Origin of the sequence: Methylobacterium symbioticum (assembly GCF_902141845.1) — a bacterium.
GTDB classification, from domain to species: Bacteria; Pseudomonadota; Alphaproteobacteria; order Rhizobiales; family Beijerinckiaceae; genus Methylobacterium; species Methylobacterium symbioticum.
The window spans coordinates 1-49287 of record NZ_CABFPH010000039.1 but is presented as its reverse complement, the minus strand read 5'-3'; the positions used below and the strand labels follow the sequence as shown (position 1 = coordinate 49287).

Genomic DNA, 49287 nt, shown 5'->3' with positions numbered 1-49287 from the left:
CACCTACCAGGACCACGACACGCCGGAGCGGATGTATGCCGAGGCCGGCCTCGACGCCGCCGCCATCGTCGCAAAGGTCAAAGACATCCTGCCGGAGCGGAAGGCCCAGGCCTCCAACATCGTGAGCGTGAAGAGCCGCCAGCGCTGAGGGGTACCGACCCCCCTCTCGCCGCTTGCGGGGAGAGGCCTGCCTGCACCCGGGCGTGCAGGCAGGAAGCGGAGGCGTGAGCCGGAGCGGTGGTGAGGGGGCGGCTCCGGAAAAGCCTCTACTCGAAACCGCCCCTCACCCTCGGCTGCCGCGTCGTCGCGCCGACGACGAGGTCGTCGCGACCCTCTCCCCCGCAAGCGGGGAGAGGGGATGGCCGTGTCAGCCCGCCAGACGCGCCTCGCAGGCGGCGAGCAGCGTGCAGAGCGCCACCGCCTCGGCGGCCTTGCGCACCTCGGCGAGGCTCGGGAAGGTCGGCGCGATGCGCAGCGTCCGGTCGTGCGGGTCCTTGCCGTAGGGATGGGTGGCGCCGGCCGGGGTCAGCGCGATGCCGGCCTCCTTGGCGAGCGCCACGACCTTGCTCGCCGTCCCGTCCTGCACGTCGAGCGTGATGAAGTAGCCGCCCTTCGGCGCGCTCCAGCGGGCGACGCCCTGCCCGTTCAGGCGGGCGGCGAAGGCCTCATCGACGGCCGCGAATTTCGGGCCGATCAGCGCGCGGTGCTTCTCCATATGGGCGGCGATGCCGGCATCGTCGCGCAGGAAGCGAACGTGGCGGAGCTGGTTGAGCTTGTCCGGCCCGATCGAGCGGCGGCCGGCCTGGGCGAGATACCAGCGCACGTTCTCCGGCGAGGAGGCCCAGAGCGCGAGGCCGGCACCGGCGAGCGTCACCTTCGAGGTCGAGGCGAAGACCACGGCGCGGTTCGGGTTGCCGGCCTCGGCGCAGGCCTCGAGGATGTTGGCAAGCGCCGGCCGCTCGGTGGTCAGGTGATGCACCGCGTAGGCATTGTCCCAGAAGATGCGGAAATCCGGCGCGCCGGTCTTCATCGCCGCGAGCCGCCGGGTGGTCGCCTCGCTATAGGTCTCGCCGCTCGGGTTCGAGTATTTCGGCACGCACCAGATGCCCTTCACGGACGGGTCGGCGGCCGCCTTCTCGACGGCGTCCATGTCCGGGCCCTCACCCGTCATCTCCACCGGGATCATGCGGATGCCGTAGCCCTCGCACAGGGCGAAGTGGCGGTCGTAGCCCGGCACCGGGCAGAGGAAGCTGATCGGCTCCTCCTTGGACCAGGGACCCTTGCCCCCCGGCACGCCCTTGAGCAGCGCGTAGACGATGGTGTCGTGCATGAGCGCGAGGCTCGAATTGTTGGCGACCACGATCTGATCGGCCGGGGCGCCCATCAGGGTCGCGAACAGGGCGCGGGTCTCGGCCAAACCCTGCAGGTTGCCGTAGTTGCGCGCGTCCGTGCCGTCCTCGGCGGTGGTATCGCGGTTGCCCGGGAGCGCCAGCATCTCGGCCGAGAGGTCGAGCTGGGCAGAGGCCGGCTTGCCGCGGGTCATGTCGAGCTTGAGGCCCTGGCCCTTCAGCGCCTCGAATTCCTGGCGGAGACCGGCGCGCAGGTCGGCGAGCGCCTCGTTGGACAGTTCGGACAGCGGCGGCATGGCGCCTCTCCTTGGCGTTTCCCGATCGGGTCGGTTGGGTTTGCGGGTCCTGAGCACGCAATTTCGGCGCGAGGTCAAGCACCCCGTTGGCATTCGGGCCGGTCAGCGCTTACCTGCGGCGCAACGATCATCACCTGACGACGCCACCGGAGACAGCCTTGGCCGAGCACGACGCCCTCCCGCGCATGCATGCGACGACGATTCTGATGGTGCGCAAGGGCGGCCGCGTCGTCATCGGCGGCGACGGGCAGGTCAGCCTCGGCCAGACTATCGTGAAGGGCAATGCCCGCAAGGTGAGGCGTCTGGCCAAGGGCGCGGTGATCGGCGGCTTCGCGGGCGCGACGGCGGATGCCTTCACGCTGTTCGAGCGTCTCGAGGCCAAGCTCGAGCAGTATCCCGGCCAGCTCACCCGCGCCTGCGTCGAGCTGACCAAGGACTGGCGCACCGACCGCTACCTGCGCCGCCTGGAGGCGATGATGCTGGTCGCCGACAAGGAGGTCAGCCTGCTCCTGTCCGGGGCCGGCGACGTGCTGGAACCGGAGACGGGCGTGATGGCGATCGGCTCGGGAGGCAATTACGCGCTCGCCGCCGCCCGCGCCCTCGAGGACGGCGAGCACGACGCCGAGACCATCGTCCGTCGTGCGATGAAGATCGCCGCAGATATCTGCGTGTATACGAACGGGAGCCTCGTGATCGAGAGCCTGGACGAGGTGAGTGAACGATAAGTCCAGCCATTAAGGATGGTTTGAGATATTGTGCGCAATGTGCCCCCAGGGGAGTGGGGCGCTCTGCACATGAAGATCGGTACGAAACTGCTCGCGCTGGTGGCGGGCTGCAGCACGGTGACCCTGGCGGTGGCAGGCGTCAGTATCGGCTCGCTCGTCAGCTTCAGCGGCGCCATCGACGATACCAAGCTCGCCGCGACGCGCGCCCTCAACGGGGCGAACCTGAACCGCCTCGCCTCCGAGGTGACGATGGATTCGCGTGGCGTGTACGCCTCCGCCGATCGCGCCGAGGCCCGCAAATACGCCGACGGGATCGCGAAGGGCCTCGCCGCGATGGATGCCCTCCTGAAGGCTTGGGAGCCGATCGTCGGGCCCGCCGACCGGCCGCTCTTCGAGGCGCTGAAGACGGACGCCGCGGCCTTCGCCGCGATGCGCACCGAGATCGCCCGGGCCGGCACCGAGATCTCGCCGAAGGCTGCCGCCGATCTCGGCTTCAACGACGCCAACCAGAACAACCGCCGCGCCTTCCAGGCGGGCATCGCGGAGCTTGTGAAGCGCGGCCGCGCCGAGGTCGAGGCGATCGACGCGGCGACCGAGACGCTGGTGAACCAGCGCATGATCCTGCTCCTCGTGCTCGCCCTCGGCGGCACGCTCGCGAGCGCCGTGCTCTGCGGCCTGATCGCCCAGCGCCAAATTGCCCGTCCGCTTGCCGCGGTCTCCGATGCGATCCGCCGCCTCGCCGGTGGCCAGCACGACCTGCCCGCCGTGAAGCCGACCCGCGACGAGATCGGCGCGATCTGGGCGAGCATGCAGGTCTTCGCCGAGGCCATGCGGACGGCCGAGGACCTGCGCGCCGAGCAGGAGCGCGCCGGAGCGGCCGCGCGCGCGGCGCGGCGCGGCGAGATGAACGCGCTCGCCCAGAACTTCGAGGGCAGCGTCGGCGAGCTCGTCCAGCACCTTGCCGCCGCGGCCGCCGAGATGGAGGCCACGGCCCGGACGCTTGCCGGCAATGCCGAGGCGACGAGCGGGCGCGCCGCAGCCGGGGCGATCCGCGCGCGTGAGACGGCAACGAGCGTCCAGTCGGTCGCGGCCGCCGCCCAGCAACTCGCCGAGAGCGCCCGCGAGATCGGCGAGCAGGTGGGGCGCACGGCCGATGCCGCAGCGGGCGCCGTCGAGGGCACCCGCCGCGGCCAGGAGCAGGTCGAGATCCTGGAGCGCAGCGCCGCCGGCATCGGCGAGGTGGTGAGCCTGATCGCGAGCATCGCCGGTCAGACCAACCTGCTGGCGCTCAATGCCACGATCGAGGCGGCCCGCGCCGGCGAGGCGGGCCGCGGCTTCGCGGTGGTCGCCGCCGAGGTCAAGGAGCTGGCCGGTCAGACCGCCCGGGCCACCGATCAGATCACCGCGCAGATCGCCACGATCCAGAAGGCCACCCGCGAGACGGTTTCCGCGATCGGCGCCGTCGACAGCACCATCGGCAGCGTGCACGAGATCGCGCTCGGCGTCGCCGCCGCGGTGGAGGAGCAGCAGGTCGCCACCAGCGAGATCGCCCGCAGCGTCGCCGAGGCGGCCGAGGGCACGGAGGCGGTGACGGTGCTGCTCTCCGAGGTCCGGCACGCGGCGAGCGAGGCCGGTGCCGGCTCCGAGCAGGTGCTGGCTGCGGCCGGCGAACTCGCCCAGCGCGCCGGCAGCCTCAGCCAGGAGGTCGACAGTTTCGTCGGCGGAGTGCGCGCGGCCTGAGATCGTCCCCGGGCGCAGCCACCTCCCTCCTGCGAACCCCTTGCGCGGCGAGCCCCGGGACCCCATTCCGGGGCTTGTCCTTTTGCCGATGCGCGCTCGAGGCTGGCCCCAAGCGATGACCACGTTTTCCCCTCGCGAGATCGTTTCCGAACTGGACCGCTTCATTGTGGGGCAGCACGACGCGAAGCGGGCGGTGGCGATCGCGCTGCGCAACCGCTGGCGGCGCCAGCAGCTCAGCGGTCCGCTCCGCGAAGAGGTCGCCCCCAAGAACATCCTGATGATCGGGCCGACCGGTTGCGGCAAGACCGAGATCGCCCGCCGCCTCGCCCGCCTCGCCGGAGCGCCCTTCCTGAAGGTCGAGGCCACCAAGTTCACGGAAGTGGGCTATGTCGGCCGCGACGTGGAGCAGATCGTGCGCGACCTCGTGGAGGTGGGCATCGGCCTGACCCGCGAGGAGAAGCGCAAGGCGGTGCAGGCCAAGGCCGAGGCCGCGGCCGAGGCGCGGATCCTCGACGCCCTGGTCGGCGCCACCGCGAGCGCGGCCACCCGCGACAGCTTCCGCAAGAAGCTGCGCAACGGCGAGCTCGACGACAAGGAGGTCGAGCTCGAACTCGCGAGCAGCGGCCCGACCGGCCTGCCGATGTTCGAGATCCCCGGCATGCCGGGGGCCTCGATGGGCGCGATCAATATCGGCGACGTGCTGGGCAAGGCGCTGGGCGGCGCGCGGGCCAAGCCCCGCCGCATCAGCGTGCGCGACGCCCATGCCCCGCTGCTCGCGGAGGAGAGTGACAAGCTCGTGGACGACGACGCGCTCACCCGCGAGGCGATCCGCGAGGTCGAGGACAACGGCATCGTCTTCCTCGACGAGATCGACAAGATCTGCGCCCGGGAGGGGCGCTCTTCGGCCGACGTCTCGCGCGAGGGCGTGCAGCGCGACCTGCTGCCGCTGATCGAGGGCACCACGGTCGCGACCAAGCACGGGCCGGTGAAGACCGACCACATCCTGTTCATCGCGAGCGGGGCCTTCCACGTCTCGAAGCCCTCCGACCTCCTGCCGGAACTCCAGGGCCGCCTGCCGATCCGCGTGGAGCTGCAGCCGCTCAACGTCGAGGATTTCAAGCAGATCCTCACCGCCACCGAGGCGAGCCTGATCAAGCAGACGGTGGCGCTGATGGAGACCGAGGGCGTCACCCTCGCCTTCTCCGAGGACGCGATCGACGCCCTCGCCCGCGTCGCCGTGGAGGTGAACGGCTCGGTGGAGAATATCGGGGCCCGGCGCCTGCAGACGGTGCTCGAACGGGTGATCGACGAGATCTCGTTCACCGCGACCGACCGCGGCGGCGAGACCGTGGCGATCGACGCGGCCTATGCCCGCGCCCGGGTGGAGAGCCTCGCCGCGAACGCGGATCTGAGCCGGTTCATCCTGTAGCACCGCGCGCGGCAGCGGCCGAGCCGTGACCGAGTCCCGCCCCGCCGCCCTGCTCCTGCCCGTCGCAGCCCTCGTCACCGGCATGGTCTCGCTCCAGACCGGGGCGGCCTTCGCCAAGAGCCTGTTCCCTCTGGTCGGGGCCGCGGGCGTCTCGGCCCTGCGCGTCGGGTTCTCGGCGCTGATCCTGCTCGCCGTGTGGCGGCCCTGGCGGCGCAGCCTCCATGCGGGCGAGGCCGGCTGGATCCTGCTCTACGGGGCGGCCCTCGGCCTGATGAATCTGCTATTCTACATGGCGCTGCGCACTATCCCGCTCGGGCCGGCGGTGGCGATCGAGTTCGCGGGGCCGCTCGCTGTCGCGCTCGCGGCCTCGCGGCGGCCGATGGATTTTCTCTGGATCGGGCTCGCCGTGCTGGGGCTGTGGCTGCTCCTGCCGCTTGGCAGCGCGTCGGGCGGGCTGGGTGCTCTCGATCCGGTCGGTGTCGCCTACGTCCTCGGGGCGGCTCTGGCCTGGGCGCTCTACATCCTGTTCGGCCAGCGCGCTGGCCGGGCGCATGGGGGGCAGGCCGTCTCGCTGGGGATGGCGACGGCGGCCTTGGTCGTCGCGCCCTTCGGCCTCGCCGAGGCCGGGACGGGCCTGTTCGCGCCGGCCGTGCTGGCGAGCGGGCTCGCCGTGGCGGTCGCCTCCAGCGCCCTGCCCTACTCCCTGGAGATGTTTGCCCTGCGCCGCCTCGACCGGCAGAGCTTCGGCGTGCTGATGAGTCTGGAGCCGGCGATCGCCTCCTTCGCGGCGCTCATCGTCCTCGGCGAGCATCTGACCGCCGTGCAGGAGCTCGCCATCGCCTGCATCATTGTGGCCTCGGCCGGGATCACTGTGGGAAGCCGCCGCCGTGCCCGCGTCGGGCCGGGCACGGCAGCGCCCTGATCAGCCCTCGGCCGACCAGACCTGCCCGGGACGCAGCGCCAGGAAGCGGTCCCGCGTCAGGCCGGCCGCGTCGAGAGCCATCTCAAGGGCCTGGGCCGGCCGTTCGACGCCCTCGTCGGTAAGGCGGAAGGTGCCCCAGTGGTGGCCGAGCGCCTGGCCCGGCCCGAGGAGCTTGAACGCCTCCACCGCGTCCTCCGGGTTCATGTGCTGTGGCTTCATGAACCAGCGCGGCTCGTAGGCGCCGATCGGCAGCGTCGCGAGGCGCGGTGCGCCGAAGCGGGCGCGAATCTCGCGGAAGATCGCGCCGTCGCCGAGGCCGGTATCGCCGACATGGTAGTGCACGCCCGTGGGCGAGGTCAGAACGAAGGCGCACCACAGGGCCATGCGGCGGTCGTTCAGTCCCCGCGCCGACCAGTGGTTGGCCGGCGTCAGGTGCACGGCGAGCCCCTGACCCAGATCGATGCTCTCGCCCCAGTCGCGGGGCTCGACGGGCATGCCGTCGTCGTAGCTCTTGAGGATCGCGTCGTTGCCGAGCGGCGCGATGATCGCGGGCTGGTGGTCCTGCCAGAGGCGGGCGACCGTGGGCCCCTCCAGATGGTCATAGTGGTTGTGGGTGATCAACACCGCGTCGATCGGCGGCAGGTCGGCATAGGCGATGCCGGGCGGGTTGACCCGCTTGGGCCCGGCGAAGCGGGTCGGGCTCGCGCGCTTGGCGAAGACCGGGTCGATCAGGATGTTGCGGCCCGCCACCTGCACGAGATAGCTCGCATGGCCGATCAGCACGACGCGCAGGCCCGAGACGCGCTCCGGCGGCTTGTCTGGCTGGAAAGGGCTCGGGAACTGCGCCGGCCAAGCCTCGCCCTTGCGCGAGAGCTGCCAGCGGATCACGTCGGCGAGGTCCTTGTCGGCGGCCTGGTCCGGGCTGTGAAAGCGCAGGCCGTCGAAATGGTCGCTCTTCGGGCCCTGGTAATAGGGGTTGCGGGAACGCCGGTGCGCGGCGTAGCCGACGCCGCCGAGCGTCATCACCGTGGCCGCGCTCGCGACCGTGAGCAGGCTTCGCCGTTTCATGGCCTGGGACATGGCGAGCCGCGCGCCACCGTCAAGCGTGGGGCGCGGCCGCGCCGCAGGGGCCCCTACTCCACGGCCTCCGCCACCAGCGACATCCGTGCCCGATAGACCACCCGGCCGCCATCGTCGCGCACGCAGGCGACGTAGTCCTGACGCTCCAGATCCGGCTGAAGGTCCTGCGCGATCACGCCCATGATGCGGGTCACCTTGCCGCGCGCGGCGGCGAGATCCGGCAACTCGAAGCCCACATCGTCGTGCACCGGCTGGGACCCGTCGTGCAGGTCGATGAAGAAGCGGGGCATCGGAGGATCGCTGCGCAGGAGGTCGATCCGGCAACCGCTAGGCTTTTAGGGTTAACGAAGTCTTTACGTCGCGGTCCCGAGCGGGTCCTGCGGAAGTCCAGATCAGTCTCACGCAGGTCCGGCGTGGTGGAATAAAGACCTAGCGCCTCGGCGCGACCGTTCGGGACTGGCGCGCGTCTATGAGCGCCAGCGCAGCTCCCGCCGCTCCAAGGGGTTGGCGAAGGGGCGGCCGGCGCGGGCCGATTCCAGTGCCTCGCGCTTCAGGCGGAAATACCATTGCGAGGGCAGATCGCCATCGCCGAGGAGCACCATGGTGGGCTTGCGATCGAGCCCGGCCTGGGCGTGCTGCAGCACCTGCTGGTCCTGGGTCAGGAACTGGCGCATCAGCGGTCGCGCCACCGGCTTGAGCAGGTTGAGGGCGGGCATGCTCCAGTAGAGGGCGTTGGTGAGCAGCGTCCGGTTCGCCGTCAGCGGCGTGGCGAAGGTGTAGTTGGCCACCCGCTTCGCCCCGGCGACGATCCGCTCCAAGCGTACGCCGGGCAGCCGGAACTCGATCTCGACCTCGGGCACTCCGCCGAGCAGCCGGTAGACCGGCGAGCTCTTGGTGGTCGCGTGGCTCGTCATGACGAAGCCGTGCTCCACCGGCTGGAAGGTCTTCACCTTCTCGCGCAGCTCCTTCGAGGGCCGGAACCACCAGGAATCGTGCACGAACGCGACATGGCCGGGATCCACGAGGCTGAGCGTGGTCAGGTCGAAGGAGGCCTCGACCTCCAGCGCCACCACGAGGGAGCCCGCCGGCTCGAAATCGAGGGCGGGGATCGCCGGAACGGGCCCGCCCTCCTGCAGGCTCGGATTCACCCAGACGAACCCGGCGCTCTCCCGCACGGGGAAGCGCTGGACCGCGATGCGCGAGAAGTCGGCGGCATCGTGCGTCGAGAGAGTCGGCACCGCGCGGCAGCGCCCGTCCGTGCCGAAGCGCCAGCCATGGAACGGGCACATCAGGGTGTCGCCGTCGAAGGGACCTTTGGAGAGGGCCATGCCCCGGTGCGGGCAGCGGTCACGCAGCGCGAAGGGCGCCCCGTCCGCGCCGCGCCCGAGCACAAGCTGCTCGCCGTTGAGGGCGACCGCGGTGAGGCCGTTCCTCTTGAGCGCCCGCGACTCGGCCACGCAGTACCACGCATCCGGCAGGGGCTGGCGCATCGCCGTTGGGTCGAGGGCGTCGTCGGAGCGTTGGCTGGGCAGCGGGGAGACGGACACGGGGCGGCGGGCTGCCTTGGGCTTCGGATCAGGCTGCCCTCTTACGCCCCCGCGCCGGCTCGCGGAAGCCTGCGGGCCGGCGCGGGGGCCCCTTCGCTGCATTGCGGCGAGAGGGCGCAGCCCATGCCCTTCACAAGCGCTCCTGCGCCGCCTACCTTCGTGTCTCCCGCAACGAACGAAAGGAGGTGATCCAGTGTCTCATTGTCATCAGCCGCAGTCTTCGGCTTTCCGGACCTGGACCGTCGCCTCCGGCGCCTGCCTCTAAGGGCGTCTGAGACCCGATCTCGGGACAGTTTCGGCCGAACCTGCGGTTCGGCAATGGAAGGGCCGCCCTCTCGGGCGGCCCTTCGGCGTTTCTGGGGCTTCTTTGCTCGACGTCGGATCCGTTCCGGCTCAGCGCAGTCGGGTGCAAGGGTGCGCCGACGCGCTTGCACCCTGAAGACGGCTGACCGTCTTCAGGGCGAGGATTCGGAAATGTCCAACCTGCGGATGGCTCAGCGCCGGGCCTGGAACAGCGGCTGGGCAAGGGCCTCGGCGCGGGCTCGCCAGAGATCGCTGTCCTCGCGCAGGCGGTCACGGTCCAGGCGCAAGCCCTCGCGCTCGGCTTCTGCCTTCTCGCGCTCGGCCCGCATCGCATCCCGCTCGGCGGTCAGCCGGGCGCATTCGGCCCGCAGCGCGTCGCGCTCGGTCAGGATCTGCTCGCGCTCGACGCGGAAGGCCTGGAGCGCGTCCATCTCCTGCTGCACGTGGCCGCGCAGGCTGCGGATCTCCTGGGCGAGGAGTTCCTGCAGGGCCTCCTGCCGCTCACCCTCGACCTTGAGCTTGGCCTGCAGCATCAGGTTCTCGGCCATCAGGTCCGAGAGGTCCGTATCCTCGGGGGCCGGCGGAGGGGCGGGCTCGACGAGGCGCGGGCTCCAGCTCGGCTCGGGCCGCACCGGTCGTGGCTCGGGCTGGGCCTCGAGGTTGGGGGCCGCCCCTTGCATCTGCGTCTGCGTCCGCATCGCGGCGAGCCAGTCGCGCAGGGAGCCCGAGGCGGAGCGGTGCCCGCTCTCGCTCGGCGGGACGTGGCGGGCGGGGTCCGACATCGGCGTTCAGTCCTTGCGGGTCCTGACCATCCGTGAAGGAACATGTTTAACGATCCGTAAAATTCCCGCTCGTCCGGCCAAACTGAAGCCTCTGGTTGTAGATCTCGACCTTGACTTCCCGCCCACCCGCAGCTACGGCCCCAGCTCCCCGACCGACGCTCGTCGTCGATTCCGAGAGGCCGACCGGTCCATGAGGCTGGAGGTCAACGCCCGACAGCGCGTCTGCGCCCTCGGGCGCCATCGGCGTTGGCGATCGGCTTCAGGAATCGAGCCATGCCGTCTGAGAGCCTCAACATCGCGGATGCGATCAACGAGACCTGCCCCTGGTCGGGCAAGCCGATCTCGGCCGATGCCCTGACGCTCTATAACGGCGCCGTGGTCGGCTTCTGCAACACCGAGTGCCGGGACAAGTTCGCCCGCGCGATCCAGGCCTTCGAGGCCGACCTCCAGGCCCGCCGCGTCGAGCGGGCCGGGCTGCACCAGTAAGCGGGACGGACCCCAGCCGCATGTTCGAAGGTCTCTCCGACCGCCTCTCCGGCATCCTCTCCGGGCTCACCCGCCGCGGTGCGCTCACCGAGGCCGACGTGACCGCCGCCATGCGCGAGGTGCGCCGCGCCCTGCTCGAGGCGGACGTGGCGCTCGAGGTGGTGCGCGGCTTCACGGACCGTGTCCGCGAGAAGGCGGTCGGCGCCGTCGTGCTCAAGTCGGTGACGCCCGGCCAGATGGTCGTGAAGATCGTCAACGACGAATTGGTGGCGATGCTCGGCACCGAGGCCGAGACGGTCGACCTCAACGCCCCCGCCCCCGTGCCGATCCTGATGGTCGGCCTGCAGGGCTCGGGCAAGACCACCACCACCGCCAAGATCGCCCGGCGCCTGACCGAGCGCGAGAAGCGGAAGGTTCTGCTCGCTTCCCTCGATACCCGGCGTCCGGCCGCGATGGAGCAGCTCGCCGTGCTCGCCAAGCAGGTGGGCGTCGAGGCGCTGCCGATCGTCGCCGGCCAGTCGGCGGTGCAGATCGCCAAGCGCGCCATGGACGCCGCCCGCTTCGGCGGCTTCGACGTGGTGATGCTCGACACCGCCGGCCGCACCACGGTGGACGAGGCCCTGATGGCCGAGGCCGCGGAGGTGAAGGCGGCCACCAACCCGCACGAGGTGCTGCTCGTCGCCGACGCGCTGACCGGCCAGGACGCGGTGAACACCGCGCGCGCCTTCGACCAGCGGCTCGGCGTCACCGGCATCGTGCTGACCCGCATGGACGGCGATTCCCGCGGCGGCGCGGCGCTCTCGATGAAGGCGGTCACCGGCAAGCCGATCAAGCTCGTCGGCGTCGGCGAGAAGGTCGACGCGCTGGAGGAGTTCCACCCGGCGCGCGTGGCCAACCGCATCCTCGGCATGGGCGACATCGTCTCCCTCGTCGAGAAGGCGGCGGAGACCATCGATGCCGAGCAGGCGATGCGCACCGCCGAGAAGATGCGCAAGGGCAAGTTCGATCTTGAGGACCTGTCCATGCAGCTCGCCCAGATGGAGAAGATGGGCGGCATCGGCGGCCTGATGGGCATGCTGCCCGGCATGGGCCAGATCAAGAAGCAGGTCGAGGGCGCCAACCTCGACGAGAAGATGTTCAAGCGCCAGCGGGCGATCATCTCCTCGATGACGCCGCAGGAGCGCAAGAATCCCGACCTCCTCAAGAACAGCCGCAAGAAGCGCATCGCGGCTGGATCCGGCGTGAAGGTCGAGGAGATCAACAAGCTCCTCAAGATGCACCGGACCATGGCCGACATGATGAAGGCGATGGGCTCAGGGAAACGCGGCATCGGCCAGGCGCTCGGCAGCATGTTCGGCCTGGGCGGCGGAGGGATGGGCGGCGGCATGCCGGGCCTTCCGCCCGGGATGCCCGAGCCGACGCCGGAGCAGATCGCGGCGCTGGAGAAGCAGTTCGGCGGCAAGCTGCCGCCCATGCCGCCGGGTCTCGGTGGCGGAAAGATGCCGGGCCTTCCGGGGCTCGGCGGGCCGAAGATGCCGGGGCTGCCCGGACTCGGTGGATTCCCGTTCGGGAAGAAGAAGTGAGCGAGAGGCGTCGGAAGACTTCGCGCCAGCAGCTCAGATCACGTCACGCCTAGGAGCAACGCATGTCCCTCAAGATCCGTCTCACCCGCGGCGGCGCCAAGAAGCGCCCCTACTACCGCATCGTCGTCGCCGACGCCCGCGCCCCGCGCGACGGCCGCTTCATCGAGAAGGTCGGCGCCTACGATCCGATGAAGGCCAAGGACGATCCGGCCCGTATCGTGCTCGACACCGAGAAGGTCCAGGCGTGGCTTGCCAAGGGCGCCCAGCCGACCGACCGCGTGCTGCGCTTCCTCGACGCTGCCGGCCTCGCCAAGCGCCCGGCCCGCAACAACCCGCAGAAGGCCGAGCCGGGCGACAAGGCCAAGGAGCGTGCCGCCAAGCGCGCCGAGAAGGCCGCCGCCCCGGCCGAGGACGCCGCGGCCTAAGGCGCGTCACAACACGGACCTCGGAGCCGTCCCCGGTCGCAACGCGACCGGGGACGGCTCCAAGCCTCGTCTCCCCTCGACCGGGAGAGGGGGCATGGCGCGCGTGCCGTGCATCGCGCATGAACGACATCGCTCTCCGAGGGATTCGGGGAGATGCACCACAAGGATTTGCCACCCCGCATGGCCCGTCGTCCCGGATCCACCTCTCACGGCGATGGCGCGCGGCGCACCGGCCGGCTCGATCCGGCCGCGGTGACCACGGCCCGCAAGGGCCCTCCCCCGAAGCCGGCCCTGCCCGATCCGGACCTCGTGCTGCTCGGCGAGTTCGGCCGCCCGCACGGACTGCACGGCGAGGTCCGGCTCAAATCCCATACCGGCGAGCCGCAGGCGATCGCGGGCTATGGCGCCTTGCGCGCCTCGGACGGGCGCAGCCTCGAACTCCTCGACGTGCGCCCTGCCCCCGGCGCCGCCCCCGACATCCTGCTGGTGCGGGTGAAGGGGATCGACGACCGGACCGGCGCCGAAGCCCTCAACCGCGTCACCCTCTCGATTCCCCGGGCTGTCCTGAGCGAGCCGGAGGAGGACGAGTTCTACCTGACCGACCTCATCGGGGTGAGCGTGGTGGACGAGGCCGGCACCCTGCTCGGCCGCGTGGTCGCGGTGCCGAATTACGGCGGCGGCGACCTCCTGGAGATCCGGCCCGCGCAAGGGGGCGCGACCGCGCTCCTGCCCTTCACCAAGGCCTTCGTGCCGACGCTCGACCTCGCTCATCGCCGCCTCGTCGCGGCGCTGCCGGAGGATTTCTTCGCGGCGCCCGGCGAGAAGCCGGCCGACGATCCGGGTTAGTCTCTCAGGGCTGCGGCCGGATCCCCGCCAGGGCGATCCGCAGCGGCTCGGGACTGAGGGCGACCGGTCCGTCGAAGGGCCGCTCGTGCAGGGCGATCAGGCCGAGGGTCGTCACCACCGCGATCGAGAACAGCGCCAGCGACGTGATCTGCGCGCCCGGATTGTCGAGGTGAACCAGCGCGATGGCGACGAGGGTGAGCCCGGCGAGCACGATGAGCGTCAGCCATTTGGTCTCGTCCCCCTGTGCGTCGCTGAGAGCGAGGCGCTCGCCGCGCGCGGCGCGCAGCGCCATCGCTGCGTCGAGCAGGGCGGCCTGGGCGGGAAGGCCCGCCTCCGCCCCGATCTTGGGGTCGGACACCGTCTGCAGCAGGCGCCCGAGCGCCGCGCCGGCTCTCGGCGCGGATTCGCCGTCGCGCATGCGGACCCACTCGTCGCCGACCACCGCCTCGAGATACTCGGCGAGCGCCTTGCGGATCGGTGCCATGTCCGAGACCGTGGCGAGGCTGAGATCGCGGATCGCGAGGGCGTTCGCCCGCTCCGTCTGCACCACCTTCGCCGCCTGACGCTGCCGCTCCCAGGCGTCGTTGGCGACGAAGCCGGTCATCAGCGCGAGCAGGACCGAGATCGCTGTGAAGTAGGTCGGCACGAGACCGGTCCCGAGCCAGCGCATCAGCCGGCGCGTGGCGGCGAGCCAAGTCATTACGCACAGGAGCGCGCTCGCCGCTCCGAACAGCAGGGCGACCGTGCCGAACATCAGCCAGAGCGGCTGGTCGAGCCAGAGGCCGAGGATCATGGTGTGCTCCCGGACGCCCGGACCGCGACCGCCCCGGGACCGGGCGACACTGCCGGGGCGGGGCTAGGATTCGGTGAACGCCGCGACGGGGGCCATTCGCGATGGTATTGCAGGCGATGGCGGCTCCGACGCCTCGCTTCGACGCCGGCTCTCGCGCCGAACCGGGCTCCGCTGCGGCGGCGCGCGCTCCTGTGCTCGCGATTGACCCGCGAGCGGGGCGAGGCCATCACCGCGGGCATGACGACCGACCCGGTTCCGTGGCGCGCCACGGTCCTCACCCTCTATCCCGAGATGTTTCCGGGCCCCCTCGGCCTCTCGCTCTCCGGGGATGCGCTGGCGCGCGGCGCCTGGAGCCTGGAGGCCCGCAATATCCGCGCGCACGGCCTTGGTCGCCACCGCAGCGTCGACGATACGCCCGCGGGTGGCGGGGCCGGGATGGTGCTGCGCTGCGACGTGCTGGCCGCTGCGATCGACGCGGCAGCGCCCGCCGAAGATCCGCGCCCGCGCCTGCTCATGTCCCCCCGCGGCAGGCCGCTCACGCAGGGCCGGGTCCGGGCCCTCGCCGAAGGTCCCGGCCTGATCGCGGTCTGCGGTCGCTTCGAGGGTGTGGACGAGCGCGTCATCGCAGCCCGCGGTCTGGAGGAGGTCTCGATCGGCGACTACGTCCTTTCCGGCGGCGAGGTCGCGGCCCTGGTCCTGCTCGATGCCTGCGTTCGGCTTCTCCCCGGCACGATGGGCAAGATCGCCTCCGGCGAGGAGGAGAGCTTCGAGGGCGGCCTGCTCGAATATCCGCACTACACCCGGCCCCGCGAGTGGGAGGGCCGCGCCATTCCCGAAGTGCTGAACGGCGGCAACCACGGGGCCATCGCCCGCTGGCGCCGGGCCGAGGCCGAGCGCCTCACCGCCGAGCGCCGGCCGGACCTGATCGCCGCGCGGGAGCGAAAGGGCTGAGGCCGGCCGCTCTGGCAGGAGGCGATCTCGATCCGCATCGATGCCGATGTGCTGGAGAAGCTGCGCGCCTCCGGCGAGGGGGGCAGAGCCGCGTCAACGCGGTGCTGCGCGCCTATGTGGAGAAGGGTGCGGCCTGACCTCACGCGCTGTTGCGGTCCGGCCTCTTGCGTGCGGCTGCACTTGAGCGCATGGGCAGCGGCGGGACACTCCTCCCCAACGAGGAGCGCCCATCTGGAAGGATGGATCCGCAGAGATGTACGACCGCCCCGACGCGCGCCCCCGCGTGCCCAATTTCTCGTCCGGCCCCTGCGCCAAGCGCCCCGGCTGGAACCTCGATGCCCTGCGCGATGCGGCGCTCGGCCGCTCGCACCGCTCGGCGCTTGGCAAGGCCAAGCTGAAACAGGCCATCGACCTCACCCGCACGGTGCTGCGCGTGCCGGACGATTACCGCATCGGCATCGTGCCGGCCTCCGATACCGGCGCCGTCGAGATGGCGATGTGGACCATGCTCGGCCCGAAGACCGTCGAGGTCGCGGCCTGGGAGGCGTTCGGCCTCGAATGGGTCACCGACGCGCTGAAGGAGCTGAAGATCAGCCCGCGCGTCCACAAGGGTCCCTACGGCGTGCTGCCGGACCTCTCGGCCATCGACACCAAGCACAACGACGTCGTCTTCACCTGGAACGGCACCGCCGCCGGGGTCAAGGTGCCGAACGGCGACTGGATCGCGGCCGACCGCGAGGGGCTGACGATCTGCGACGCCACCTCGGCCGCCTTTGCGCAGCCGCTTGCATGGGACAAGCTCGATGTCGTCACCTTCTCCTGGCAGAAGGTGATGGGCGGCGAGGCCGCGCACGGCATGCTGATCCTCTCGCCCCGCGCCGTGGCGCGGCTGGAGAGCCATACCCCCGCCTGGCCGGTGCCGAAGGTGTTCCGTCTGACCAAGGGCGGCACGCTCATCGAGGGCATCTTCAAGGGCGACACCATCAACACGCCCTCCATGCTCGCGGTCGAGGACTACATCGATACGCTGAGCTGGGCCGAGCGCATCGGCGGTCTCGACGCCCTGCATGCCCGGGCCGATGCCAATGCCAGGGTGATCCACGACTGGGTCGCCCGCACCCCCTGGATCGGGCATCTCGCCGCCGATCCCGCGACCTACTCGAACACCGGCGTCTGCCTCGTGCTCGCGGATCCGGACGTGCTCGCCCGTGGCGACGCGGCGGTGGCCGCGGTGGCCTCCGGCATCGTCGAGCGGCTCGACCACGAAGGGGTGGCTCTCGACATCGGCGCCTATCGCGACGCGCCGGCCGGGTTGCGCATCTGGTGCGGTGCCACCGTCGAGGCCGCCGACCTCCAGGCGCTCACCCCTTGGCTCGACTGGGCCTTCGCCCAGGAGAAGGCCAAGCTCGCCCAGGCCGCCTGACCTGCATTCGCCGAGCCGGCGCGGTCCGTCCGGGCCGGCTCCCGCACCCGATGCCGCCGAAACAGGCGCCGCGCGGCGTGCGGCGCTCCCTTTCCGTTCCGTGACCGGTGCGCCCCGGCCGGGCTGGCCGATGCTCTGCGCGCGCCCCGCGTCTCGCCGACGAGTCCGAGGCCGCCGATGCCCGCTCCCAAGGTTCTGATCTCCGACGCCCTGTCGGACGCCGCCGTCCAGATCTTCCGCGATCGCGGTATCGACACCGATTTCCGTCCCGACCTCGGCAAGGACAAGGATGCCCTTGCCGCGATCATCGGCCGCTACGACGGCCTCGCGATCCGCTCGACCACCCGGGTGACGCCGAAGCTGCTCGCCGTCGCCGAGCGCCTGCGCGTGGTGGGCCGCGCCGGCATCGGCGTCGACAACGTGGACGTGGCCGCCGCCACCGCCCGCGGCGTGATCGTGATGAACACACCCCACGGCAACGCCGTCACCACGGCCGAGCACGCGGTGGCGCTGATCTTCGCGCTGGCGCGCCAGATCCCGCAGGCCGACGCCTCGACGCGAGCCGGGCGCTGGGAGAAGAATCGATTCCTCGGCATCGAGCTGACGGGCAAGACCCTTGGCGTCGTCGGCTGCGGCAATATCGGCGCGATTGTCGCCGACCGGGCCATCGGCCTGAAGCTGAGGGTGATCGCCTACGATCCCTTCCTCAGCCCGGAGCGGGCGGTCGAGATCGGCGTCGAGAAGGTGGAGCTCGACGAGCTGCTGGCACGCGCCGACATCGTCACCCTGCACGTGCCGCTCACCGACAAGACCCGCAACATCCTATCGGCGGAGGCGCTGACGCGGACGAAGCGCGGCGTCCGCATCGTCAACTGCGCTCGCGGCGGCCTGGTGGACGAGGCGGCGCTCCGCGCGGCCCTCGAGTCCGGCCATGTGGCGGGGGCGGCACTGGACGTCTTCGCCGTGGAGCCGGCCTTCGAGAACCCACTCTTCACTCACCCCAACGTGGTCTGTACGCCGCATCTCGGCGCCTCCACCGCGGAGGCCCAGGAGAAGGTGGCGCTGCAGGTGGCCGAGCAGATGGCGGACTATCTTGCCACCGGCGCCGTGCGCAACGCCGTCAACGTGCCCTCGATCAGCGCGGAGGAGGCGCCGCGGCTGCGGCCCTTCGTGGCCCTGTGCGAGCAGCTCGGTTCCTTCCTGGGCCAGCTCACCGACGCGCCGGTGAAGGGTATCCGCATCACCTACGAGGGCCAGGTCGCCGGCATGAACACCCGCGCGCTGACCGCGGCGGCGGTGACCGGCGTGCTGCGGCCCGTCCTCTCCGAGATCAACATGGTCTCGGCGCCGGCCATCGCCCGCGAGCGCGGCATCGTCGTGGACGAGATCAAGCGCGAGGGCGGCCTCGGCAACTTCGAGTCGGTGGTCCGCATCGTTGTCGAGGCCGAGGACATGCCGCGCGACGCCGCCGGCACCGTGTTCCACGACGGCAAGCCGCGCGTGGTCGAGATCCGGGGTATCGAGATCGAGGCGCCCTTCGCCCCGCACATGCTCTACGTGCGCAACCACGACCGCCCGGGCTTCATCGGCCGGTTCGGCACGGTGCTCGGCGAGGCCGGCGTCAATGTCGGCACGTTCAATCTCGGCCGCGACGCGGAGGGCGGCAACGCCATCGCCTTCGTGGCGGTGGATGGCCCCGTGGACGAATCCGTGCTCGCGAAGATCGCCGCGATCCCCCAGGTCAAGCGCGTGCGTCCCGTCCGGTTCTGATTCTGGGTTTCCAAAGGGATCATCCCTTTGGCGGGGTGCCGGGGCGGAGCCCTGGCGCTCGCTTCGCAGACCAGGGCTCCGCCCTGGACCCGCGAGAGGGGGCACCCCTCTCGACACCCTAGACCACACACGAAAGGGGCGGCTCGCGAGGATCGCGGCCGCCCCTTTCGTGTGTGGGGCATCCCGTTTTCGGGATGCCCGTCCCGGCCTCAGAAGGTGAAGCCGGTCTCGACCATGTAGCGGTCCTGGCTGCCGCGCGTACCGGCGGGACCGAAGCCCAGGCCGGCCGTAAAGTCCACGAGCTCGACATGCGAGTACTCGCCGCGGATGAAGTAGCGGTCCCAGGTGAAGGTCGGCGTGACCGTGAAGGAGTAGGCCGAGCTGCCGGCGCCGTAGAGCACGTTGGTCTGGCCGAACGGGTTGAAGCGGCTGCCACTCTGGGTGATGTACTCGAAACGGCCGGCCAGTGCGAAGTTGTCGGTGAAGGCGTAGCTCGCGAGGAGCGCGCCGCCGAAGGTCTCGGCGCCGGCGAGGCCGAGCACGTTGTTCCGCTCGACATTGGTGTACTGGATGTACGGCGTCACGATCCAGGGACCGGCCGAATAGGTGTAGTTCGCGCTGACGATGCTGCTGTTCTGCAGGGTCAGCGGGGTCGCGTAATAGAAGCGGTTCGGCTGGTTGACGTTGTTGTAGCTCGAGAAGTGCGTGCCACCGTTGATGCCGATCGTGTTGGCGTCGTCGAGCTTGTAGACCACCGCGCCGGTGACCCAGTTCAGCTCACCCGAGTAGAAGCCGTCGGTGACCGCGAACGAGGCGGAGAGCGGGCCGCTCGAGTAGTTGATCTGCACGCCCTGGTTGACGATGTTTTCCTGGTTGAACAGCAGGCCGCGCGAGATGTTCAGATTCTGGAAGGTGAAGGCCAGCTCGGAGCCGATATTGGTCGGCATGCGGCCGCCCTGGACCGACCACTCGTCGTTGATCTGCCACTTGCCGAACACGACCGGGAGGGGGCCGAAGAGCAGGTTGGTCTGGTCGACGGCGCTGAAGGTCGGGAAGCCGAGGGCCGGGATCGAGTACAGGCCGGTCTGCACGTAGAATTGCAGCGGGCCGTCAGCCTTCTGGATGAAGGCCTGCACGTTCGAGAAGTCGACGCGGGCGACGCGGTCGTCGCGCTGGCCCGGCACGACGGGCGTGTAGAACGACGGCAGACGCTCACTGTAATTGTAGGCGTAGCCGGTCACCGCGCCGCCGACATAGATCTCGCCGATGCCGGTCTGGAAGCAGGCCGGATCCGGGTTCTGCTTGATGACGCCGCCGAAGGCGGGGAAGGTGATCGCGACCTTGCAGGGGCCCGTCGCGGCCGGGGCGGGTGCCGGGGCCGGCATATCGGCGGCCTGGGCCTGTCCGAGACAGAGCAGAACCGCGGCCATCGCCGTCGCACTCTGCAGGAACAGTTTGGAAGTCATGGTTTCGAGCCCCTGGCTTTCTTGTCTATGCTGACAAGGTTGCCGGTTCGGGCGTACCAGAGCAAAACCAATCTGCGGGCAATTGCCTACTTAAGAGGCATTCGCAGCTGCGAAGCCGCGATGGTTCCAAGATGTTGCGACAGGGTCACATTCCTGAGAGACCGCCCAATCGTGTATCGTGAAAAAATCGTTAATTCCGGTCCTGGCCAGGTCGTGGTGACGGCCGGAACCGTCGTTTTCTCGGCGAATGACACCGCGTGACAGCATTGTCGTCCAGAGACCTGATTCGCCTCGATTGAATGCAGAGAGGTCCCGGCTCTCGCGAGCCGGGACCTCCTGTGATCGCTGACTGGAAGGTGGGGCGATCAGTAGTTGTAGGCGCGCTCGCCGTGATCGGCGATGTCGAGACCCTCGCGCTCCTCCTCCTGCGTGACGCGCAGGCCGATCGTCACGTCGATCAGCTTGTAGAGGATCGCCGAGCCGATGCCCGACCAGAGCAGCGTGAAGCCGACGGCCTTGCCCTGCGCGATGAGCTGCGTGGCGAGGTCGTAGGGGCCGACGACGAGCTCGCCCGGCTTCGTGGTGTAGTCCGGCAGGCCGACGCCGCCGAGAGCCGGGTTTACCAGGATGCCGGTGGCGAGCGCACCGATGATGCCGCCGATGCAGTGCACGCCGAACACGTCGAGCGAGTCGTCGTAGCCGAGGGCGTTCTTCACGCTGGAGCACATCACGAAGCAGACGGCGCCGGCGACCAGGCCGAGCACGATCGAGCCCATCGGGCCGGCAAAGCCCGCGGCCGGGGTGACGGCGACGAGGCCGGCGATGGCACCCGACAGCATGCCGAGCAGCGAGGGCTTGCCCTTGAGCGCCCATTCCACGAACAGCCAGGAGACGGCCGCGGCGGCGGTGGCGACGAAGGTGTTGATCATCGCCAGGGCGGCGGTGCCGTTCGACTCGAGGTTGGAGCCGGCGTTGAAGCCGAACCAGCCGACCCAGAGCAGCGAGGCGCCGATCATGGTCATGGTCAACGAGTGCGGGGCGAGCAGGTCGCGGCCGTAGCCGATGCGCTTGCCGAGCATCAGGCAGCCGACGAAGCCGGCGATGCCCGCGTTGATGTGGACCACGGTGCCGCCCGCGAAGTCGAGCGCGCCCCACTTGAAGAGCATGCCGGCATCGGCGTTGACGGCGTCGAGAGCGTCCTGCGCGGCCTTCTTGGCGGCGTCGTCGGTCGCGGCGGCGAGCGCCTTGGCGGCGTTGCCCACGGCGTCCGGGCCGCCCCAGTACCAGACCATGTGCGCCATCGGGAAGTAGATCAGCGTGACCCACAGGATGGAGAACACGACCAGCGCCGAGAACTTCATCCGCTCGGCGAAGGCGCCGACGATGAGGGCGGGGGTGATCATCGCGAACGTCATCTGGAAGCAGATGTAGACGTATTCGGGAATGACGACGCCGTTCGAGAACGTCGCCACCGTCGAGTTGGCATCGACGCCCTTGAGGAAGGCCTTCGAGAAGCCGCCGACGAAGTCGTTGAGGCCGCCGCCATTGGTGAAGGCGAGGCTGTAGCCGAAGAACACCCACAGCAGGCAGGCGACGGAGACGATGGCGAAGATCTGCGTCAGCACCGAGAGCATGTTCTTGGTGCGCACGAGGCCGCCATAGAACAGCGCCAGGCCGGGCACGGACATCATCAGCACCAGGGCCGACGAGATCAGCATCCAGGAGGTGTCGCCCTTGTTCGGGACGGGCGCCGCGGGCGCGGCCTCGGGGACCGGCGTCTGCGCGAGAGAGGGCTCGGCCAGAAGAAGGGCGAGCGCCGCTCCTCCCAGCCCGAGCGCGAGGGCATTGCGAAGTTTCATGGACACGAGACTCCCGGTCGCATTTGTCGGTGGTGAGTGAAAGGAGGCTGAGCCGCGGGGCTCAGAGGGCGTCGGCGTCGGTCTCGCCGGTGCGGATGCGGACCGCCTTCTCCAGCGGCATCACGAAGATCTTGCCGTCGCCGATCTGGCCGGTGCGCGCAGCGCCCGCGATGGCGTCGATCACGCTGGAGGTCAGGTCGGAGGGCACCGCCACCTCGATCTTGAGCTTGGGCAGGAAGCTCACGGCGTACTCGGCACCGCGATAGATCTCGGTGTGGCCCTTCTGCCGGCCGTAGCCCTTGACCTCGGTCACCGTCAGGCCGTGCACGCCGATGCCGGTCAAGGCGTCGCGCACCTCTTCCAGCTTGAACGGCTTGATGATGGCCATCACGATTTTCATGGGCCGTGCCCCCTGTTTCCGGTTGGAACCGGGGCCGGCGCCGTCACGGGCGCGGCGACCCGGTCCGGGTTGCCCGCGGCGGGCCGGAATGGCCCCGCGTTCGGCGCCGGGTCATTCAAGGACTATGCCATGACCGGCCTGTGACGCCGCGGACCGGAACTTTCCGGGATTACGTTGATCTGCCCATGCTTTAGACGTTCGAAGCCGCGAGATGCCTGATGTATGGCCAAGCTGCTGATCAGTTTTTGAGCATTATGCTGAGATCGGCAGCAAGATTTGCTCATCACGAACGCGTTAGCGCGTTCGGGGCCGAATCAGCCCCTCCTGGGCCACGGAGGCGATCAGCGCTCCGTCCCGGTCGAAGATCTGTCCGCGCGAGAAGCCGCGGGCGCCCCCGGAGAAGGGGCTGTCCTGAGCGTAGAGCAGCCAGGAATCGGCCCGGAACGGCCGGTGGAACCAGAGGGCGTGGTCGAGGCTCGCCGACTGGATCTCGGGATCGAAGACCGAGCGCCCGTGCGCGATCAGCGCGGCGTCGAGCAGCGTCATGTCCGAGGCATAGGCGAGGACCGCCTGATGGATCGCCGGGTCGTCCGGCAGCCGCGCTACCGCCCGCAGCCAGACATTGCAGACGGGCTCGGCCGGGCCCGGCTCGAGGTAGCGCCGCAGGTCGACCGGCTTCAGCTCGATCGGCCGCTCACGGGCGAAGTAGCCGCTGATCGCAGGCGGCAGGTTGGGGATTCCCGTGGCGATCAGGGATTTCACGCTCGGCAGCCCGTCCGGGTCCGGGGCTTGCGGCATCGGCGCCTGATGGGCGTAGCCCGCCTCCTCCGCGTGGAAGGAAATCGAGGTGGCGAAGATCGCCCGGCCGTGCTGGATCGCCTTGACGCGGCGCGTGGTGAAGCTGCCGCCGTCGCGGATGCGCTCGACCTCGTAGACGATCGGTGCCTTCGGGTCGCCGCCGAGGAGAAAATAGGCGTGCAGGGAATGCGGCGGCCGGCTCGGGGGCACGGTGCGGGTCGCTGCCACCAGCGCCTGCGCCACCACTTGGCCGCCGAACACGCGGGGCCAGCTCACCGTCGGACTCACGCCGCGGAACAGGTCCTCCTCCAGGCGCTCGAGGTCGAGGATGTCGAGGAGTTCGGCGAGGATGTCGATCATGGCCCTGCTGCTGTGTCCGGATGCCCCCGGTCCCGCGCGATTCGACATAAGCCCCGCGTCTTGGCAATCCATGCCGCATTGCCCGGTCCGGCCGGGCGCCCCACCTCCCCCGCGAGGCGGACCATCGAGGGCGCGTGATGACAGGATCGACGGTCGCAAGCCCCGGGACGCGCCGCGGCCGCAGCCTCGTCGTGGCCGGGGCCGGCCTTGCCGGCCTGACCCTCGCCCTCGCCCTGAAGCAGGCGCACGGTCCCGCGCTCGCGGTGACGGTCTGCGATCCCGCGCTGAAGGCCGGGCCCGCGCGGCACAGGGGGCGCGCCTACGCGGTGGCGGCGGGCGGCCGGCGCATGCTGGAGCAGATCGGCATCTGGGCGGAACTCGGATCCGGCGCGCAGGCCGTCACCGAGATGGTGATCAGCGACAGCCGCCTCGCCGATCCGGTCCGCCCCGCCTTCCTCACCTTCGGTGCAGAGGCGGACCGGGAGCCGGGTGAGCCTCTCGCCCACATGGTCGAGGCGGAGACGCTGGCTGCGGCGCTGCTGACCGCCTGCCGCGCGGCCGGGATTGATCTCCTGCCCGAGGGGATCCGCCGCGCGCCCGCCGAGGCCGGCGCCCGCGCGGTGGAACTCGCTGACGGGCGTGTGCTGCGGGCGAGCCTCCTCGTCGCGGCGGATGGGGCGCGCTCGCGCCTGCGCGAGGCGGCGGGGATCGGCTGGGTCGGCCGCACCTACCCGCAATCGGGCATCGTCGCGACGGTCTCGCACGAACGGCCGCATGGCGGCCGCGCCTTCCAGCACTTCCTGCCGAGCGGACCCTTCGCGGTTCTGCCGCTCGCCGATGGCGGCAGGCTGGGACACCGGTCCTCGATCGTCTGGACGGAGCGGGCGGCCGATGTGCCGGCGCTCCTCGGCGGGGATGCGCAGGACGTGCTCGCCGAGATCGAGCGCCGCTTCACGCCGGAGCTGGGGCGCATCGCCCTGGAGGATGGTCCGAGTGTGCATCCGCTCGCGCTCGGCGTGGCACGCCGGTTCCGTGCCGAGCGGCTGGCGCTCCTCGGGGATGCCGCCCACGTGATCCACCCGCTCGCCGGCCAGGGGCTCAATCTTGGCCTCGCGGACGCGGCGGCGCTGGCCGAGGCAGTGACGGGGGCGTTGCGCCTTGGGCTCGATCCGGGCGGTGCGGAGGTGCTGGCCGAGTACGAGCGCGCCCGCCGGTTCGATACGGTGGCGATGGCGGCGGCCACGGACGGGCTCAACCGCCTGTTCTCGAACGACAGCCTGGCCGTACGCCTCGCCCGCGACCTCGGCCTCGGGATGGTCGACCGGCTGCCGGGGCTGAAGCGCTTCTTCGCCGGCGAGGCTGCCGCGAGCCGCGGCCCCCGTCTGCTGCGCGGCGAGCGCCTGTAACGGGACTCCGAAGGGACTGGTCGCCTTTGGTTGGGTGCCGGGGCAAGGCCCCGGCGTGTTCAGGACTATTTCTGCGCCTTGGCGCGCTCGATGCCCTCGATGATCAGGCGCTCGGCCTCGGCCTTGTCGCCCCAGCGGACGATCTTGACCCACTTGCCGGGCTCCAGATCCTTGTAGTGCTCGAAGAAGTGCTGGATCTGGCTGATCGTGATCTCGGGCAGGTCGGTATAGTTCTCGACCCGGTTGTAGCGTTGGGTCAGCTTGCGCGAGGGCACGGCGATGATCTTCTCGTCCTCGCCGCCGTCGTCCTGCATCACCAGCACGCCCACCGGACGCACGCTGATGATCGCGCCGGGCACGATGGCGCGAGTGTTGGCCACCAGCACGTCGCACGGATCGCCATCACCCGAGAGCGTATGCGGGATGAAGCCGTAATTCCCCGGATAGAACATCGGCGTGTAGAGGAACCGGTCCACGACCAGCGTGCCGGCCTCCTTGTCCATCTCGTACTTGATCGGTTCGCCGCCGAGCGGCACCTCGACGATCACGTTGACGTCGTGAGGCGGGTTCTTGCCGACCGAGATGGCGTCGATATTCATGGGTGTCGTCTCCCGGCCCGCCGTCGGGCAGGCCCTTCGGGGCCCTCTGTAAAGCCGACACGATGAATATCAAATTGCCGATAAGGACGCTCCCGCGACGATCGCGCAGGAGCGTCAGCACAGCGCCGGCCCGTCAGGCGAAGAGGTAGCCGACCTTCGCCAGGGGAATGCCGCCCACCCGGTCGAGGACGCGCGGCCCGGCCCGGCCGCCGAGGCTCTCATAGAAGGCCGCGGCCCGGTGGTTGTCCTCCAACGCCCAGGCACCGACCCGGGTCAGGCCGTGGTCGCCGAGGTCGTTGCGCACCGCGCGGAACAGGCGCCGGCCGAGGCCAAGACCCTGGTATTCCGGCAGCAGATAGAGTTCGTCGACCTCGCCCTCGGTACCGATGCTGCGGCTGCGGGCGCGGCCGTAGGTCGCGTAGCCCACCACCGCGTCGCCCGTCTCCACCACGGCGACCGGCCGGCCCCGGCGCAGGGCGCCGCGCCACCAGGCCCGGTCGCGCTGGACGATCATCCGCTCCAGGGCCACCCCCGGGATGATGCCACGATAGGCCTCGCGCCACGCCGCATCGAACACCTGCGACAGGCTCCCGACATCGCCATCGCGGGCCCGGCGGATGCTCGTGGTGCGCGTGCTCATGGCCGGTCCCCTTTTCGCGTGGATGCCGCTCGCGTGGATGCTGCCGGCGAACAACGGCGCCGCGGGCCGCAAGGTTCAGTCTCGATCCCGGCAAAGACAAGGCAAGCCCGATGCCGAAATTGCCGCGCTCCCTCCCGGCTGATAGAGGCGGTTCCCCGCCCGGACTGGTGCAGAGCCTTCGCGTTGTTCAACCGCTTCCTCAAGCCCGAGACGCGCTATGCCCGGCGCATGGCCCGCATCGCCCGCTTCGAGCGGCCGATCGCAGGCCCCGGCGCGCGCCTGATGGCCTGGGCGAACATGCTGTTCCTCGACCACGGGGTGTTCCGCCTCGCCTATCTCAACCGCCACCGTGTGGGCGCGGGCGAGCTGTGGCGCTCGGCCCAGCCCGGCCCGCACCAGCTCGCCCGCTTCCGGCGGGAAGGCGTGCGCACGGTGATTTCGCTCCGCGGCGGGCGCGAGCACGGCTCCTGGCCGCTGCAGCGCGAGGCTTGCGAGCGCCATGGCCTCACGCTCGTCGAGTTCGTGCTGCGCTCGCGCGAGGCGCCGGCCAAGGAGACCCTGCTCGCCGCGCGCGACGTCTTCGCCAGCATCGAGTACCCGGCGGTGATGCATTGCAAGTCGGGGGCGGACCGGGCGGGCCTTGCCGCCGCGCTCTACCTGATCCTGCACGAGGGCCGTCCGGTGCGTGAGGCGGCGCGCCAGCTCTCGGCCCGCTACGGGCATTTCCGCTTCGCCAAGACCGGCATCCTCGATGCCTTCTTCGCCCGCTACCTCGTCGAGGGCGAGGCGAAGGGCCTCGACTTCCTCACCTGGGTCGAGACCGTCTACGACCCGGAGGCGCTGAAGCGCGACTTCCGTCCCGGCTTCTGGTCCGATCTCGTGGTCGACCGGGTGATCAAGCGCGAATAGGGCGCGTGCGCCGGGACCCTGCCCCGGCACCCCGGCGACGGGTCGATCCCGTCTCGAAGGCCCTGCCCTATTCCGCAGCCTTGCGCGACGCGGTGAAGGCCGCGTGCCCCGCGATGAGGGCGCCCGAGAGCGCCTCGGCGATGAGGGCCCGCGTCTCCGCGACGCCGTAGAGGGCGATGAAGGAGCCGAAGCGGGGCCCGCGCGCTTCGCCGAACAGCACGTTGTAGATCGTGGTGAACCACGCCTGCGACACGCCGGGCCGCCCGTCCGGGCTCTTGGCCTTGCCCGAGAGGTCGGGGAAGTGGCGCCGCCCGACCTCGTAGACCACGGCCTGCAGCGCCTCCGGATCGGTCGAGCCGGCCTGGTCGGCGAGGGTCGCCGAGAGGTCCTCCAGCGCCGCGCGCTCCTCCGGCGTCGGCTCCCGGTAGCTCTTGGCCGGGCGCACGAAGTCCCGGAAATAGGCCAGCGCATGTCCCACCAGCCGGTCGAGATAGGGATGCGTCTCCGGCCCCGTGCCCGGCGCGTAGCGGCGGATGAAGCCCCAGAGCACGCCCTTCTCCTCGGTATTGGCGACCGCCGCGAGGTTCAGGAGCATCGCGAAGTTGACCGAGCCGCCCTCCACCGTCTCCGGAGCCGGCGGCGTGCCCGCATGCAGGTGCCAGACCGGGTTGCCGAGGCGGAGCTTCGCGTCCTGCTTCGGGTAGCGGTCGAGGAAGTTGAGATACTCGTCGACGTGGCGCGGGATCACGTCGAAGAACAGGCGCTTGGCCTCGCGCGGCTTGTTGTACATGAACAGCGCGAGCGAATCCGGCGTGCCGTAGGCGAGCCACTCGTCGATGGTCAGGCCGTTGCCCTTCGACTTCGAGATCTTCTGGCCCTTCTCGTCGAGGAACAGCTCGTAGTTGAAGCCCTCCGGCGGCTCGGCGCCGAGCGCGCGGGCGATCTGGCCCGAGAGCTTGACCGAGTCGATCAGGTCCTTGCCGGCCATCTCATAGTCCACGCCCAGGGCGACCCAGCGCATGGCCCAGTCGGGCTTCCATTGCAGCTTGGCGTGGCCGCCGGTCACCGGCGTCTCGTAGGCCTCGCCCGTGACGGGATCGCGCCAGACGAGCGTGCCCTTGGCGGGCCGGACCTCGTCGATCGGTACCTGCATGACGTGGCCGGTCACCGGGTGGATCGGCAGGAAGGGCGAGTAGCTCGCCGACCGCTCGGCGCGCAGCGAGGGCAGCATGATGTCCATCACGGCCTGGTAGCGCTCGGCCACCAGCAGCAGCGTCGCGTCGAACACGCCCGAGCGGTAGCATTCGGTCGCCGAGCGGAACTCGTAGTCGAAGCCGAAGGCGTCGAGGAAGCGGCGCAGCTCCGCATTGTTGTGCGCGCCGAAGCTGTCATGGGTGCCGAACGGATCGGGCACCTTGGTCAGCGGCAGGTTGAGCGCGTCGCGCAGCATCTCGCGGTTCGGGACGTTGTCCGGCACCTTGCGCAGGCCGTCGAGATCGTCGGAGAAGGCGATCAGCCGGGTCGGCACCGCGTCCTTCGTCAGCACGCGGAAGGCATGACGCACCATCGAGGTGCGCGCCACCTCGCCGAAGGTGCCGATATGCGGCAGGCCGGACGGGCCGTAGCCGGTCTCGAACAGCACCTCTTCCTTGGGCTTGCGCTCCAGCCGGGCGACGAGCTTGCGCGCCTCCTCGAAGGGCCAGGCGGCGGCGTGGGCGGCGGCCTCGATCAGGTCGGGGTCGAGGTGGAGCGGGGCGGACATGGCGGCACGCTGGAATTCCGGCGACGCGGGTCGCCTGTCGGGTCTGGAAGCGTCCCTAACTATGGAGAGCGGCCGGGAGGGTCAACGCGAGCGCGGGTGCCCCAAGGTTCCCGCGCGCCGCATGGCTTGGCCCCGTCAGAACGGGCTGACGGGAAAGAACCGCAGATACAGCTCCGCGTATTTGCCGTCGTCCCAGACCCGCTGCAGGGCATCGTCCAGGGCGCGGGCAAGGGCTGCGTCCTCCGGCCGCGTGACGAAGCCGATGCCCTCGCCGAAATAGCGGTTCTCCAGGTAGTCGCCGCCGGTCATCGCGCAGCACTGGCCCGATTCGGCGCCGCCGACCCAGAGGGCGAGGTTGAGCCCGTCCGCGAACAGATAGTCGGTCTCGCCCCGCTTGAGCGCGCCCTCGGCAGCGCCGACGTCCGTGAATTCCTTGGCGACCGCCTTCGGGAAGACGGCCTTCAGGTAGGCCGCGTGCGCGCTGCCCGCCACGACGCCCACAGTCTTGCCGGCGAGCGCGGGGACCGAGGGCTCGGGCAGGCCGCGGTCGCTGCGGGCGGCGAAGCGGGCCGGCCAGCGGAAATAGGGGCGCGTCGCCAGGAACTTCTGGCGCAGGGCCGGAGTCAGCGGGATCGCGGCGGCGACTACGTCGCCCTGCTGCTGACCGAGGGCGTCGAGCAGGGTGTCGAAGCGCCGGGCCTGCACCGTGCAGGCAATGGCGAGGCGCTCGCAGACTGCGCGGGCGAGCTCCACCGAAAAGCCGGTCGGGTTGCCGTCCGGCCCCGCGAAATGCAGCGGCGGGAACTCGTCGTCGGTGAGGAAGCGGACGGCGCGGCCGGTCTGGGGCGCCTCCACCCGCTCGCCGCGGGCGCGCGGATTCCAGAAGTTTGGAATACGAACGGATGCAACTGCCGGTGGTTCAGCGCGAACCATTTGAGATGGCCCGGCCAAGAGCAGCAGAGCCGCGATGAGGAATCTGCTGGTTGAAGTCATGCCTGGCGGATCTTGACGCGAGAACAGTATCGGTATCCGCTGATGCGGAGACGGTGGCGGCGCCCGTACCGTCTCTTAGCACGTTCGGGCGCCGACGGGAGCGCTCCGCTGTCGTTCCTGCCGCTCCGGCCCGCCTCTGCGGCGACCGCGCTGCCGGCCGAGATCGCCTTCCTCCTGCGCGAGGGCGTGCCGGTGGCGCTCCTGGGGCAGGCCGCCGCCCTCGGCCGGGCCGCGGGGACCGATGCCGCGACCGCCCTCCTCCAGGCCGGGCTGATGGCCGAGGAGCCGTTCTACCGGGCGCTCGCACGCGCCCTTGGCGCCCCCTTCCTCGACGGGCCGATCCCCTTCGGCCCGGGCCTGCGCTTTCCGGACAGCCTCGCGGCCGGTCTGGCACCGCTGATGACCGGCGCGGTCGCGCCCTGCGTGATGGCGCCGCGCGGCCGCCAGATCGCCGAGCTTCTGGCCGGCGCGAGAGCGGCGGGCGGCCCGGCCATCACGACCCCGACCCACCTGCGCGAGGCGGTGTTCGCGGCGCGCGGCCCGGAGATCGCGGCCTACGCCGCCGATGCCCTGGAGCGGCGCGCCCCGGAATGGGCGTTCGGGCGGGAATCCCCGCGCCGGCCCCTCCTGATCCTCGGCCTCGTGCTGATCACGCTTCTCTGTCTGTTCGCCGCCCTGCCCCCCTCTCTCGCCGTCGCCGCCACGGTGCTGGCGCAGACGATCCTCCTGGCGATGATGGCCTTCCGGATCGCGGCGCTCTTCTCCGGGGCGCCCGCTCCGGAGGTGCCGCCACTGCCCGAGCGCGCGCTGCCGACCTATACGGTGCTGGTCGCCCTCTACCGCGAGGCGGCGGTCGTCGGCAGGATCGTCGCCGCGCTCGCCCGGCTCGACTATCCGGTATTATGCAGCAACCTCACCCAAAAGCGTTGAGGTGCGCTTGTCGGCCGCTCTTGTCGGTCGCGCTTGCCTTGCCTCTTGTGTCCGCTCTTGCGGACGTTCTTGCCGGATCTTGCAATCTTTGAAGATCGCAACACCACCGTTGTCAGGTCCGGATTATCCGTGCATAGACCGACAAAAGTGCCTTGCCTTACGCAAATTGCCTGATCTATAAACGGCGGGTCGCTACCCCTCAGGGGAGACTGGACGTGGATTTGCGTAGGTTCATCCGGCAGCGCTGGAAGGAGCTTGAAGGGGAGCTTCTGCCCTTGCATGCTCGGCGCGATCAGCTCGTCGAAGAACTTCGCACTATTGAGCACGACATCAGCACAATAGAACCTCAGTTGTCCGAGATGCGTTCGGCAGCTGAAGCAATTGGCATGGATCTAACTTATATTTCTGAACATTCGCGTGCGCATGGCGAGACTACCATCAAACAAGGGATACGGATGGTTTTGAACGTCCACTTGGATGGCTTAACTTCTTCTGATCTTCACGCGCTGGTTTCACGCGATTTCTTCGACGGTAACCTCGACCGAACCAGTTTCAGCCCACAGTTGAGCCGGATGCGTCGAGATGGCGAAGTCGATCTGGGTAATACGATCTGGACTCTCACCGATTATGGCCGAGAGGTTATGCATGGCCGAGCACGCGGGCGCTTGGCATCAGATCGGAAAGAGAATGAGCCGTCCGACGATCCTGCATCGGACGGCTCAGATGCCGGCCCAATCAATCCGCCTCGCGGCGTGTTCGATTGAGCTACCTGTTCCACCCCGCGTCCTAGCCGGCGCTAACGAAGGAGAACGTCATGGTCGGCAACCATAAGCTCAGAAGAGCCTGACGGTTCAGGCCGGTGTTAGCGCACCGGCCTGAACCAGAACCATCAACCTCAATCTCTACCCGGCTTGGACAGAGAGCGAAGAGCGACGGCCCCACCGCCTTAGAGTCGCATCTTTGGGCGCCTCGTTCAAGCCGGCCCCTTCATTTCGCTTGTACAGCGTAAAGGAGCCGTCATGGCTGAGTTTCCCTGTGATCGTCAGACCGCCTGCCACATCCTCCATGCCGTGCTTGTTCTCGGATGGAGCCAGGGCAAGGCTTCCCACTACTTCTGCGTGAACGGCGGCACGGTGTCCAAGATCGTGCGCGGCCTCTCCCACTACGGAGCCGTGCCGGTGCCGTTTCTGTCCGAGGCCGCACCCGTCCCCGCATAGGCAATACCGGCCGGCTCATCCATGAGGGTGATGCCGGCCTCCTCAAAAGCACGTCTCATCGCCGACAGGTTGTTGGCGATGGGCGTGCGTATGCCGTTTTCAAATTGCCTGATCGTGCTCAGGCCCACGTTTGATCGCTTGGCCAGCTCTTGCTGCGGCCAATCCAACCATCCTCGTGCGGCGCGGCATTGCTCAGGGCTCATCGTGCAGTGAGAAGTAGCGAGCGCAGGCTTTTGCGTCAAGGGCGATTAAAAACGTTGACGTGCTCGGAATTAGCGCATAGCATCCACCTCAACGCAAAACGTTGAGGCGCTTCCGTGGCCCAGCACTTTCTTCTCAGCAAGGCCGCCCGCTCTCTCAGCCTCGCGAAGGTCGCCCGCATGTCGGACGATGAGGCTTGGGGAACGTTCAAGGCGATCCGCTGGGCCGAGACGGACGGCGAGCCCTTCTGCCCGCGTTGCGGTTGCCTGAAGCACTCCTTCATCGCGACCCGCAAGCTGTTCAAGTGCGCTGGCTGCCGCCATCAGTACAGCGCCACCAGCGGGACCATCTTCGCTAGCCGCAAGCTCCCGATCCGGGACCACCTGCTTGCCATCGCGATCTTCGCCAACGGCGCGAAGGGTCACAGCGCCCTTCAGCTTTCTCGCGATCTCAACTGCCAGTACCGCACCGCCTTCGTGATGGCGCACAAGCTGCGCGAGGCTGTCGCTGCCGAGACGGCGGAGGCGACTGTTTCCGGTACGGTCGAGGTGGATGGCGCCTACTTCGGCGGCCATGTCCGCCCCGAGAACATGAAGGCGGATCGCCGCGACCGCCGGCTTGCAGAGAACCAGACGGGCAAGCGTCGCGTCGTCGTGGTGATCCGCGAGCGGCAGGGGAAGACACTCACCTTCGCCTTCCGCACCGAGGCCGAGTCGGTCGAGACGATTGAGGCTCGCGTCGCCGCCGGCAGCACCGTTCACGCCGATGAGGCGAAGGGCTGGGACCGGCTGCATAAGACTTTCACCACCCACCGCATCAATCATCAGCAGGCGTACAGCGACGGCGGAGCCTGCACCAATCAGGCTGAGAGCTACTTCGCCCGCCTGCGGCGTGCCGAGAAGGGCGTCTATCACCGGATCGCCGGTCCCTACCTCGTTTCCTATGCCCGTGAGATGGCGTGGCGTGAGAACTACCGCCGCGTCAGCAACGGCGATCAGTACGCCATGATTGCCGGCGCCTCCCTCCGTCACCCGCCGTCCGCTGCGTGGAAGGGCTATTGGCAGCGCCACCAGCTTCCGAAGGGAGCCGCCTGATGGCTGTCCCTCAGATCATCAATACCCTCACCACCAAGCGGAACGAGATCGAGGCGCACATTGCCGAGCTACGGCGGCAGCTCGCCCTGGCAGAGCGCGACCTGTCGAGCGTCACGGCCGTGCTCGCGCTCTATGAACTCAGCCCGACCTCACAGACGCGGTTCCCTGCCTACGCACACCTGAACCGCCTGTTCGCCTATGGCGAGATGTTCGGACTGTGTAAGGCGGCGATTGAGGCAGCGGGCAAGCCGCTGACGACCCGCGAGATCGCACTGGCTGTGATCCACGCGAAGGGATGGGATGAGGCAGACAGGATGCTCCGGAAGGCTGTCGCCTACCGGCTGATCCAATCACTTACCCGAGCCGCCACTCAGGGTCGGATCGCTGACGCCGGGCGGCGGAAAAACGTGCGCGTTTGGGCTTTACCACCTTCCAATGGGGTTACTAGTCGGACCAGTAGCTCTTAAAGGCCTTATCGAAAGACGAGTTCAGCTCGTTCAGTTTATTTTTATCCTCTACTGTTGGAACAGCACTATCATCGAACGCGTCCGCCTCTTCTTTGATCCGCTTTCTTTGCTGTTCCTCTCGCGCCCCGGCTTGCCATGCGGTACCCAACTCAAAAAAGCATTTGGGAAGCTTATCTTTATCGTATTTAATTCCATGCAAGCTTATTATAGGGATCTCAACTTCATGTTCTTCCATGAATTTATGCAAATAATTACGCAATTCAATGTGCTTCGCAAAGTCCGTATTTGCCACGGTCCTTTCGAGTTCGTCTAATTCGCGCCGCCGAACCGACCTTTCCGTTTGCACTGTTATTATTGGATAGGGTACGCTGCCGATAACTCCTTTTAGTATCTCCTTGCCTCGATAAGTAAATCTAAAGTCCACTAAATCACGCTCTCTCAAAAGTGTCAAAAGCCACGCAAGATCAACAGAAATCGCTAGTTCATGAACTTGAGCAAATCGCGATATGCGAAAACCAGTGTCAATCTGTTTACCTAGGAAGTCATATTCCCCAGGCAGACGATCTGCTCTCGTTTCCTCAGCCTCGCTCAACTGGCCGCCAACTTTATTAGATGGCTCCATCGTATTGATGCGGCTCGCAGATACAATCGTAACATTTGGCGCAGGGAACGATGCAACCCAAGCAGAACCTTTTACATCAAGCTCCGACTGTTGTTTGTTAATCGCCGCGCCGTAAGTTGAAAGCGCTTTGGTAAATGCCCTCATACAACAAGCAAGATGCTCGAGGCAGACAATTCTGATGCAGAATATTATCTCGTCTCCAACGGTCTTCCAGACCTGCGGGGGCATATCTTTGTAGTCTTTTGCGCCAGCCAATACGGCCGTAAATTCCCCGAAATGTCTGGTTAAAACTTGCGGAAAGACGCGGTAAAAGTTGCGAGTCCTATTCAGCCAAATTGGATAGGGTTCCAAGGGCTCGCGCTCATTGGCGTATTTGGCTTTGAAAGCCGTCGACCCAGTCAAGTCAACAGACAGAAAAAGCCTCACTCGATAGTCGGGGCACGCCTCAATGTCGTTGTCTATCTCTTGGGTATCTAGAGTCGAAGCGACTGTGCTCGTATCTGAGCTGCCTTCACGCTGACCCCGAACATCGCCGCCGTCGTCTCTATTGACCGGTGGTTCTCGCTGTAGGCCGTCCTGAAGTCGCTGGAGGGCATTAAGAATGCTGCGGCGAACCAATTTGCCTCCCATTCTGCCCGTTGTAAGGCTTCGTTACTTTCATCGACCCAGCGAGTTGCAGTCATCACAACATCATTACGCCCGCCCGCGGCGAGCGGATAATGTAAAAATAGGTGACCCAGCTCGTGAGCAATCGTAAACCTATCTCGAACGATAGAAGTTATGCTCGGAAGGTAAATAACGAAATCATTGATAGCACGAACGACGATCGACTCTGGCAGTTTGCCCGCACTAAGATCGGCTGTCTTGTACTCAATGCGGCCGCCCAAGCGGACAACTAGCGGCTCAATGGCGGCGCCGTAGCGAAAGTTCAGGCGTGCGGCAACGCTCTCAGCGAATTCATGTATCCTGGCCTTCAGCAGGCGCGTCGGAACGGGTACGGCAGAGGTCACGGTTCACACGCTAATAGCTAGTAGGCCACCACACTACACGAATGGAACGAATAGGGAACGTGGAATTTTCCCCGCAATTCTTTACAGAGCACACCGCCCCGCCCGTGCAAGTGGGTGCGGCGTGCCATTTCGCACTTAATAACCCCGATCTACGTCAAGCCCTCAACCGCTAGCATCCCTTTCAACGCTTTTGGGTGAGGTTGCTGCATAATACCGCGACTATCCTGCAGCCCGGCTCGACCTGAAATTCATCGTCGAGGCCGACGATTGCGAGACCGCGGCGGCGCTGGCTCGCATTCCCTTCCCGGCCCGCTTCGAGATCGTCACGGCGCCGCCGGGGGCGCCGCGGACCAAGCCGCGCGCCCTCAACGTGGCGCTGCCCCTCGCCCGCGGCAGCCTGCTCGTGGTCTACGACGCCGAGGACGTACCCGAGCCGGGACAACTGCGCGAGGCCGCCGCGCGCTTCGCCCGGGCGCCCGCCGGGGTCGCCGCGCTGCAGGGCCGGCTGCTCATCGACAACCCGGAGGATTCCTGGGCCGCGCGCTGCTTCACCCTGGAATATGCCGGGCTGTTCGGCGTCCTGAACCCGGCGCTTGCCCGCTGGCGCCTGCCCATGCCGCTCGGCGGCACCTCCACGCATATCCGCACCCAGGTGCTGCGCGACCTGCACGGCTGGGACGCCTGGAACGTCACCGAGGATGCCGATCTTGGCATCCGCCTCGCCCTGGCGGGCTACGAGGTCGGCGACCTGCCGAGCGGGACGGTGGAGGAGGCGCCTGTTCTGTGGCGGGCCTGGCTGCGCCAGCGCGTGCGCTGGATCAAGGGCTTCATGCAGACGAGCCTGACCCATGGCCGCCGCCCGATCGCGACGCTCCGCCGGCTCGGCCCCCTGCGCGGCCTGTGCGCGCTCGCCCTTGTGCCCGGCACCGCGCTCTCCGCCCTGCTCTATCCCGCCTACCTCGTCCTCGCGGTGCGCGACTTCCTGCTGAGCCCGGCGCCCCCCGCCCCCACCTTCTGGGCGAACCTGCCGACCGGGCTCGCGATCACCCTGTTCGGCGCCGGTCTCGCCGTCCTCACCCTGCCGGCGGCGCTCGGCTGCGCGCGGCGCGGCTGGCGCGACCTCGCCTGGTTCGTGCCCGCGCTGCCGGTCTATTTCTGCATGGTCAGCGCCGCGGCCTGGCTCGCCCTGATCGAGCTCGTCCGTGCCCCGAACCGCTGGAACAAGACCGAGCACGGGCTGGCCCGCAGCTCGCGCAGCGGGACCCTGCGCATCCGTCCGGCTCGTGCGACATCCGATCGAGCCCTTCGGGATGGCGGATGTCGCCGTCGCTCAGACGCCGCGCGGGCTCTCTGAACCTGCGTCCGATCTGATCGACCGGATGCAGGTTCAGATCCGCTTGGCGAGCTCCGCCGCGGTCTCGTCGGCCGGGCGCTGCAGGTTCAGCGCGCCGATGAAGCGATTCCTGCCATCCATCACGTAGACGAGGGCGGTGTGCTCCATCGTGTAGTCGCCGTCCTTGGCGGGCACCTTGCGGGCATAGGCACGGTAGCCCTTCACCGCCGCGGCGACCTGATCGGGACTGCCGGTCAGGCCGGTGATGCGCGGGTCGAAGCTCGACAGATAGGTCTTCAGATCCTGTGGCCGGTCCCGCTCCGGATCGACGGTGATGAAGGCGACCCGCATGGCCTGGCCCTTGGGGCCGAGGGCCACCAGCACGTCCGAGACCTGCTGCAGGGTCGTCGGGCAGACATCGGGGCAGTGGGTGAAGCCGAAGAAGACCAGATGCGTCGCGCCCGCAAAATCCTTCTCGGTGACCGTCTTGCCGTCCTGGTCCACGAGGCTGAACGGGCCGCCGACGCTGGCGGTGGCCTGAGGCGCGCGCTCGGGCAGGAAGGCGTAGACCGCGGCGCCGGCGAGCCCGACGAGGCCGAGCACGAAGGCGAGGAGCGGGACGAGGGCGCGGCGGATGGTGGGGGACATACGGCCAGGAACTCCACGAGCCCGCCGGAACAGCACGAGCCGGCGCCCGAGGCAAGCCGGCATCGGGTCGCCCGTCATGAGGGCATCCCTGGCTCGCGGCCGAAGGGTTCCCGGTTCACGGCCTCAGGATGAGGTGGCAGGTCGGACGGCCTGCCCAGCTGCGGTCAGACCGCCACCTTCTCCACCGCCTCGGCCGCGAGCGCCGCGGCGCGGGCCTCCGACAGGGCCTCGCCGACCATCAGGATCGCCGGGCCCTCGAGACCGGCAGCCTCGATCTGGTCGGCGAGATCGTCGGCCGTGCCGCGCACGCTCGCCTGGTTCGGGCGGGTGGCGTTGAACACGACGAGGGCCGGGGTCGTGGAGGCGAGCCCCTCGGCGACCGCGCGCTCCAAAAGGGCGCGGAGCGTGCGCTTGGGCATGTAGACGATGGTGGTGACGCTCGGATCGGCGAGCGCCCCCCAGTTGATGTCCTCGGGGAGTTGCCCGCGGCGGTCGTGGCCGGTGACGAATTGCAGGCGGCGGGCCGCGTCGCGGTGGGTGAGCGAGACGCCGAGGGAGGCCGCCGCGCCCTGCGCCGCGCTCACACCCGGCACCACCGTGACGGGGATGCCGGCGGCCCGGCAGGCCTCGATCTCCTCGCCGGCCCGGCCGAAGACCAGGGGGTCGCCGGATTTCAGCCGCACCACCTGCTTGCCGGAGCGGGCGAGCTGCACCATCAGCGCGTTGATGTCGTCCTGGCGGCAGGAGGGCCCGTGGCCGGTCTTTCCGACCAGCATGGTGCGGGCTTCGCGGCGGGCATAGTCGAGGATCGCGGGCGCGACGAGGTCGTCGTAGAGGATCACATCGGCGTTGCGCAGGCTGCGCAGCGCCTTCAGCGTCAGCAGCTCGGCGTCGCCGGGCCCGGCCCCGACGAGGGTCACCGCACCACCCTTCGGCGCGGCCTCGGTGTCGCCGAGGAGCTCGGCGAGGTCGGCCGCGTCGGGCGAGCGATCGGGCTCGGCGAAGGCGCGCTCGGTGAAGCGCTCCCAGAAGAAGCGGCGGTCCGCGAAGCCGTGGAAGCGGGTGGTGACCTGCTCGCGCCAGTCGCGGGCGGCGGCGACCCAGTGGCTGAAGCCACGCGGCAGCATGGCCTCGATGCGGGCGCGCACGGTCTGACCGAAGACCGGGGCGGCGCCCTCGGTCGAGATGCCGACCACCAGGGGCGAGCGGTTGACGATGGCGCCGAACTTCACGTCGCAGAGATGCGGCCGGTCGACCGCGTTGACGATGGCGCCGGCCGCGCGCGCCGCGGCGACGAAGGCGACGCAGTCGGCCTCGTCCTCCATGGCGCCGATGGCGAAGGCCGCGCCGGCGAGGTCGTCCGGCGTCCAGGCGCGGTCGTGGAGCGTGACGCGGCCCGAGACGATCTCGGCCGGCACCGCGCGCAGTTCCTCGCTCGCCTCCGGCGCGTAGACATCGACCTCGGCGCCGGCCGCAGCGAGCAGCTTGACCTTCCAGGGCGCGCCGCCGCCGGAGCCGGCCAGCACGGCGCGCTTGCCGTGGAGCGGCACGAAGACGGGGAGCACCGCCAGCGGCTCCAGGCCGGCCTTGGTCTCGCGGGGTTCACGGGGGCTACGCATGAGGATGGGCTTCGACACGGGAATCCGTCCAAAGTGCGGTCAGGCGGCCGAGCGCGCAAGCGCGTCGGGGAGCAGCTTGCGGATCTCTGGGATGCACGAGCCGCAATTCGTGCCCGCCTTGCAGGCCGCGCCCACCGCCTCGACGCTGTGCGCGCCCGCGGCGATGGCGGCATTGATCACGTCGAGCCCGACGCCGTGGCAGGCGCAGACCACCGGGCCCATGGCCGTCGCGGCGCGGCCCGAGAGCAGCGCCCGGCGCTCGGGCGTCTCCGGCACGTCGAGGGCGAACAGCGCCTTGGCGGCCTCCCAGTCCGGCCGGGCCTCGCCGGGGGCGTAGGCGAGGCAGGCGACGAGGCGGCTGCCGTCATAGACCGCGCAGCGGTAGCGCCCCCGGGCATGGTCGGCATATTCGGCCAGTTCGCAGCCCTGGAACAGGCCGCGCATCAGCATGGCGATCTCGCGCGAGCCGTCCTGTGTGGCGAAGAGGAGGCCCCAGCCGCCGGCCACCGCGGCGCGCGCCCACCACCAATCGGGCGGGCTCGCCACGGGCTCGCGGCTGAGCAGGTAGCCGCGGGCGCGGTAGGCGACCGGCGCCAAAGTGGCCGGCGTCGCCTTCAATTCGGGCTGGCCCGAGACGGGGTCGGGCACGCCGCGCGCGAGGGCTCCGACGCGGGCCTTCGAGGCGGTGGCGTCGCTCCAGTGCATCGGCATGAACAGGGAGCCGGGGGCGACGCCCGCGCTCACCATCACCTCCAGTTCCGCCGAGCCGTGCTCGGTGGAGACGGCGGCGATGGCCCCATCGGTCAGGCCGAAGCGGGCGGCGTCGTCCGGATGCACCTCGACGAAGGGCACGGCGCGGTGGGCCGAGAGGCGCTGGCTTTTGCCCGTGCGCGTCATGGTGTGCCAATGGTCGCGCACGCGGCCGGTATTGAGGACGAGGGGGCGCTCGGCGCTCACGGCCTGAGCGAGCGCGGGGGCCTGCACCGCCACGAAGCGGGCGCGCCCGTCGAAGGTGTAGAAGCGCCCGTCCGCGAAGAGACGCGGCCTGATGCCGCCGCGCTTCGGCAGCGGCCACTGCACGGGCGCGTTGGCCTCGTAGGCCGCATCGCTGAGGTCGGCGAGCCCCCCGAGGTCGAAGTCGCGCGTCCCGTTATTCTCGAAGGCCGACAGGCTCGCGTGCTGGCGGAACACCGCCGCCGTGCTGGTGAAGCCGAAGGCGTGCCCGTGACCGAGGCGCCGGCCGACATCGGCGAGCGCCACCCAGTCCGGCCGTGCCTCGCCGGGCGCCTTGAGGAAGCGGCGCTGGCGCGAGATGCGCCGTTCGGAATTCGTCACCGTCCCGTCCTTCTCGCCCCAGGCGAGGGCCGGCAGCAGCACCGTCCGCCGCCCGGTGGCGCGGGCGGTGTCGGAATCCGCCACGACCTCGGAGACGACGTAGAGGTCGAGCTTCGCGATCGCCGCCTTGATCAGGTCGGCACGCGGCATCGAGACGATGGGGTTGGTGCCCATCACCCAGAGGGCCTTGATCTTGCCCCGCTGGATCGCCTCGAACAGGGCGACCGCCTTCATGCCCTCGCCGGTGATGATGTTGGGCGCGTTCCAGAAGCGGCGGACGCGGTCCACTTCCTCGGGCGCGAAATGCATGTGGGCCGCCAGCATGTTGGCGAGCCCGCCGACCTCGCGCCCGCCCATCGCGTTGGGCTGGCCGGTGAGCGAGAACGGACCCATGCCGGGCCGGCCGATCCGCCCGGTGGCGAGATGGCAGTTGATGATCGCGTTGCCCTTGTCGGTACCCTGCGCCGACTGGTTCACGCCCATCGAGAAGGCGGTGACGACGCGCTCGGTCCGCGCGAACAGGTCGTAGAAGGCGCCGATCTCGGCGTCCGTCAGCCCCGTGAGGCGGGCGACCGCGGCGCGGTCCGGCACGATCAGGCGGGCGCGGGCGAGGGCGGCCTCGAAGCCGGCCGTGGGGTCGGCGGCGAAGCGGGCGGCCAGCATGTTCGTGTCGGCGAGATGCACCAGCAGGCCCGAGAACAGGGCGGTGTCGCTGCCGGGCTTCAGCCCGAGGAAGAGGTCGGCCTCCTCGCCCGTCTGCGTCCTGCGCGGGTCGATCACCACCAGCTTGGTGCCGCGCTTGGCCCGCGCATCGACCATGCGGCGGAACAGGATCGGATGGCACCAGGCGGTGTTCGAGCCGGTGAGCACGATGAGGTCGGCCTCGTCGAGGTCCTCGTAGCAGCCCGGCACCGTGTCCGAGCCGAAGGCCCGGCGATGCGCGGCCACGGCGCTCGACATGCAGAGGCGGGAATTGGTGTCGACATGCGGCGTGCCGATGAAGCCCTTCGCGAGCTTGTTGGCGACGTAGTAATCCTCGGTCAGCAACTGGCCCGACAGATAGAAGGCGATGGCGTCCGGCCCGTGCTGCTCGGCGACCTTGCGCAGGCCCCCCGCCACGGTGCCGAGGGCCGATTCCCAGCTCTGGCGCACCCCGTCGACCTGCGGGTGGAGCAGGCGGTTCTCCAGCGAGAGCGTCTCGCCGAGCGCCGAGCCCTTGGAGCAGAGCCGGCCGAGATTGGCCGGGTGCTCCGGATCGCCCGCGACCGTCGCGCCGCCCTGGCCGTCCGGCGTGGCGAGGACGCCGCAGCCGACCCCGCAATAGGGGCAGGTGGTGCGGACCGTCTGCTCCGGCACGTGCGCGGTCATGGCAGGTTCCTCGCGGATCTCGGTGTCGAGGGTGTTGGCAAGACTCGGGCCGTCCGGCTCTCCCTCCCCCCTCTGCAAGGGAGGGTGGCGCCCGAAGGGCGACGGGAGAGGGGAGCGACGGCGCCGAAAGGGTCTGTGCCCGTCACACCAGCCCAGAGCCCTCGCCTGAAGCGGGGTCCCTTCTCCCGCCTCGCATCTGCGAGGCACCCTCCGCCATCCCAAGTCGGCCTGCCCGACTTGGGCAGCGGGATGCGGAACTCGGGCAGGCCCGAGTTCCTTGGGGGAGGTTCGGCCTGCGCTCAGTACACGTCGGCCTGGTAGCGTCCGGCCTTCTTCAGCGCGGCGAGATAGGCCACCGCCTCGTCCGGGTTCTTGCCGCCATGGGTCGCGGCGACGTCGATGATCGCGCGTTCCACGTCCTTGGCCATGCGCTTGGCATCGCCGCAGACGTAGAAATGGGCGCCGCTTTCGAGCCACTTCCACAACTCGGCGCCGTTCTCGCGCATGCGGTCCTGGACGTAGGTCTTCTCAGCGCCGTCCCGCGACCAGGCGAGCGACAGGCGGGTGAGCACCTTGTCGTCCTTCAGCGCGTTCAGCTCGTCCTTGTAGAAGAAGTCCGAGGCTTGGCGCTGGTGGCCGTAGAACAGCCAGTTGCGGCCCGGAGCCTTCGTGGCGGCGCGCTCCCGCAGGAAGGCCCGGAACGGCGCGATGCCGGTGCCGGGGCCGCACATGATCACGTCCGTCGACAGGTCCTCCGGCAGCGCGAACCCGTGTGCCTTCTGGAGATAGATCTTGACCTTGGTCTGCTCCGGGATCCGCTCGCCGAGATGCGTCGAGGCGACGCCGAGGCGCAGCCGCGAGCGGTGGTTGTAGCGGACCGCGTCGACGGTGAGCGAGACCCGGCCCGCGTCCATCTTGGGCGAGGACGAGATCGAGTAGAGGCGCGGCTGCAGCTCGTCGAGGGCCTCGAGGAAGACCTCGGCGTCGGGGCGCGCGCCCGGAAACTTGTGGAGCGCGCCGAGCACGTCGAGATACTGCGCGTCGCCGTCCGGATCCTCGCCGGCCGAGAGCGCCTGCGCCTTCCGGCGCGCCTCGCCGCTCGTGAGCAGGGAGAGGAGCTGGTAGAGATTGTCCGGCGCGGCACCGAGCGAGTAATCGGCGAGCAGCCTGTCGCGGAGCGAGCGCCCGCCGATCAGCCGCTCGGGCCGGGCGCCGAGCTCGGCGATCACCGCATCGACCAGGGCCGGAGCATTGGCCGGGAACAGGCCCAGCGAATCGCCGACCACGTAATCGATCGGCGTGTCCCGGAGGTCGATCTCGATGTGCCAGGTCTCCTTCTCGCCGCCTGGATCGTTGAGGCGGCGGCGGGAGAGGAAGGTCGCGAAGACCGGGTTCTCGCGGCAATAGCCGAGCGGGCCGAGGGGCACCTCCGTCCTCGGCGCGTCGGCGTCCGCCTTCGCGGGGGCCGCGCCACCGGCAGCGCCGAACTCCTCGTCCAGCTTCTTGAGCATGCGCATGGTTTCCTTGCCGCCGGGCTGGCAAAGGTTCAGGCGCTCCTCGCTCTTCAGGAAGATGGCGTTGGCGTAGTCGGCGCAGTTGTAGCCGCACTGGCCGCAATCCTGCTGGGCCATGGCGGCCATCAGCTTCTGCGCCTCGGACTTGTCCTTGGCGAGGTCCATGCGGTCGTTGAGCGGCATGGACGGGTCGTGCCAGGGCGCGTCGTCGTTGTCGGCGAGCTTCGGGCCGGCCGCGGGCCCCTCGCCCGGCGCCAGCGCGGTCGCGCCCGCGACGGCCGGGCCGAGCAGCGCCGCGAAGTAGCCCGACAGCCAGGCGCGCTGGTCCTCGTTGAAGGGCGCGGTCTCTGGGATCAGGACGAGCGGGGGGGAGACGTGCTGGGTCATGCGGCGGCCTTCAGGGCGGGCTGGTCCTCGGCGGCGTCGCGGAGCGCCTCCGCGCCGGTGCGGCTGGTGAAGGCCTGGAAGCTCTCCTCCGGCCCGGTGCGGCGGGCGAGATAGGCGCGCAGCAGCGCCTCGACCCGGAAGGGTGCGTCCTCGGCCTTCACCGCCTTCCAGATCTCGGTGCCGATCTTCGGGGTCTCGGCGAAGCCGCCGCCGACGACGATGTCGTAGCCCTCGACCGTGTCGCCCTCCTCCGAGACGACGACCTTCGCGCCGATGAGCCCGATGTCGCCGATGTAGTGCTGGGCGCAAGAGTGGTGGCAGCCGGTGAGGTGGACGTTCACCGGCACGTCGAGATCGGTCACGGCCCGCTCGACATGGTCGGCGATGATCATCGCGTGGCCCTTGGTGTCCGAGGCGGCGAACTTGCAGCCGCGGGCGCCAGTGCAGGCGACGAGGCCGGAGCGGATGCCCGCGGCCTTCACGGACAGGCCGAGGGCGAGCACGCGGGCCTCCACCTCGGCGACCTTGGCGTCGGGCACTCCGGAGAAGATGAAGTTCTGCCAGACGGTGAGGCGGATCTGGCCGTCGCCGCACTCGGCCGAGATCTTCGCCAGCGCCCGCATCTGGTCGGTGGTCATCTTGCCGACGGGGAGCACCACGCCGACCCAGTTGAGGCCTTCCTGAACCTGCTTGTGCACGCCGACATGGCTGAACCGGTCGGTGGCTTTGCGCGGCGCGACATGGGCGGGATCGACCCGGTCGAGCTTGCGGCCGAGCTTCTCCTCGACGGCGGCGAGGTACTTGTCGAAGCCCCAGGCGTCGAGGACGTACTTCATCCGGCTCTTGTTGCGGTTGGTCCGGTCGCCGTTCTCGATGAAGACGCGCAGGATCGCGTCGGCGACCGCGTTGCACGCCTCGGGTTTCAGCACCACGCCGGTGTCGCGGGCGAGATCCTTGTGGCCGGAGATGCCGCCGAGCACGAGGCGCATCCAGATGCCCGGCGCCACGGCCGCGCCCTCCAGCACCTCGATCGCCTGGAAGCCGATATCGTTGGTCTCCTCCAGCACCGGCATCACGCCGCCGCCGTCGAAGGCGACGTTGAACTTGCGCGGCAGGCCGTAGAGCGAGCGGTCGTTGAGGATCCAATTGTGCCAGGAGCGGGCGAGCGGGCGCGTGTCGAGCAGTTCCTGCGCGTCGATGCCGGCGGTGGGCGAGCCGGTGACGTTGCGGATGTTGTCGGCGCCCGAGCCGCGCGCGGTGAGGCCGAGATCGGTCAGCCCGTCGAGGAAGGGCTGGCCGTGCTCCGGCGCGATCTCGCGGACCTGGAGGTTCGCCCGCGTGGTCACGTGGCTGTAGCCGCCGCCATGGGCGTCGGCGAGGTCGGCGATGCCGGCGAACTGCCAGTGGTGCAGGATGCCGTTCGGGATGCGCAGGCGGCACATATAGGAGGTCTGGTTCGGGGCGACCCAGAACAGGCCGTGGTAGCGCCAGCGGAAATTGTCCTCGGGCTTCGGCGGCTTGCCGGTGGCGGCCTCAGAGATCAGGCGGTTGTGGCCGTCGAAGGGGTTCTCGGCGCGCTTCCACTTCTCCTGGTCGCAGAGCTTGCCGCCGTTCCTGACGGTCTTGTCCTGCGCCTTGATGTGGATCGCGTCCGGTCCGGTCGGCTCGGACGGGGGCGCGCTCGCTGCCCCGCCGGCCGCGAGGCCGCCGGTCATGCGGACCGCGCTGATGCCGGAGGCGAACCCTTCGAGGTAGCGCTTCTGCTCGGCGTTGAAGTCTTCAGCCATGCCTGCCTCCTTCACGCGGCCAGCGGTCGGGGCGCGGGGCGCCCGAACATGATGTCTTCGATGTGCTCGGCGACCGGCTCGCCGGTGCGGATCAGGCTCTTGCACCAGGCCTGCTCGCCGATATCGCCGACGAAGACCGCGCCGATCAGGCGCCCCTCCGTGACGAGAAGCTTGCGGTAGAGGCCGGCGCCGTGGTCGCGCAGCACGATGGCCTCGGCGTCCTCCGGCGTGTCGACGATCCCGGCGGAGAAGACCGGCAGACCCGAGACCTTGAGGCTGGTGGCGAGCGCCGTCCCCTGGTAGCGCGCCTCCTCGCCGGCGAGGTGCCGGGCCAGGGTATCCGCCTGCTCGTAGGCCGGCTCGACGAGGCCGTAGATCTGGCCGCGGTGCTCGGCGCATTCGCCCAGCGCGAAGATGCGCGGGTCCGAGGTCGCCATGCGGTCGTCCACTACGATGCCGCGGCCGGTCGCGAGGCCGGCGGCCTGGGCCAGTGCCACCGAGGGGCGCACGCCCACCGACATCACCACGAGGTCGGCCGGCAGAACGGTGCCGTCGGCCAGGATCAGGCGCTCGACCTTGTCCGTCCCTTCGACGGCGGCGGTGTCGGCCTTGAGCAGGACCTTGACCCCGCGGGCCTCCATCGCCCGCTTCACCAGGCCCGCGGCCTCGTGGTCGAGCTGGCGCTCCATCAGGCGGTCCATGACGTGTAGCAGCGTGGTGTCGATGCCGAGCCGGGCGAGCCCGACCGCGGCTTCCAGCCCGAGCAGGCCGCCGCCGATGACGACGGCGCGGGCATGCTCCACGGCCGCCTTGCGGATCGCCGCCACGTCGGCGAGGTCGCGGAAGGTGATGACGCCGGCCAAGTCCATGCCCGGCTTGGGCAGCCGGATCGGGGTCGAGCCCACGGCCAGCACCAGCCTGTCGAAGGGCAGGACATGGCTCTCGCCGACGATCGCGAGGCCGCTCGTGCGGTCGATGGCGGTGACCGGCGCGCCGGTGATCAGGCGGATGCCGTGGCTGGCGTACCAGTCGAGGCCGCGGAAGGCGCAGGCTGCCTCGTCGACCTCGCCGCCCAGCAGCGAGGAGAGCAGCACCCGGTTATAGGCGGCCACCGGCTCGGCGCCGATGCAGGTGACGTCGTAGCGGCCGGGCGCGCCTTCGGTCAGCCGTTCCAGGAAGCGCAGCGAGGCCATGCCGTTGCCGACGACCACCAGGCGCTCGCGGGGTATCGATTCGCGGAGCGCCGCTGGGGCGCCCGCCGGATCCATCCGGAGTGTCACCATCTCTCGACGCGTCTCGATCCTCGGAGGAAGGGGTTGGCGGACCCGCCAAACAAAAAAAGCCGCTGAGCCGCTTTCCCGCGCGATGTGGCCGCTCGACTTGGCCGCCTGCGAGGGAACCGGATCAGCAGCCTCGCTGACGGTGCTGCCCGTCGCCGTTGACGGACGCGATCCTCCGAGCAGGTTCCGTGCCAGCCGCGCCGAGTGGCCCGCAAGGCGATGTATCAGCTTGGAAATTGTCGAATCCGCAGGTGAGGTTCGACGCGGCCCTCGCACGCTCGTGCACTGCACAAAGATGAGGCGAATGGGCGGGATTCAGGCAGTGGGCCGGCGCGCTGCAACGGGGCGTCGGCGCTGGGACTGCCGAGGTGGGCGCGCATGCCAGCGAGGGCCGGCGGATGCCGGGCGGCGGCCGCGCGTCTCCGATCCTCTCACGTCAACTGGGTGCGCGAGGAGGCGGTGCCTGGGGCAGAGTGTCAGAGGAGAACGGAAAGTGCCGCGACGATGCCGATCGTGGGGGCGACGCCGACGAGGAGCGCCCAATGCCAGAGATTGGGGGCGGCGAGGCGGCGGTTGTCATTGGCCGCGCGGGGCGGCCGGGCCCGGACCCGGACGTAGCGGGCCAACGCCACCCGTTCGCCGCGGATGGCGGCATTCGGGGCGGTCTCGAGTTTGCGGCATCCGGGCATGACGAGGGATAACGGTGGAACCGCGCGCCCGTTCCGCCGGACTTGCGGAATCCTGCAACCGCTCCGTCAGTCCGTCAGGGGGCCGGCCAGGCCTCCGTGAACAGGTCGTCGCGGTAGAGGGCGAGCGCGTCGGGCAAAGGGTCCGGCCCGGGCGGAATCTGGCCGGCCGCCCGCATCTGCGCCACGAGCCAGCGGACATGCTCCGAACGCGGCGCCAGCGCCGGGGCACCGAGGCGGAGATAGGTGGGTGCGTGGCGCCGCCGGGTGCCGTCGAGGGCGATGTCGCCCTCGAGTGTCCGGGCGATCAGGTCGGCATCGAGGCCGAGATAGGCGCGGCGTGCCAGCCGGTGGGCGAGCTCGTTCCGGTTCCCGGGCTCCGCGCACCACAGGGCCGCGCGCACCACGGCCCGCACCAGGGGCAGGGTCGCCTCGTCGCGGCGGTCGGAGACGGCGAGCACCTTCTCGGGCGAATCGGGCGTCAGTTCGCAGCCGAGCGCCGCGATCCGGCCGATTCCGGCCGCGACCGCGACGCCGTTCCAGGGGGCGCCCGCGCAGAACCCGTCGACCAGTCCCCGCGACAGCGCCTCGACGCTGTGCTGGGGCGGGACCGCCACGAGGCGGATCGCGGCGGGATCGAGGCCGCCGCGCTCGGCGAAGAGCCGAATCTGATAGGTGTGGCTGGAGAAGGGGTGCACGGTGCCGAGCGTCACGCCGCGCCCCGCGGCGAGGCGCGCCCGCACGGCCGCCGCGAAGGCGCGGGCGACGGTGTCGAGGTCGTCCGAATCCGGCGCCATCTCGGCCCAGAGGGCGCCGGTCAGCGTGATCGCGTTGCCGTTGAGGCTCAGCGACAGCGGCACCTTCAGCCGGGCGGGCGGGCCGGACAGGCCGAGCGCGCTCGCGAGCGCCAGCGGCGCCAGCATATGGGCGGCGTCGAGATGGCCGAGGGCGAGCCGGTCGCGCAGGGTGGCCCAGGAGGGCTCGGCCGTCAGGTCGAGGTCGAGTCCCTCGTCGCGGGCGAAGCCCAGCTCGTGCGCGACGATCACCGGGGCGGCGTCGCAGAGGGGTACGTATCCGAGATGCAGCCTCATCGTCCCGTGCCCCTCAGCCCAGCAGGTCCGCGGTGGTGACGATCGCGCGGGCGATGTCGACGATCTTGCGCTTCTCGTTCATGGCCTTGCGACGGAGCTGCTTGTAGGCCTCGTCCTCGGACAGGCCCTTGAGGCTCATCAGGATGCCCTTGGCGCGCTCGATCAGCTTGCGGTCGGCGAGCTCGCCGCGCGCCTCGGACAGCTCGCGCTGCAGGCGGGCGAAGGCGTTGAAGCGCAGGATGGCGATGTCGAGGATCGGCTTGATGCGCTCGGCGCGCAGCCCGTCCACCACGTAGGCCGAGATCCCGGCATCGACGGCCGCCTGCATCATCGCGGCGTCCGAGCGGTCCACGAACATCGCGACCGGGCGCTCCGCGTGGCGGGTGACGGCCGACATCTGCTCCAGGATGTCCCGGCTCGGGCTCTCGAGATGGATCACCACCACGTCCGGCGCGAGGGCGGCCACGCGCTCCTGCAGGTCGGCGGTGTCAGGAATGACCACGACGCGCCCGATCCCGGCCGCGCGCAGTCCCTCCTCGAGGATGGCGGCTCGGGCCCGGCTGGGGTCGATCACGGCGACGGTGAGGCTGGTCTCTGTCATCGGTGCCCGCCTCTGGGCGGTTCTTGTGCATCGGCCCGGGCAAGGCAAGGCCCGTGCCTCGCTATCGGGCCGGAGGATGAAAATCCTTTTACATTCGGGAGAGATGATGGCCCAGCTTCCGCCGCAAAGGCGTCGCCATTCTGATTGTGCGAGACCGCACAGAGGAGTCGGGCCGGATGTCGAGGCGGGATTCCGTTCAGAGCAGCTTCACCGGCGCGCCCGAGGGCCGCCTGTCCCTGCCCTTCCTGCCGACCCTCGTGACCGCCCTGGTGATCGGCGCCGCCTCCATGCTCTGCCGCGAGCCTGCCAAGGCGCCCGTCGCGCCCGCCGCCGAGATCGGGCCGCAGGCCTTCGCGCCGTCCGTCGCGGTCGCGCCGCCGCCGCGGGCCCCCGCCGCCGTGATCTTCGCCGAGCACTATCCCCTCGCCGCGGGCGCCGCGCCGCGCCCGGCCCCC

Annotated in this window: 43 protein-coding genes and 2 pseudogenes; 19 read left to right on the top strand and 26 right to left on the bottom strand. The window is 69.6% G+C overall.

Annotated features, from left to right (window positions below):
• Positions 1 to 367 precede the first annotated feature (367 nt).
• Positions 368 to 1645, bottom strand: a complete 1278-nt coding sequence (locus tag MET9862_RS14760; RefSeq protein WP_142583696.1) for an aspartate aminotransferase type Ic — start codon at positions 1643 to 1645, stop codon at positions 368 to 370.
• A 185-nt stretch (positions 1646 to 1830) separates the two neighbouring features.
• On the opposite strand from MET9862_RS14760, the gene hslV reads away from it, so the two are divergent.
• From hslV to MET9862_RS14740, 4 genes are all read left to right on the top strand, one after another.
• The gene (hslV, locus tag MET9862_RS14755) at positions 1831 to 2370 is read left to right on the top strand and encodes an ATP-dependent protease subunit HslV (protein WP_438616617.1); all 540 of its coding nucleotides are present in this window, start codon (positions 1831 to 1833) and stop codon (positions 2368 to 2370) included.
• Positions 2371 to 2439: 69 nt separating this feature from the next.
• A complete protein-coding gene (locus tag MET9862_RS14750) occupies positions 2440 to 4110 on the top strand; it encodes a methyl-accepting chemotaxis protein (protein ID WP_142583694.1) in 1671 nt (556 codons plus the stop codon).
• Positions 4111 to 4225: 115 nt separating this feature from the next.
• Positions 4226 to 5539, top strand: a complete 1314-nt coding sequence (gene hslU / locus MET9862_RS14745) for an ATP-dependent protease ATPase subunit HslU (protein ID WP_142583693.1) — start codon at positions 4226 to 4228, stop codon at positions 5537 to 5539.
• A gap of 82 nt (positions 5540 to 5621) precedes the next feature.
• Positions 5622 to 6461: an EamA family transporter gene (locus MET9862_RS14740; RefSeq protein WP_142583700.1), complete on the top strand. Its 840-nt coding sequence runs from the start codon at positions 5622 to 5624 to the stop codon at positions 6459 to 6461.
• On the opposite strand, the gene MET9862_RS14735 is transcribed toward MET9862_RS14740, so the two are convergent.
• The 4 genes from MET9862_RS14735 to MET9862_RS14720 all read right to left on the bottom strand — a co-directional run bounded on the left by MET9862_RS14735 (position 6462) and on the right by MET9862_RS14720 (position 10173).
• Positions 6462 to 7529: an MBL fold metallo-hydrolase gene (locus MET9862_RS14735; protein WP_142583692.1), complete on the bottom strand. Its 1068-nt coding sequence runs from the start codon at positions 7527 to 7529 to the stop codon at positions 6462 to 6464.
• A 65-nt stretch (positions 7530 to 7594) separates the two neighbouring features.
• On the bottom strand, positions 7595 to 7831 hold the full coding sequence (locus MET9862_RS14730) for a DUF6894 family protein (protein WP_142583691.1): 237 nt from the start codon (positions 7829 to 7831) through the stop codon (positions 7595 to 7597).
• A 177-nt stretch (positions 7832 to 8008) separates the two neighbouring features.
• Positions 8009 to 9031, bottom strand: a complete 1023-nt coding sequence (locus MET9862_RS14725; protein WP_142583699.1) for a Rieske 2Fe-2S domain-containing protein — start codon at positions 9029 to 9031, stop codon at positions 8009 to 8011.
• A 551-nt stretch (positions 9032 to 9582) separates the two neighbouring features.
• Positions 9583 to 10173 carry an ATPase gene (locus MET9862_RS14720; protein ID WP_142583690.1) on the bottom strand — a complete coding sequence of 197 codons (591 nt, stop codon included), beginning with the start codon at positions 10171 to 10173 and terminating at the stop codon, positions 9583 to 9585.
• A gap of 273 nt (positions 10174 to 10446) precedes the next feature.
• On the opposite strand from MET9862_RS14720, the gene MET9862_RS14715 reads away from it, so the two are divergent.
• The 4 genes from MET9862_RS14715 to rimM all read left to right on the top strand — a co-directional run bounded on the left by MET9862_RS14715 (position 10447) and on the right by rimM (position 13513).
• The gene (locus MET9862_RS14715; protein WP_142583689.1) at positions 10447 to 10659 is read left to right on the top strand and encodes a glutathione S-transferase; all 213 of its coding nucleotides are present in this window, start codon (positions 10447 to 10449) and stop codon (positions 10657 to 10659) included.
• 20 nt (positions 10660 to 10679) lie between these two features.
• A complete protein-coding gene (gene ffh, locus MET9862_RS14710; RefSeq protein WP_142583688.1) occupies positions 10680 to 12242 on the top strand; it encodes a signal recognition particle protein in 1563 nt (520 codons plus the stop codon).
• A gap of 62 nt (positions 12243 to 12304) precedes the next feature.
• Complete coding sequence (rpsP, locus tag MET9862_RS14705) at positions 12305 to 12667, top strand: 30S ribosomal protein S16 (protein ID WP_142583687.1); 363 nt, start codon at positions 12305 to 12307, stop codon at positions 12665 to 12667.
• Positions 12668 to 12847: 180 nt separating this feature from the next.
• Positions 12848 to 13513 (top strand): ribosome maturation factor RimM, encoded by a 666-nt coding sequence (gene rimM, locus MET9862_RS14700; protein WP_142583686.1) that lies wholly within the window; start codon positions 12848 to 12850, stop codon positions 13511 to 13513.
• 4 nt (positions 13514 to 13517) lie between these two features.
• Here the strand turns inward: rimM and MET9862_RS14695 are convergent, their stop codons facing one another.
• Positions 13518 to 14306, bottom strand: a complete 789-nt coding sequence (locus tag MET9862_RS14695) for a bestrophin-like domain (protein ID WP_142583685.1) — start codon at positions 14304 to 14306, stop codon at positions 13518 to 13520.
• 237 nt (positions 14307 to 14543) lie between these two features.
• On the opposite strand from MET9862_RS14695, the gene trmD reads away from it, so the two are divergent.
• The 3 genes from trmD to serA all read left to right on the top strand — a co-directional run bounded on the left by trmD (position 14544) and on the right by serA (position 18450).
• Complete coding sequence (gene trmD, locus MET9862_RS14690; protein WP_142583684.1) at positions 14544 to 15257, top strand: tRNA (guanosine(37)-N1)-methyltransferase TrmD; 714 nt, start codon at positions 14544 to 14546, stop codon at positions 15255 to 15257.
• 253 nt (positions 15258 to 15510) lie between these two features.
• Positions 15511 to 16680, top strand: coding sequence for a phosphoserine transaminase (locus MET9862_RS14685; RefSeq protein ID WP_142583683.1), 1170 nt, complete (start codon positions 15511 to 15513; stop codon positions 16678 to 16680).
• Between the two features lie 177 nt (positions 16681 to 16857).
• Positions 16858 to 18450, top strand: coding sequence for a phosphoglycerate dehydrogenase (gene serA / locus MET9862_RS14680; RefSeq protein WP_142583682.1), 1593 nt, complete (start codon positions 16858 to 16860; stop codon positions 18448 to 18450).
• A 209-nt stretch (positions 18451 to 18659) separates the two neighbouring features.
• Here serA and MET9862_RS14675 read toward each other — a convergent pair whose 3' ends face one another.
• The 4 genes from MET9862_RS14675 to tesB form a co-directional block, all read right to left on the bottom strand.
• The gene (locus MET9862_RS14675) at positions 18660 to 19916 is read right to left on the bottom strand and encodes an outer membrane beta-barrel protein (protein ID WP_142583681.1); all 1257 of its coding nucleotides are present in this window, start codon (positions 19914 to 19916) and stop codon (positions 18660 to 18662) included.
• A 365-nt stretch (positions 19917 to 20281) separates the two neighbouring features.
• A complete protein-coding gene (locus MET9862_RS14670) occupies positions 20282 to 21775 on the bottom strand; it encodes an ammonium transporter (RefSeq protein ID WP_142583680.1) in 1494 nt (497 codons plus the stop codon).
• A 61-nt stretch (positions 21776 to 21836) separates the two neighbouring features.
• Positions 21837 to 22175, bottom strand: a complete 339-nt coding sequence (locus MET9862_RS14665; protein WP_142583679.1) for a P-II family nitrogen regulator — start codon at positions 22173 to 22175, stop codon at positions 21837 to 21839.
• Positions 22176 to 22469: 294 nt separating this feature from the next.
• Positions 22470 to 23333, bottom strand: coding sequence for an acyl-CoA thioesterase II (gene tesB, locus MET9862_RS14660; RefSeq protein WP_142583678.1), 864 nt, complete (start codon positions 23331 to 23333; stop codon positions 22470 to 22472).
• Positions 23334 to 23470: 137 nt separating this feature from the next.
• Between tesB and MET9862_RS14655 the strand changes: the two genes are divergently transcribed.
• Entirely contained in the window at positions 23471 to 24739 is a 1269-nt protein-coding gene (locus tag MET9862_RS14655; RefSeq protein ID WP_142583677.1) for an FAD-dependent monooxygenase, read from the top strand.
• Between the two features lie 65 nt (positions 24740 to 24804).
• Here the strand turns inward: MET9862_RS14655 and ppa are convergent, their stop codons facing one another.
• Positions 24805 to 25338 (bottom strand): inorganic diphosphatase, encoded by a 534-nt coding sequence (gene ppa / locus MET9862_RS14650; protein WP_142583676.1) that lies wholly within the window; start codon positions 25336 to 25338, stop codon positions 24805 to 24807.
• A 133-nt stretch (positions 25339 to 25471) separates the two neighbouring features.
• Positions 25472 to 25978, bottom strand: a complete 507-nt coding sequence (locus tag MET9862_RS14645; RefSeq protein WP_142583675.1) for a GNAT family N-acetyltransferase — start codon at positions 25976 to 25978, stop codon at positions 25472 to 25474.
• Positions 25979 to 26161: 183 nt separating this feature from the next.
• Between MET9862_RS14645 and MET9862_RS14640 the strand changes: the two genes are divergently transcribed.
• Complete coding sequence (locus tag MET9862_RS14640) at positions 26162 to 26887, top strand: tyrosine-protein phosphatase (protein ID WP_142583674.1); 726 nt, start codon at positions 26162 to 26164, stop codon at positions 26885 to 26887.
• Positions 26888 to 26954: 67 nt separating this feature from the next.
• Here MET9862_RS14640 and MET9862_RS14635 read toward each other — a convergent pair whose 3' ends face one another.
• Both MET9862_RS14635 and MET9862_RS14630 read right to left on the bottom strand, forming a co-directional pair.
• Positions 26955 to 28649: a lysine--tRNA ligase gene (locus tag MET9862_RS14635; RefSeq protein ID WP_142583673.1), complete on the bottom strand. Its 1695-nt coding sequence runs from the start codon at positions 28647 to 28649 to the stop codon at positions 26955 to 26957.
• Positions 28650 to 28784: 135 nt separating this feature from the next.
• Complete coding sequence (locus tag MET9862_RS14630) at positions 28785 to 29582, bottom strand: transporter substrate-binding domain-containing protein (RefSeq protein ID WP_244612730.1); 798 nt, start codon at positions 29580 to 29582, stop codon at positions 28785 to 28787.
• Positions 29583 to 29684: 102 nt separating this feature from the next.
• Between MET9862_RS14630 and MET9862_RS14625 the strand changes: the two genes are divergently transcribed.
• Positions 29685 to 30572 (top strand): hypothetical protein, encoded by an 888-nt coding sequence (locus MET9862_RS14625; RefSeq protein ID WP_142583671.1) that lies wholly within the window; start codon positions 29685 to 29687, stop codon positions 30570 to 30572.
• 215 nt (positions 30573 to 30787) lie between these two features.
• Positions 30788 to 31336, top strand: coding sequence for a hypothetical protein (locus MET9862_RS14620; protein WP_142583670.1), 549 nt, complete (start codon positions 30788 to 30790; stop codon positions 31334 to 31336).
• 398 nt (positions 31337 to 31734) lie between these two features.
• On the opposite strand, the gene MET9862_RS14615 is transcribed toward MET9862_RS14620, so the two are convergent.
• Complete coding sequence (locus tag MET9862_RS14615) at positions 31735 to 31992, bottom strand: helix-turn-helix domain-containing protein (protein WP_142583669.1); 258 nt, start codon at positions 31990 to 31992, stop codon at positions 31735 to 31737.
• 114 nt (positions 31993 to 32106) lie between these two features.
• On the opposite strand from MET9862_RS14615, the gene MET9862_RS14610 reads away from it, so the two are divergent.
• A complete protein-coding gene (locus MET9862_RS14610) occupies positions 32107 to 33084 on the top strand; it encodes an IS1595 family transposase (RefSeq protein WP_142583668.1) in 978 nt (325 codons plus the stop codon).
• Positions 33084 to 33551, top strand: coding sequence for a hypothetical protein (locus MET9862_RS14605; protein WP_142583667.1), 468 nt, complete (start codon positions 33084 to 33086; stop codon positions 33549 to 33551). The genes MET9862_RS14610 and MET9862_RS14605 overlap by 1 nt, the downstream gene beginning before the upstream one ends.
• Here the strand turns inward: MET9862_RS14605 and MET9862_RS14600 are convergent.
• A complete protein-coding gene (locus tag MET9862_RS14600; protein WP_142583666.1) occupies positions 33529 to 34524 on the bottom strand; it encodes a hypothetical protein in 996 nt (331 codons plus the stop codon). The two genes, MET9862_RS14605 and MET9862_RS14600, sit on opposite strands and share 23 nt — an antisense overlap.
• 122 nt (positions 34525 to 34646) lie before the next feature.
• Positions 34647 to 35183, bottom strand: a complete 537-nt coding sequence (locus tag MET9862_RS14595; protein ID WP_142583665.1) for an ImmA/IrrE family metallo-endopeptidase — start codon at positions 35181 to 35183, stop codon at positions 34647 to 34649.
• A 217-nt stretch (positions 35184 to 35400) separates the two neighbouring features.
• Here MET9862_RS14595 and MET9862_RS14590 point away from each other — a divergent pair.
• Positions 35401 to 36537, top strand: a pseudogene (locus MET9862_RS14590) (glycosyltransferase family 2 protein); the annotation flags it as partial.
• Positions 36538 to 36570: 33 nt separating this feature from the next.
• Here MET9862_RS14590 and MET9862_RS14585 read toward each other — a convergent pair.
• From MET9862_RS14585 to MET9862_RS14545, 9 genes are all read right to left on the bottom strand, one after another.
• The gene (locus tag MET9862_RS14585) at positions 36571 to 37164 is read right to left on the bottom strand and encodes an SCO family protein (protein WP_185156872.1); all 594 of its coding nucleotides are present in this window, start codon (positions 37162 to 37164) and stop codon (positions 36571 to 36573) included.
• Positions 37165 to 37328: 164 nt separating this feature from the next.
• Complete coding sequence (cysG, locus tag MET9862_RS14580; protein ID WP_142583663.1) at positions 37329 to 38783, bottom strand: siroheme synthase CysG; 1455 nt, start codon at positions 38781 to 38783, stop codon at positions 37329 to 37331.
• A gap of 39 nt (positions 38784 to 38822) precedes the next feature.
• On the bottom strand, positions 38823 to 41486 hold the full coding sequence (locus MET9862_RS14575) for a nitrate reductase (protein WP_142583662.1): 2664 nt from the start codon (positions 41484 to 41486) through the stop codon (positions 38823 to 38825).
• Between the two features lie 299 nt (positions 41487 to 41785).
• Positions 41786 to 43387: a sulfite reductase subunit alpha gene (locus MET9862_RS14570; RefSeq protein ID WP_142583661.1), complete on the bottom strand. Its 1602-nt coding sequence runs from the start codon at positions 43385 to 43387 to the stop codon at positions 41786 to 41788.
• On the bottom strand, positions 43384 to 45174 hold the full coding sequence (locus MET9862_RS14565; protein ID WP_142583660.1) for a NirA family protein: 1791 nt from the start codon (positions 45172 to 45174) through the stop codon (positions 43384 to 43386). Before MET9862_RS14565 ends, MET9862_RS14570 begins: the two co-directional genes overlap by 4 nt.
• Before the next feature lie 11 nt (positions 45175 to 45185).
• Positions 45186 to 46457: an NAD(P)/FAD-dependent oxidoreductase gene (locus MET9862_RS14560; RefSeq protein ID WP_244612728.1), complete on the bottom strand. Its 1272-nt coding sequence runs from the start codon at positions 46455 to 46457 to the stop codon at positions 45186 to 45188.
• A gap of 473 nt (positions 46458 to 46930) precedes the next feature.
• Positions 46931 to 47143, bottom strand: coding sequence for a hypothetical protein (locus MET9862_RS14555; RefSeq protein ID WP_142583659.1), 213 nt, complete (start codon positions 47141 to 47143; stop codon positions 46931 to 46933).
• Positions 47144 to 47217: 74 nt separating this feature from the next.
• Positions 47218 to 48231: a CmpA/NrtA family ABC transporter substrate-binding protein gene (locus MET9862_RS14550; RefSeq protein WP_142583658.1), complete on the bottom strand. Its 1014-nt coding sequence runs from the start codon at positions 48229 to 48231 to the stop codon at positions 47218 to 47220.
• Between the two features lie 13 nt (positions 48232 to 48244).
• Entirely contained in the window at positions 48245 to 48832 is a 588-nt protein-coding gene (locus MET9862_RS14545) for an ANTAR domain-containing response regulator (RefSeq protein ID WP_142583657.1), read from the bottom strand.
• 176 nt (positions 48833 to 49008) lie between these two features.
• Here MET9862_RS14545 and MET9862_RS14540 point away from each other — a divergent pair.
• A pseudogene (locus tag MET9862_RS14540) lies at positions 49009 to 49287 on the top strand (hypothetical protein); the annotation flags it as partial.

What these genes read in the sequence shown, in the direction of transcription:
- MET9862_RS14635 (WP_142583673.1), bottom strand. Translation starts at nt 28,649, where the DNA reads ATGTCCGCCCCGCTCCACCTCGACCCCGACCTGATCGAGGCCGCCGCC.
- MET9862_RS14725 (WP_142583699.1), bottom strand. Translation starts at nt 9,031, where the DNA reads ATGCGCCAGCCCCTGCCGGATGCGTGGTACTGCGTGGCCGAGTCGCGG.
- MET9862_RS14545 (WP_142583657.1), bottom strand. Translation starts at nt 48,832, where the DNA reads ATGACAGAGACCAGCCTCACCGTCGCCGTGATCGACCCCAGCCGGGCC.
- MET9862_RS14670 (WP_142583680.1), bottom strand. Translation starts at nt 21,775, where the DNA reads ATGAAACTTCGCAATGCCCTCGCGCTCGGGCTGGGAGGAGCGGCGCTC.
- hslV (WP_438616617.1), top strand. Translation starts at nt 1,831, where the DNA reads ATGCATGCGACGACGATTCTGATGGTGCGCAAGGGCGGCCGCGTCGTC.
- MET9862_RS14555 (WP_142583659.1), bottom strand. Translation starts at nt 47,143, where the DNA reads ATGCCCGGATGCCGCAAACTCGAGACCGCCCCGAATGCCGCCATCCGC.
- MET9862_RS14565 (WP_142583660.1), bottom strand. Translation starts at nt 45,174, where the DNA reads ATGGCTGAAGACTTCAACGCCGAGCAGAAGCGCTACCTCGAAGGGTTC.
- serA (WP_142583682.1), top strand. Translation starts at nt 16,858, where the DNA reads ATGCCCGCTCCCAAGGTTCTGATCTCCGACGCCCTGTCGGACGCCGCC.
- MET9862_RS14560 (WP_244612728.1), bottom strand. Translation starts at nt 46,457, where the DNA reads ATGGTGACACTCCGGATGGATCCGGCGGGCGCCCCAGCGGCGCTCCGC.
- MET9862_RS14645 (WP_142583675.1), bottom strand. Translation starts at nt 25,978, where the DNA reads ATGAGCACGCGCACCACGAGCATCCGCCGGGCCCGCGATGGCGATGTC.
- MET9862_RS14740 (WP_142583700.1), top strand. Translation starts at nt 5,622, where the DNA reads ATGGTCTCGCTCCAGACCGGGGCGGCCTTCGCCAAGAGCCTGTTCCCT.
- MET9862_RS14630 (WP_244612730.1), bottom strand. Translation starts at nt 29,582, where the DNA reads ATGGTTCGCGCTGAACCACCGGCAGTTGCATCCGTTCGTATTCCAAAC.
- MET9862_RS14685 (WP_142583683.1), top strand. Translation starts at nt 15,511, where the DNA reads ATGTACGACCGCCCCGACGCGCGCCCCCGCGTGCCCAATTTCTCGTCC.
- MET9862_RS14665 (WP_142583679.1), bottom strand. Translation starts at nt 22,175, where the DNA reads ATGAAAATCGTGATGGCCATCATCAAGCCGTTCAAGCTGGAAGAGGTG.
- rpsP (WP_142583687.1), top strand. Translation starts at nt 12,305, where the DNA reads ATGTCCCTCAAGATCCGTCTCACCCGCGGCGGCGCCAAGAAGCGCCCC.
- MET9862_RS14625 (WP_142583671.1), top strand. Translation starts at nt 29,685, where the DNA reads ATGCGGAGACGGTGGCGGCGCCCGTACCGTCTCTTAGCACGTTCGGGC.
- MET9862_RS14760 (WP_142583696.1), bottom strand. Translation starts at nt 1,645, where the DNA reads ATGCCGCCGCTGTCCGAACTGTCCAACGAGGCGCTCGCCGACCTGCGC.
- MET9862_RS14735 (WP_142583692.1), bottom strand. Translation starts at nt 7,529, where the DNA reads ATGAAACGGCGAAGCCTGCTCACGGTCGCGAGCGCGGCCACGGTGATG.
- MET9862_RS14655 (WP_142583677.1), top strand. Translation starts at nt 23,471, where the DNA reads ATGACAGGATCGACGGTCGCAAGCCCCGGGACGCGCCGCGGCCGCAGC.
- MET9862_RS14575 (WP_142583662.1), bottom strand. Translation starts at nt 41,486, where the DNA reads ATGACCGCGCACGTGCCGGAGCAGACGGTCCGCACCACCTGCCCCTAT.
- MET9862_RS14715 (WP_142583689.1), top strand. Translation starts at nt 10,447, where the DNA reads ATGCCGTCTGAGAGCCTCAACATCGCGGATGCGATCAACGAGACCTGC.
- cysG (WP_142583663.1), bottom strand. Translation starts at nt 38,783, where the DNA reads ATGCGTAGCCCCCGTGAACCCCGCGAGACCAAGGCCGGCCTGGAGCCG.
- MET9862_RS14605 (WP_142583667.1), top strand. Translation starts at nt 33,084, where the DNA reads ATGGCTGTCCCTCAGATCATCAATACCCTCACCACCAAGCGGAACGAG.
- MET9862_RS14585 (WP_185156872.1), bottom strand. Translation starts at nt 37,164, where the DNA reads ATGTCCCCCACCATCCGCCGCGCCCTCGTCCCGCTCCTCGCCTTCGTG.
- hslU (WP_142583693.1), top strand. Translation starts at nt 4,226, where the DNA reads ATGACCACGTTTTCCCCTCGCGAGATCGTTTCCGAACTGGACCGCTTC.
- rimM (WP_142583686.1), top strand. Translation starts at nt 12,848, where the DNA reads ATGGCCCGTCGTCCCGGATCCACCTCTCACGGCGATGGCGCGCGGCGC.
- MET9862_RS14720 (WP_142583690.1), bottom strand. Translation starts at nt 10,173, where the DNA reads ATGTCGGACCCCGCCCGCCACGTCCCGCCGAGCGAGAGCGGGCACCGC.
- tesB (WP_142583678.1), bottom strand. Translation starts at nt 23,333, where the DNA reads ATGATCGACATCCTCGCCGAACTCCTCGACATCCTCGACCTCGAGCGC.
- MET9862_RS14750 (WP_142583694.1), top strand. Translation starts at nt 2,440, where the DNA reads ATGAAGATCGGTACGAAACTGCTCGCGCTGGTGGCGGGCTGCAGCACG.
- trmD (WP_142583684.1), top strand. Translation starts at nt 14,544, where the DNA reads ATGACGACCGACCCGGTTCCGTGGCGCGCCACGGTCCTCACCCTCTAT.
- ffh (WP_142583688.1), top strand. Translation starts at nt 10,680, where the DNA reads ATGTTCGAAGGTCTCTCCGACCGCCTCTCCGGCATCCTCTCCGGGCTC.
- MET9862_RS14550 (WP_142583658.1), bottom strand. Translation starts at nt 48,231, where the DNA reads ATGAGGCTGCATCTCGGATACGTACCCCTCTGCGACGCCGCCCCGGTG.
- MET9862_RS14675 (WP_142583681.1), bottom strand. Translation starts at nt 19,916, where the DNA reads ATGACTTCCAAACTGTTCCTGCAGAGTGCGACGGCGATGGCCGCGGTT.
- MET9862_RS14730 (WP_142583691.1), bottom strand. Translation starts at nt 7,831, where the DNA reads ATGCCCCGCTTCTTCATCGACCTGCACGACGGGTCCCAGCCGGTGCAC.
- MET9862_RS14615 (WP_142583669.1), bottom strand. Translation starts at nt 31,992, where the DNA reads ATGAGCCCTGAGCAATGCCGCGCCGCACGAGGATGGTTGGATTGGCCG.
- ppa (WP_142583676.1), bottom strand. Translation starts at nt 25,338, where the DNA reads ATGAATATCGACGCCATCTCGGTCGGCAAGAACCCGCCTCACGACGTC.
- MET9862_RS14570 (WP_142583661.1), bottom strand. Translation starts at nt 43,387, where the DNA reads ATGACCCAGCACGTCTCCCCCCCGCTCGTCCTGATCCCAGAGACCGCG.
- MET9862_RS14695 (WP_142583685.1), bottom strand. Translation starts at nt 14,306, where the DNA reads ATGATCCTCGGCCTCTGGCTCGACCAGCCGCTCTGGCTGATGTTCGGC.